The organism is Pseudalkalibacillus sp. Hm43, from assembly GCF_051842935.1.
Taxonomy (GTDB): Bacteria; Bacillota; Bacilli; order Bacillales; family Fictibacillaceae; genus Pseudalkalibacillus.
Window position 1 is genome coordinate 1 of sequence record NZ_JBPXRR010000005.1, and the last position, 57,415, is coordinate 57,415.

The following is a 57,415-nucleotide window of genomic DNA, read 5'->3' on the forward strand; positions in this document are numbered from 1 at the left end:
CAGGATCAAACTCTCCAATAAAGTGTTTGATTGCTCATTAAATGTAAATCGAAATTGATTCAGGGTTCTTATAAAAAGACCCGTTTCACGCTTGGCTTTTGTTCAGTTTTCAAAGAGCTTTCGACTCGCTAAAAGCGAACCGTTTTTGTGTTTGTCGCTTATTGGCGACTTTATTAATTTATCACACGGCTTTGTCGATGTCAACAAAGAATTTCATCGTGTGTTGTCGCGAAATCAGTTTTTCCAACGACGAAAAATAATATACCATCTTTCTTGAGTCGATTCAATACATTTTTCAAAAATAGATCTAAATTCCTGAGTAAAAATAAAAAGAGCCGATCCTTGTAGGATCAGCCCTTTGTTTTCATTTACTCGCTGCGGTGTCTCATTTGTGGGAAGAGCAGCACGTCTCGGATCGATGGAGAGTCCGTTAACAGCATAACTATACGATCAATTCCGATACCGAGTCCTCCGGTTGGCGGTAGACCGTATTCTAATGCTTCAATGAAATCGTTGTCCATCATATGTGCTTCGTCGTTTCCTTCCTCACGTTCTTTCAATTGACCTTCGAATCGTTCACGCTGGTCAATTGGATCGTTCAACTCGGTGAAGGCATTCGCATGCTCACGTCCGACGATGAAGAGCTCGAAACGATCTGTGAAACGAGGGTCTTCAGCATTTTTCTTCGCTAATGGAGAAATCGCAACCGGATGTCCGTACACGAATGTCGGTTGAATTAGTTTCTCTTCAACGAAGTGTTCAAAGAATTCATTGACCACGTGTCCGAATGACATCGTTTCTTGAACAGGGACATTGTGTTCTTTTGCAAGTGCACGAGCTTCTTCATCACTCATCTCTTGCCAGAAGTCCACACCTGTATGCTCTTTCACCGCATCCACCATATGGAGGCGAGTCCATTGCGGCTTAAGATCTACTTCATAATCGCCGTATTTCACTGTCGTCGATCCGAGAACATCTTCAGCCACATGAGCGATCAAGTTTTCTGTCAGAGTCATGACATCTTGATAATCTGCGTAGGCTTCATAAAGCTCCATCATCGTGAATTCAGGGTTGTGTCGAGTGGAGACACCTTCGTTACGGAATACACGGCCGATTTCATATACCTTTTCCATTCCACCGACAATCAATCGCTTCAAGTGCAACTCGATTGCAATTCGCATGTACAGCTCCATGTCGAGTGAGTTATGGTGCGTAATGAAAGGACGAGCAGAAGCTCCACCTGGGATAGAGTGCATCGTAGGTGTTTCTACTTCAAGGTAACCGTTGTTGTCCAAGTATCGGCGCATGGATTGTAAAATGCGACTACGTGTAATGAACGTGTCTTTCACTTCAGGGTTCATGATCAAGTCAACATAACGTTGACGGTAGCGTTGCTCGATGTCCTTCAAACCATGGAACTTGTCCGGAAGAGGACGGAGTGCCTTTGAAAGCAGTGTGAAGTCTGTCACTTTAACGGAGAGTTCTCCGACTTTCGTCTTGAAAGCGACCCCTTTCACTCCGACGATGTCTCCGATGTCGATCGTGTTGAACAATTCGTATTGCTCGTCCCCTACTGAATCCTTACGTACATACAATTGAATCTGACCAGTCAAATCTTGCATATGAGCAAATCCAGCTTTACCTTTGCCACGCTTTGTCATGATTCTTCCAGCAAGAGAGACTTCGTTGTTTTGTTCTGATAAGTCTTCCTTAGAGATTTCATCGAAGTTTTTCACCATGGATTCAGCCGTATGGGTACGGTCGAATCGATGTCCGAAAGGATCGATCCCTAAATCCTTCAATGTATTCAATTTTTCTCGTCGAACGAGTAATTGGTCATTTAATTCTACGTCCTGACTCATTTGTATCACTCCTAATCAATCAATTCACGTCCAAAATATTGTACTTAATTGTATCTCCATAAAGCGAGACAGATACTTGCTCGCCTTTTTTCCGTAGTAATAACTCTTTGCCTAACAGAGAATCGACAGAAAGATATCTCATCGTCGGGGAGGCTTCCACTGGATGGACCAGCATGTAGGTTTCAGCTTCCTCTAAGTAGGAATCGAACAACGTGACTTTCGATCCGATCGTAATGACTCCCTTTCGGCTTCCTTCTTGTAAAGGCTGTGCAGCATACAACAATCGTTCGAGGTCCTGTATCCGTTGATCATAGAACCTGTTTTCTCCCTCAGACTGCTGAGGGTCAACTTCCGGTGCAGTCTTTCTACTTTCATAAACTTCAATCAAATCCGTAGCTAACTTCTTGATGCCTTCACACGTGAGCTGGGTTACTTGTTCACTCATACTCATCCTCCTATTAATAGGTTGCTTGTGTTGACACCAAGAGGTATGTAAACAGTATTCTCTAAGAGTACACCGTTATCCTACTTTAACTTCTTTTTGTTATTTCACCGATTTGGAACGTGTTGTTCCACTCTTTTACGACTGCTGTACTTTTTTTGGAGAAAGTTCTTCTAATGATATTTTCAAAGTCTGACTGACTTTTTGGATCATATCTTCATCTGGCATGCGATTCCCTCGTTCAATCTCACCGAGAATCGATACAGATATGTTCATTTCCCCTGCGAGCCCTTCTTGGGTGAAACCTTTCAGTTTTCGAAAAGCCCGAATTCGCCTTCCCCATTGTTCCGCTTCCATACGTATACTCCTTTTTTGTCCAATCTTTCTTCGATGACCTTCTCAAAGTTTTCATCCGTATGTGGAAATTGCAAATCAGGTTGAAGCTCATAAAGGGGAATCATGACAAATCCTCTTTCGAGCATTCTAGGATGTGGTATTTTTAGGTCTTCTGATAGTATATTCTCTTGATTATACAACAAAATGTCAAGGTCTATCGTGCGTGGACCCCAGTGTACCTCACGTGTACGGTCGAGCTTCTTTTCGATCTTCAATAAAAGATCCAACAACTCATGAGGTGGGATTTCCGTCTCGATCTTCGCCACCATATTCAAAAAAACATCTTGATCGGTATAACCGACGGGTTCTGTTTCATATATGGAGGATACTTTCACGACATTCGTCTGATCGAGAGAATCAATTTCCTTCAAAGCACTTCGCAAAAAACCGGAACGGTCTCCAATGTTGGACCCTAATGCAATGAAAACATCCTTCATGTACGAGACCTCTTGATTTCAATGGCTACTGCATCATAGTGTCCTGGGATTGGTGGATCCGGTTTGATGACCTTCACTGTACACGCCTCGACGATCGGGAATTTTTTGAGTAAGGCTTGGGCGATGTCTTCTGCAATCGTCTCTACGAGCTTCTTCGGTTTCCCTTCGACGATTTCTTTTGTAAGTTCATAAGCTTGACCGTAATGGACAGTGCTCTCGATGTCATCGGATTTCGACGCTTCGGTCAAATCACATTCTAAGATCAAGTCGACATTGAAGCGTTGCCCCAATTTGTTTTCCTCAGGGTATACACCGTGATAACCATAAAATTTCATATTATCGATATAAATTTTATCCATGTTGCACAGCTCCCTTCTTCATTAGCATGGCATCCATCATCATGGCCATGCGTTTGTTTTCAAGCACATCGTGTACACGAACGAGCTGACATCCTTTTTGTATGCCTAGACAAGTTGTTGCGCCTGTCCCCTCCATCCGTTGATCCGCCTCGGTCTGGAGAACTTTCCCGATAAAGGATTTCCGCGAAGTTCCGAGTGTGACGGGATAGCCGAGTTTCGTCAGCACCTCCAGGTTCGCCATCACTTCAAGGTTATCTTCATACGTTTTTGCAAAACCAATTCCCGGATCGAGGATGATGTTCTCGTCTTTCACGCCAGCTTCTTTTACAAGATCAATGCTTTCCCTTAGACCTTTTGCAATGTCCGACATGAGATGGTCATAACGATTTTCGTCCTGGTTATGCATCAAGATGATCGGCACTTGATAATCTGCTGCAACTTCAGCCATTTTCGTATCCGCTTTAGCTCCCCAAACATCATTGATGATGTCGGCACCTGCTTCTATAGCCTGTTTGGCTACTTCTGCTTTATACGTATCAATTGATATAGGTACATCCACCGCGGCCCGAACCGCCTTGATGATCGGAACGACCCTTTCAATCTCTTCTTCAAGGGAGACCTTTTCCGCTCCTGGGCGAGTCGACTCTCCACCGATGTCGATAATATCTGCACCGGCGACTACCATTTCTTCAGCATGCTGTACGGCGCGATCAATGGAGTTGAAGTTACCGCCATCTGAGAAAGAATCGGGTGTGACATTGAGGATTCCCATGATCCAAGTGCGCTCGTTCAGATCTAATGATTGGTCTCGGAGGTTGATTACCCATGGATGTTGCATCCGTTCTAGTCCATCCAACAGTTCTTTGAGTTCTCTACCAACAAGGGTGACTTCATCCGATTCATGTCGAAGCAGGTCTTCTACAGCTAACTGCATTCCGTATGAATGACCAAGCAACAAGGCATGGGTCGTCTCCGCATCCATTTCTTCAGCGCCTTCGGATATGATGGAATCCAGACCTTTCTGAAGCATCGTTTGTTTCACCAACCAAGCGACTTTCAACGAAAGATCTTCTAATCGTACGACCGTTTTACTCGCAATTAACCGATTTCTTCTATCCCGATCGATCCTTGCTCCAACAGACATAAGCTCATTCATAGCATCCGTTTCAGTGCGCGGGTGGATAATGATAGGGTTGTATCTCATTTTGTAAAATCCTTTCTATGGTCTCCTCGACCAGCGTCTTTCTCGATCCTGTTGATAGTAGCGGAACAGTTCTGTCGTCACTTCTCCTGTATCACCAGGAAAAGAAGTATCATCTATCGTTCGAACGGCGGTGATTTCTTGAACAGAGTTCGTCAAGAAGCATTCGTCTGCATTGAGAAGATCTTTTTGTGTATACCGTCCTTCTTTCACCGGAATACCTAGTTTCTCACAAAGCGACATCACATATTGCCTTGTGATCCCATTCAATATACCAGTATCAAGCGAAGGGGTATGAACGATCTTTTCTTTTACCCAAAAAAGGTTAGAAGTGATGCCTTCCGCTACAAAACCATCGGCTGTCATAAAAATGCCTTCCGTACTTGGATCGTTGATTTCCTGCTTCGCGATCAAGTTATTCATGAAATGATGGGATTTCCATCGCTCATGCCCCTCAGGACTGCTTCTTTTGACAGATAGAATACGGGCTTTTTTCTGCTGTAGCTCCACTCCTGCTTGCGGTAAAGAGCTTCCATAGATCAGTACGGTCGGTTTTGTAAAATGAAGCGTCCTTAATGCAGCTTCTCCTTCACCCGCCGAGAGGTTGATACGGATACTCGCATTTTTCCATTGGTTCCGTTCAAGCAGCTGATGGATGATTTCCAACACATCGTTTTTCTCGAACGTATAGTCAATGTTGAGGTCCTGCAGAGCCTTGTTGATTCTGTCCAAGTGATCGTCCAACAGAAAGGGATGGCCGTGATAGATGCGGAGTGTTTCAAAAAAGCCTATACCGTACAAGTACCCATAATCAAATGGAGAAATCCTTGCCTCGCTATCTTCTACAATTTCGCCATTCAGGTAGATGTACATACCAATTCACGTCCATATTCTGCAATAAAATTGCGGAGAAGCTGTTTACCGTTCTCTGTCATGATGGATTCAGGGTGGAATTGCACACCTTCAATCGCCAGGGTTTTGTGGCGGATCGCCATGATTTCTCCCTCTTCCGTTTCAGCAGATATGTCGAAACAGTCTGGCAGAGTGCCACGATCGACAATGAGCGAGTGATAACGAGTCGCTAACATGTCAGGCATCATCCCTTGGAAAATCGTTCTACCATCATGCAGTATTGGTGATGTTTTACCGTGCATCAGTCTCTCTGCACGTACGACCTCTCCTCCAAACACTTGTGCAATGGATTGATGCCCTAAGCAGACTCCGAATATCGGGATTTTCCCAGCAAAATAGCGTATCGCTTCCAGGCTGATCCCCGCTTCATCAGGACTGCACGGTCCTGGCGATATCATCAAATAACTTGGGTCAAGCTGTTCAATTTCTTCAATGGTGATTTCGTCATTCCGTTTGACGATCAGTTCCTCACCCAGCTCTCCAAGGTATTGAACCAAATTGTATGTGAAAGAATCGTAATTATCGATCATCACAATCATTTTCTACACCCTCTTCGTTGTTGCTTGTTCACTTAGTTCTTTTGCATGCCAGAGCGCTTTCGCTTTCTTCAAGCTTTCCTTGAATTCAGCTTTCGGGTCCGAATCGATGACGATTCCGGCGCCAGCTTGGACATGTGCTTTCCCATCCTTACAGATCATTGTCCGAATCGCAATATTCAACTCAGCATCACCATCAAATCCAATCCATCCGATTGAACCAGTATAGATGCCCCGTCGAACCGGTTCGAGTTCTTCAATGATTTCCATCGTCCGGATTTTCGGTGCACCGGTAATTGTTCCACCTGGGAAGGTAGCCCGGATTAAATCCATCGTACTTCGCTCTGGCGCGAGTTCACCTTGTACATTGGAGACGATGTGCATGACGTGCGAATATTTTTCGATGACCATGAACTCATTCACTTCAACGGTTCCATACTGACACACACGACCTAGATCGTTTCGCTCCAGGTCAACGAGCATGACATGTTCTGCACGTTCTTTTTCATTTTCTATGAGCGTTTTAGCCAATGCTTCATCCTCTGCAGGGGTCTTGCCGCGTGACCTTGTCCCAGCGATCGGTCGTGTACTTACGTGATTTCCTTGTTTCTTTACAAGGAGCTCAGGTGAGCCATTGACAAGTTGGAATGCAGGGGTTTCCATATAACCCATATAAGGTGACGGATTGAACTGCCTTAATTGTTCATAGATGCTGAACGGTTCAGAGTTCAATCGCTGTGTTTGGCGAACAGATAGATTCACTTGGAACACATCACCACTGCGGATATAGTCCTGCACTTGGTGTACGGCCGATTTGAACGCTTCTTCATCGATGGAGTATTCCATCGTTTCAGGCTGCATGTTTCCTGTATGGCTAACGTCACTTTGATTTTCACGTTCCTCAAACCATTGTTGCTGCATATCATTTAACTTCTGAGCGGCTTGACTTTGAGCCTCTTCGCTGACGTGTGTAACAAAGGTCAGTTTTTCTGTTTTTTTATCCAACACGATAAAGTCCTCGAAAATCATGAAGTATACATCCGGCATGTCCATATCGTCGATTGCTTGAACGGGAAGCCGTTCGATTTGTCGGGCAATATCATAACTGATGTAGCCGATTGCGCCACCTTTAAAATCAGGTAGTTCTGTTTCTTCATGAGCTCCTTCATCGATGATGTAGGACTGAAGATATTGCTCTGTCAAAGCAAGCAAGTCTCCATGTCTGGTCTCAATATGACCTGTTGCTGAAACACGGATTTCAAGACGGTCGTCTTTTCCAATCAACATAGCGCTTGGCGATACACCGATGATATGGAAACGGCCACCTCTCCCGCTTTCGAGCAGGACGTGATGAGGATGTCCATCTTTAAAAGCTGTATATCGCTCAAACCAATTTTGTAGGTTAGCGTTAACGGTTTTTGAAAACCGGAGTCTTTTGAACTGTTGCATTGAAGTCCTCTCCTGACGTTCATTTTCCTCTTTCATTGTACATGAACAGTACAGGGATGACACGTAAAAACAGCCTCCATTTATTTACATTGATAATGTATGAAGATATTTATTTCTTTGGATCTTTTCTTACGGATGATTGCTAATGGCTAAAGAAGCAACTTGTGCAATTTGATTGAAGAGCAAGGTGCGAGACTCCAGCGGGATCAGCGGGACAGGTGAGACCATTCACTTTTTAAAAGGATCTACGACTAAGACCCACCACGTCCTGTGGTGAACGTCGAAGCCAGCACATCCTGTGCAAGTGAGTGGGCTCACCGCACGCCCCGCGGAAAGCGAGCACCTGGAGCGGAAATCAACTACTTTTAAAGAAAACTTGGCGAGACCAAGCCTTTAATAGGTCGAGTCTTAGTTGCCCTTATACTGAAGAAAGTATTTTATACTTTCTTCAAGTGCAAGAGCAACAAAGCTTGCGAAAACAGGAAAAAAAGCCGACCGTCTGGTCAGCTCTTTATGATCTGCTATGATTATTCTTGTTCAAATTGATAGAGTGGTGTACTTAAGTAGCGTTCACCGTTACTTGGTATGATTGCGAGGACTTTCTTCCCTTTACCAAGCTTTTTTGCGACCTTCAATGCCGCCGCTATGGCTGCACCTGAGGAGATTCCACCTAATAGACCTTCTTCTCTAGCTGCTCGGCGAGCATATTCAAACGATTCATCTGTCGTGATCGTAAGGACTTCATCGTAAATCGACGTATTCAATATCGACGGCACGAAGCCTGCACCGATCCCTTGAATCTTATGCGGTCCTGGTTTGCCGCCTGATAGTACAGGTGAATCCTGCGGCTCCACTGCATACAGCTGAATGGAAGGGTAGTGTTTTTTCAACACTTCACCTGCACCGGTGATCGTTCCGCCTGTTCCAATCCCGGAAATGAAGGCATCTAGCTGATCACCCATCTGCTCAACGATTTCCTTACCGGTCGTATCTCTATGGATGGTAGGATTCGCTTCGTTTCTGAACTGTTGCGGCATGAAGTAACCGTGTTCCTCTGCCAGTTCTTCCGCCTTCGCAATTGCTCCCTTCATTCCTTCTGGGCCGGGAGTAAGTACGAGTTCTGCACCGTAGGCACGAAGGAGGTTACGACGTTCCATACTCATCGTATCAGGCATGACGAGGATCGTTCTATAGCCTTTTGCTGCAGCTACCATCGCAAGCCCGATCCCAGTATTTCCACTCGTCGGCTCGATGATGGTGTCACCTTCTTTCAGCTTTCCTTCTTTTTCAGCTGCTTCTACCATCGCAAAAGCGATACGGTCTTTGACACTGCTACCTGGGTTCATGAATTCAAGCTTCAGATATACATCTGCATCTTCATTGCCCGTCAAACGGTTCAATTTTACAATTGGCGTCTGTCCGATCAAATCTACAATTGAATTTCCCACTCTCACACCATTCACTCCCCAATTCTTAGTATTTTCATAGGAATACTGTATCCAATCATAGCATTATCAGAATCTTTATTCAATTATTGAGAACCGTATTCCCACTCGACCTTTAATTCATCCCAAAGTTGTTTCGGATCGAAGTTTGCATCAAGTTGCTGGATCGCGAGTTGACGTCGAATCTGTCCTTTCACTTCTTCGAACTCATACTTGCTTCCCTTTTTCACATCATGGAGATATACGATTCCATATCCTGCTTCTGTTTGGATCGGACCTCTCCATTTACCGGTTTCCATATCTTCTATGATCTCGAGGTATGCTGGGTCGACATAATTACTTGTTGTGTCCACCCACCCCATGGCACCTCCGCTAGGAGCTGAAAATTCATCAATGGAACGTTCTCTTGCGAGCGTTGAGAAGGATGAACCGTTCTCGAGTTCTTGAATGACTTGTTCCGCTTCCTCTTTCGATTCCACTAGAATTTGAGAAATCTGATAGAGAGGCTTCAGGTCATAAAGATGCTCATTCTCTTTATAATATTTACGCAATTCATCCTCGTTGATGACGACATCTTTCGTAATTAATTCTTCAAGTAAGATTGCGTGTTTAATTTCCTCTTTCAGTTCTTTATCACCCATTTGTTCAACGTCTGGGTGTTCATGCCCATCTGCACTTGTACCCACCATTCGGTGATACAGCTCAATCTCTCTATTCAATTCTTCATCCGATACGGTGATGTCATGCTTCGTTGCAAGCTGTGATACAACTTCCTTATTGATCATTTGCGTAAGCACTTCTTTTCCGTATCGCTCTTTCAAACGTTCAACCCAATCCCCTTCAGATATGGATTGTTCCCCAACCTGCGCCACATTCCCTGAGAATGAAGAAAGGACAGAGCCTTTGTCTCCACCCGTTGTTTCTTCATCAGCTGACATGAAATATACGACTGTGCCGATATTCGTCACCAACAGAAATGCCGCAATGATGATGAGCCACTTTGACTTCATTCACTTTTCTCCTTACGCGCTTCATCTAAGAAGGATTCGAGATCCTCTTTCGTGTAATGATACTCCTCGTTGCAGAAATGACATTTTGCGTCCGCTTTTCCATCTTCCTGAATCATATCCGTAATTTCATCTTCCCCAAGGCTGATGATGGCATCGGCAAACCGCTCTCTTGAGCAGGTGCATTTGAATGCAACTGGAGATGTCGATAAGATCTTCACATTTTCTTCTCCTAATACATTGTAGAGAAGTTGTTCTGGCGTATGGCCTGCTTCGATCATTTTGGAAACAGGATCTAAATTCTCTAGACGCTTCTCAATGAACGTAATCATCTCATCTTGCGCTCCTGGCATGACCTGGATGACGAAACCGCCTGAAGCAAGGACGGTATTATCAGGGTTGACCAGCACACCGACTGCGACAGCCGATGGAATCTGTTCAGATGATACGAAGTAATACGTAAAGTCTTCTCCTAATTCCCCTGAAACGAGAGGAACTTGTCCAGTGAATTTGTCCCGCATACCGAGATCTTTGACGACGGATAGATGTCCATTCTTTCCGACAGCTCGAGCAACATCAAGCTTTCCTTTCGCATTCAAGTCGAAATGGACAAGCGGGTTGGAAACATAGCCACGGGTTTCCCCTTGGACGTTCGCATCGACGATGATCGGTCCGAGCGGTCCATCCCCTTCAATCTTGACGGTCAATTTATTGCTTTCACCTTTCAGCATGGACGCCATCATGGTAGAAGCCGTCATTGCTCGGCCTAGTGCTGCAGACGCAGTCGGCAATGTGCCTTGACGACGCTGTGCTTCTCGAATCATTTCGGTTGTATCGACAGCAAAAGCTCGGATGTTTCCATTGAAAGCTAATGCTTTGACTAAGTAATCTGACATGGTGAAACTCCCTTTCTTAATGTAAATCTGTGTTTTTATGATAGATGAGTTGAAGACCTTTCAACGTGAGGAATGGATCTACGACATCGATGATGGCAGATTCGTCCCCAATCAGGTGAGCTAACCCACCAGTGGCGATGACCGTCGGGTTTTGACCGGATTGGTCCTTCATTCGTTGGACAATTCCTTCCACCTGACCTACATATCCGTAAAAGATTCCTGCTTGCATCGCACTTACCGTATTTTTCCCGACGACATGATCCGGTCTCATGATCTCGATTCGAGGTAGCTTGGCTGCATTCGTATAGAGCGCTTCAGTCGAAATGCCGATACCAGGGGAGATCGCTCCTCCGAGGTAATTATTTTGTTCATCTATATAACAATATGTCGTTGCTGTTCCAAAATCGACAATGATCAACGGACTTTTATACTCATGTAAAGCTGCTACTGCATTAACGATACGATCTGCCCCCACTTCGCGCGGGTTTTCTGTTTTGATATTCAAACCTGTCTTGATTCCAGGTCCAATTACGAGTGGTTTCAAGTTGAAGTATTTCTCACACATCTTCTCAAGCGGGAACATGAGTGGCGGTACAACCGATGAAAGGATGATCCCATCGATATCTTTGAACGCCAATCCAACATGTGTCAACAGATTGGAAATGAACATCCCGTATTCATCTTCTGACTTCTTTTTACTTGTACCAACTCTCCAGTGGTATTTCAATTCATCCCCTTCATATACACCGAGGACGATATTCGTATTTCCAACATCCATTACTAAAATCATTCTATTCCCCACTATCTATACCATTTTCTTTAGTTATAACACAAACAACCCATGAAAACACGTGTAAGAAAAGGATGCCCGTGATGGACATCCTTTATCATATAAGCTTTATTCGTTTTTATTGTCGTCTGAATCGTTTGTTTCATTCGACTCTTCAGTAGTATCTTCTTCCTTCTTATTGATGTTCACTTTCACATCATCTTCAGAAGAAGTTTCTTTTTTCTTTTCAGGAGCTTTATATCCTTCAGGCATTTTACCTGTTTCATATAGAGATTTGATTTGCTCGCTATCCAGTGTTTCCACTTCTTTCAGCGTCTCAGCAATCAAGTTCAGCTGCTCCTGGTTCTGAACAAGAACTTCTTTACAGTGGTTGTATGCTTCCATGATGATCTTCTGAACTTCAAGGTCGATCTCATGAGCAATGGCATCACTGTAATTCTGTTCGTTCTGAATGTCTCTACCGAGAAAGACGTTTCCTCCTTGGCCTTGACCAAACTGCATCGGTCCAAGCTTTTCACTCATACCGAATTCCGTAACCATGCGGCGGGCGATACCAGTCGCACGTTGGAAGTCGTTACTTGCTCCAGTACTGGATTCACCGAATGTGATTTCCTCGGCAACCCGACCACCAAGCAATCCTGTGATCTTATCGATCAGTTCAGGCTTCGTCATGAAGTAACGGTCTTCCTTAGGCAATGTGACCGCATATCCACCGGCTTGACCGCGTGGTACGATCGTAACCTTATGAACAATTTCTGCATTATCCAGAGCAAGACCGATGATCGTATGTCCAGCTTCATGGTATGCAACAATGTTCTTTTCTTTATCAGAAATGACACGGCTCTTCTTGGCAGGACCTGCAATGACACGGTCCGTTGCTTCGTCGATGTCTTCCATGTCTACTTTTTTCTTATTTTGACGGGCAGCAACAAGCGCTGCTTCGTTCAATAAGTTCTCCAGATCTGCGCCTGAGAATCCTGGAGTTCTCATGGCAATGGTCTTCAGGTCGACCTCTTCAGCAAGAGGTTTGTTTCGAGCATGTACTTTAAGTACCGCTTCACGACCTTTGACATCTGGACGTCCGACAGGAATTTGACGGTCAAAACGACCAGGACGCAATAATGCTGGGTCCAAGATATCCGGTCGGTTCGTTGCTGCAACGATAATGATACCTTCGTTCGCACTGAATCCGTCCATTTCAACGAGTAATTGGTTCAATGTCTGTTCACGCTCATCGTGACCGCCGCCAAGTCCTGCGCCACGCTGACGACCAACGGCATCAATCTCATCAATGAAGATGATACATGGTGCGTTTTTCTTCGCGTTTTCGAACAAGTCACGAACACGTGATGCACCGACACCGACAAACATTTCAACGAAGTCGGAACCACTGATAGAGAAGAATGGTACTCCCGCTTCTCCGGCAACCGCTCTTGCAAGCAAGGTTTTACCTGTACCTGGAGGTCCTACAAGCAGGACACCTTTCGGAATACGCGCTCCGAGGGAAGCGAACTTACGAGGATCCTTCAAGAATTCGACGACCTCAACAAGTTCTTGCTTTTCTTCATCAGCACCCGCAACGTCTTTAAAGGTGACTTTTTTCTTTTCTTCACTATAAAGCTTGGCTTTACTCTTACCGAAATTCATGACACGGCTTCCGCCGCCTTGTGCCTGGTTAAGTAAGAAGAAGAATAAGATAAAGATGATGACAAACGGAATGATCGAGGTAAAGAATGTTACCCAGCCGCTCGTACCTTCTGCTTCTTTCACATCAACTTCAACAGGTTGCTCTGCTTGCTCAGCTAATGTAAGGACTTCCTCTGTCAATGCTGGTGGAATATTCGTGTTAAAGTATTGTTCATCCTCATAGTTCGTAAGCTGTCCTTGGATGACGAACACCTGGTTCTTCGGTTGCATTGAAAGGGATCTTACTTCACCATCTTGAAGTTTTGTTTTGAATTGATCATATCTTAATTGTTCAACGTCGTTGTTGTTGCCGTTGAAAAAGCTGACAATCCCTACAACGACAAGGAATATTAATAGATAGAATATTGTATTTCTAAAGATGCGATTCATCCCTTACCTCCTCTCGCATACAAACAAATCATTAATTATAGTATCACATGTGTTCATTTATTCACAACAATTTGACTTTACTGGTTTTGGTAAATCTCTGGCTTCAAAACACCAATGAATGGAAGATTACGATAGCGCTCTGCAAAGTCCAGTCCATACCCGACTACGAATGCATCCGGTACGATGAAACCGGCTGTGTCAGGCTTAAGATCAACCTTACGCCCGGATGGCTTATCCAGAAGTGTGACGATCTTGATAGATTTCGCTTTACGATGCTTGAAGATTTCAATCAGATAGTTCAAAGTCAGGCCGCTGTCGATGATATCTTCTACTATCAATACGTCACGACCCTCTAATGAAGTGTTCAAATCCTTCACGATTTTCACTTCACCAGATGACACTGTTGAATTTCCGTAACTCGATACATCCATGAAATCCAATTCAACATGAATGTCCATCCGTTTTACAAGATCCGCCATGAAAGGTAGTGCCCCTTTCAATACACCGATGACAAGCGGAAAACGATCTTTGTACTCTTCGGATAGTTGTTCAGCAAGCTCGTGGACCTTTTCTTGAATCTCTTCTTCAGAGATCAAGATCTCTTCCATATCGTTTCTCATAAGTATGTATTCCTCCTAGACCTCATGCCTTGTATTTTCAAAAGATAAAAACATCCAATCCATATCATCTCCTGAAACAGGCGGGAGTTCCGCATGCTTCAAGCCTGGAATCCAAATGATTTTCCCTGTCGAATCGGTGACGATGGGCCAGACGTTCCGTAAGTGCTTCGGAACTTTCTCATCAATGAAGATATCCTTCACTTTTCTAGAGCCATTGACCCCGACAGGACGGATTCGATCTCCATCTTCCCTCGTCCGGACGATGAGCGGCAACTGCACTTGCGTGGATGCAAACACGAGATAATCTTTCCCTTTTTTATCGGTTTTCATTCCGGTTAAACGGTGATAACTCAAGTTTCCCATTGGTAATGGATAAGTTTCGCCAGAATGTATTGGATAACGATAAGGGGAGCCTGTCTCATCGGTTTCGAAGGTGAAAGTACACTTCTCATAGGACCGTCGGACAATCAATCCATCTGGGAGATGGAGGGTTCCTGACGGGTAATCAGACATGATCAGCTGCAGACAATCCTTGATATGATTGGACATAATATTCTCTTGGCTTGTTGGATAAAGATAGTTTAATATTAGATGAATCCCTCTCCTTTGTAAAGGAATTGCCACCTTCAGAAAGGGCACGATCGACAATGTCAATTGATTGTCACACTTTTCCACAATAACATTCTCGAGCGCTTCCTCTGCCTGTTGTTCCAAATATGCCTCATCTTCCAATATAGATTCACTTAAGGATTGAAATTTCTCATGGACATTCCGATTTTCTTCTTTCAAAAAAGGTAACACGTGCTTCCTGAACCTGTTCCGTGTATATTTCGGATCTGTGTTGCTCGGATCCATACGATAAGGGATTGCATTGTTCTCACAATAAAGAAGGATCTCTTGTTTCGTTACATTGAGTAAAGGTCGGATGATTTTCCCTGTCGAGAATGGTCTCATAAAAGGGATTCCTGAAAGTCCTGTGAGGCTTGTCCCTCTCACCATATTCATCAACATCGTTTCCACTTGATCATCTCCATGGTGGGCTAAAGCAAGGTAATCGGCTTCATGTTGGACCATCATGTCGGATAAAAACTGATACCTTACCTTTCGAGCAGCCTGTTGAGGAGACTCTCCTGTTTCTTCTATATATAAAGGAAGGTTTTTTTCAGAATGTTCAATTTCAATGGCATGCTGGTTACAATATTGAATGACAAAGCGTGCGTCCTCAGCAGATTCTTCCCCCCTGAACATATGATCCATATGTGCAACGACGATCTTCAAGTCCAGTTTGTCACGTTTCCCCATTAAATAATGAAGCAGCGCCATAGAATCCGGTCCACCCGAGACACCTACGACCACTTTGCTTCCTTTGTTCAATAGTCTATTTCGTTGGATAAATTCGTCGATTGCTTGCTGCATGAAGATCCTCACCATCAATTCAGTCTATTGATGAAATTATAACATGTTCATCCGATTTACATCGTCTGGCCCATCAAATAGACGACATAGAAAACCAATAGAAACAAGAAGATCAGCACCGTTTCGGTCATATGTCGGCGTTTTTTCATTTTCTTCCGTTTATACCTGCCATTTTGGTTCATTGGCGGGGTGACGGAAGGACTGGTCTTTTGGATAGGACGAGACGCAGAGGTGGTTTTTGCAGATGATTTAGCAGAATAATGTTTCAATAAATCCTCTCTCATCTGTTCTGCGGATGAATACTGACCATGCAAGGCTTTGTACAGAATCGCTCGATATTTCTTCAGCCACCTGTTCTGATCTATCGCCTTCTGCAGTTGGTTCCATCCACCCTCTTTCTTATCGAATCGTTTCGGATACGCATAGTTGATGATGATCATCCCGACTGCGAACAAGTCATAGCTAGGCTCAGCCTTCCTTGAACCCATACCCCAATATCCCCGGTCGAAAAACTCCGTATATTCTTTGATGGCCCTGCCGATCATAGTCGTTCCTCCGACATCCAACCAACGTATTTTCGGAGGCGGTCCTGAGATGAGCAGGTTGTCCGGTTTCAAATCGCCGAAAACCCATCCCGAGGCATGAAGGTCGGTCAGATCCCGAAGCAACTGCAACATAAGGATTCCGAACCATTCTTCCTTCCGCTGCCGCATGAAAACAAATAACGACTCGCCTTGTACATATTCCATCACATAGAACGGGAGTGCTCCCTTCAAGGTCACCCAATCATCCATTTCGATAAAAGAAGGTCCAAGTGTTTTCCCCTGGACCTTCGATAGATGTTTGAGGACATTGACCTCAGAGGTAATCGAAAGTGTGTCATGACTGACCTTTACAGCTACTTTGGAACGATTTCCTCTTGCTAGGTAAACCGTGCCCGTAGCACCTGAGCCCAATTCGCGAAGAATTGTATATTGGTTTCGGTTCCACTTTCCAACAATGAGATCACCAGGGGTCAGTTTAACTTCCGGATTCTTCGATGTATTCATCATACTCACCTAGGAGTCTACGCTTCGAACCTCTTTCTGGGAACAGCTCAAGCGCTTCCTGTAAGGCAGGACCGGTCGGTGTAATGCCACCAGTCGATATTTTTTTGAATACTTTTCCGATCGTATCCAATTGTGGTGTCCAATCCATCAACCGTTCAATGGATTGCTTTTTACCAGGGAACGCATAGATGGCAAATTGATTCTTACCCGTTCTCGAATTGAGTGAGATGGAAAGATCCAACAATGATTCTTGGACAGTCGGGAGCTTGTCATCCATACTTGCTGAAATATCGACGAGAATCAATACTTCAAGATTGACCGTTTCACCGATTTCATCCACGACTTCCATCACTTCACCGCGTTTATCGGGTGGTAGATCTTCCATTTGTTTTTCATCGCCTAAGATGTGGGTCAATTCTTTGTTGATCATCCCGTGGATCGTTTGAGTCATTGCCTTTTGGGTGACCATTTTCACGGTTTGGGCCAGCTGGTTCGCGTAAACGATTTGACTGACACCCCCACCGCTCATCGCGATATCTTCTACTTCTTTCAGTCCATGTTCACCATACGCTTCGTTCTGGGATAAGATTCCGATTACGTTGATGGCAATCCCTTTTTCCCTCGCCAATGCGGCGATGGCTACCGGGTCTTCACCATGATTCGAGCATCCATCTGTAATCAACAGGATTTGTTTTAATGTGCCTTTACTCATGCAAAAATCCCCTCTCTCAAATTGTTATTACCATGATGGTCAAGGCCGAGGGGATTTATACTAGAATCAAGGACTCTAGTTCATACGTATTCATTTTTCGAAAAGCCTCTATCTTCAAGCTCGCTTCCTTTCGTTTTTGTTTTGATACGGGATGGTAGACCACTTCGGAATGTTCCGGTTGATCTTCGTTACGACCACCGTCATATCATCCTCAATTTGTCCCCGATCCGTTCGGATGACTTCTTCAAGTAAGAGGTCGGCTATGATTTGCGGGTCGTCCGAGTGAATCTCCCGAATTTTTCGCTTGATCCAAGCTTCCTTATTTTCAACATTCTTCGGTCCTTCGAAGATTCCGTCACTCATCATGATGAGGAAATCCCCTGCTTTCAGTTGATCACTCACAACTTCAACATCAAATTCTTCTATGATTCCCATTGGTAGATTACTTGCCTCGATCATCCTCACGTGGTCAGCTCTTTTTACAAAACTAGGACTCGATCCGATTTTCAAAAACCGTACCGTCGCATCCTGCAAATCAATCATAGCGAGGTCCAGTGTCGAAAAGATCTCGTCTGTCGTCCGTAACGAGAGGATGGAGTTGACTGATTTGATGGCAGTCGTCTCATCGATCCCGGATTGGAGAATCTGTTGAAGCAGCTTCAATGTTTCATTGCTTTCCAGATGAGCTCGTTCACCATTCCCCATTCCATCACTGATGGCCACGGCATGTTTACCAGCACCGAGTTCAATCGTCGAGTGACAGTCTCCCGAAACCCAGGCACCACCTTTTGCCGCACTGGCCACACCTGTTTCAATGACGTAGCTTTGGGAAGATCGGAAGACGACGTGACAAAATCCATTCGGATAAGCGGCACATTCCTCCTGTTTGACGGCGATCGTCTCATCCAATATATCGGACAGTAACGGAGCAATGACTTTTTCTGCTTCCCCCCGTCCATTGCAATACGGAATACTCATCTCTATATCAATGCTACCTTTTTCAAGGCTATAGATTTCAATGTTCCCTATTTCCAGACCGATATCATCCAACGCTTCCTTCACTTGCTCTTCTTGGATCTGATGGTTTTCCCTTTCCCGTTGGATTTCTTTCGCAAAATTGTCCATTACTTGAGATACGCCTTGCAGCTGTTCTGCAACTAGCCTTCTGCTTTCTTTCACTTGTTGCTTCAGCTTGATGTTGGCATGATATTGACCGAGTTCATACTGGATCGTATCGATCACTTTCTTGGAACGTACGCAATGCCGTTCCCAATCTTTCTGTAGTGCCCGATCTTTCAAGGATCCATTTGGTGATGTCTCAGTCATGATCTTCGCCATGTAATCATAGGTTTCATCGAAGTTATTCACCCAGCAATGCCGTTTCTTGAAGCAATTATTACAAGTCTTCTCCGTTACATTACTGAGGAACATGTCGAGCTCCCGCTTCCCCTCTTCTTCCATCATGGTCGTCGCACTTGTGTTGGAAAAGCTGTTCGATAAGGCCTGGAACAAGTGAGAGAATTGCTCGACCCGGTTGGCAGTTACGTCTCGAACCTTGCGTAAGTATTGCTGCTGTTCTTGTGTATATTCTTTCGTCCCCGGTATGTAGCGGGATAGTTTCGAGATCGCTTTGTTCGGTGTGAGCAAGAATAGACCGACAGCGGCGCACGATTCAAGCAGACTATTAATCAGTAATCCGGACTCGTTTCCATATAGACCAATCAATAAAGTCCCGATGAACAAGCCGACACTCACACCCAGTTTTTTCCCCTCTTTTAATAAACCTCCTAATAAACCTGAAAATGCGAGCAAACTCATTTGATAGAGACTCGCTATATTGGCAAGTCCCAAAATCAGGCCTGTAACGACACCGACCGTAGCGCCGATGGCTGTACCCCCGACGAAGGCGAAGATCAGGACTAAATAGCGGGACAGAATATGCTCAAGCGACAGATCATACACATGCCAGCCGATCGTTCCCGTCATGACCGAAGCTAGCAAGATGATGAAACAGACGATTTCTTCATTCTTTAGAGAATGCTGGATCTTTTTAAGGGAAAGCAATGGAATGCTTTGTAAAAAAATCAATGTCAGGATGCTACTCAACCCTGCTTCAATCGACACCATCAACATTGTACCGGTCGTAATCGGCTCGGATGCGAAGGTGTGCAAACTCATCCTCGTAATGAAGCTGGCAGCGAGAACAGTGACCGGTAATAGTTTCAGGTTCTGTTTTACTAGATTCGTAAGGATGGAATAAAGGACGAAGAAGACAGCCAGACCGACCGCTACATATAGTCCCGTCTGTTCAAATGTCGTCAGTGCTCCAGCCAGGAGGGCAATCGCCGCCACCCCAGCTCTTTCCTTTTTTAAAAATAGAACAGTTCCGAAGAACGGAATCGCAAATGGGGATAATTCAGAAAGAATGAGTGCACGGCCGAGTAAAAAGCCTGTACAAAACAATAATAGACTCCAGTGGAGGAGAATACGCTTCACCCGTAGACTCGTTTCTTTCATATGAGAGGATATATTATTCTTCAACCTTTCTACCAGTACGAACTTCCGCAACACCTGGTTGCTTTCCGATCCTACCTTTTGCATCATTCCCCGCACCACCTGTTAATAGATTTGTGTTGTCTATTTAATCACAGTCTACTTTCATTTTTTGTCAAATGGTCAGTCGAGCGGAAAAAAACTTCTCGACGGGTTACGAGGCTCGACGCCATTATGATTCAATTTTCAGAATTTTCTACAGTATAGGTTTTTCTCTTTTTTCTCATGGGCTTCTAAGGGATTACAGTTTTGGAGTGTAATTTGGTTAACTCGAAAATATTGGCGAAGGAAGGATGAGTAAGGAGAAAGGTTTTACCATTCTACAAGGATAGATGGGCATGTCGACGGATTTCAGTTGACCATCGGGGGTAGATTTGAGCTTCGTTACACGTTTATAGATCAGTTTCCGGTTATTTCCCATAAAAACTCGTGTATTTCCAATAAATATAGAAATTTATAGATCAGTTTTGCGATTTTCCCATAAAAATCAGAAATTATAGATCAAATCACGTTTTTTGGGTACAAAAAAACTGCCCTTTGTCAGGACAGTTGTCTTTTATGTGCAAATGGTGACCCCTACGGGATTCGAACCCGTGTTACCGCCGTGAAAGGGCGGTGTCTTAACCACTTGACCAAGGGGCCTAATCTATTAGTTATTTATTTTTAACATCAGATAAAAATGGTAGCGGCGGAGGGGATCGAACCCCCGACCTCACGGGTATGAACCGTACGCTCTAGCCAGCTGAGCTACACCGCCAAATAGATATGTTTTAAAGACACAACAAGAATAATACAAGATAATCGAGATCTCGTCAATAGGTTTTTTGCGATTAAATGATCTTTTCATTACGACTGAAGCATGAGTTCGTATTAAAGCACCCTTTCCAGTCATCTCAATAAGAAAAGACTGACAAATTTGTCAGTCTTTGAATGATTGCTTGCATATTCCGATTAATGAGCTTATTTTTACTACAATCGGTAAGCAGCAGATTCCATTACCCTCGACGTGCACCGCGTCCTCCACGTTTCGATTCGGTTTGCCTCTTCAAGGTAGATAAACGTTCATCACTATCTTTCAAGAAACGATTCAACTTATCTTCGAATGACACGAATTCATTATTCTGTCTTCTAGGTTTTCCTCCCTTACCACGAGGGCGGTCTGGTCTGCGATTCGGTTTTGGTGGCTGATCTTTCGCTTTCTTGATGGAAAGCCCGATCTTGCCGTCATTATCAACGTTAATGACTTTTACCTCAACTTCATCCCCGACAGAAAGGTGTTCGTTAATGTCCTTGACGTAGTTATCGGCAACCTCACTAATGTGGACTAAACCGGTGATACCATCTGGCAGCTCGACAAATGCTCCAAAATGGGTAATACCTGATACTTTTCCCTTCAATTTGCTGCCTACTTCAATTGTCATTGTAAAAATTGCTCCTCCTTAAAGTTTGAAAAAATTAAATTCACTTTATTATACATGCCCGTAAAATCAAGGTCAACGCGACTCCTCTTTGTTCTTAGGGAGTTTGAAAATCGTCTCACCTGGTTTGGACATATTATAATCTCTTCGAGCGACCTCACCAATATAATCAGGGTCTTGTAGTTTATTCACTTCTTCGCTTAATTGTGCTTTTTCTTTTTTCACATCTTCCAAGTTTTGTTCTACTTTCTGTTGCTCTTCTTTCTTCTCAGCAATGACAGTTGCTTGAGAGGTAAGTGTGGAAATCATGACGGCAAACATGATAACAACCAGAACACCGAAAACGACAAGACGTCGATAAAGTCCCTTCTTCCTACGCCGGGCACGATCTTGCTTTTTTCTTTCTTGATCCATGATGTTTTCGTTTAAGGCTGTTATTTTGTCATTTCGTTGAACCATCCTGAACCCCCTTTACCTTCTAAGTTTTCCAATCCAGTCTTTCACTTTATTCGTTGGCTTCTTCAAAAATCCTGCTTTCTCTTTTAGTTTTGTTAACATTTTTACTTGAATCGGTTTCAACCATCGATTGTAGATGAATAGACCGATTTTTCTAAGAGGAAAGAGAAGAATGCCAGAAATGAAGAGAAGGATGGATAATAGAAGTCTACCTATCATTTTACTCAAGGTAAGAAGGAGTTTCAATATGACTTTTACAGGTTGTATAAGAAGTGCTGAAATGATGTTGCGGATCATTCTCGCGATGCCGATTACCACCTTGATGATGAACTCCAATAACTTTCTGTAGGCTTTTTGCAATAAACTTTGGTATCCAGCGAAACCGCATAATAAGGCCAGGAATATGATGATCCTCACTTCTCCATGATTGACTTGTAACAATACATAGAATATGAGGAGAGCTTGTAAAATCCAGAAGACAATGTCATTGATGAACCTCAACCAATTCCACTTTCGATCTCGGGGTTGAAAGCGATGGTACGTATCGAGAGCAGCTCCAATCCAGATACCGCTCCCGACCATTGCTAAAATCGTGTAGAGTTGCACATTCAAACTCATTTGAACAGCTTGCTAAAAAATCCTTTAGCTTTATCCCCTTGTTGCTGATCGAGATAAACGAGATCGTACACTTTCCCTTCGATTGAGACGAGTCCTTGTTCCAAATTCAAGTTTTTCATTTTCAAATTATAGCCGCGGATTGCCAGAAAGCCCATTGAGGTTTCAAGCAAGAATTCTTCGTTATCAAAGCTTTCCACTTGTTTGACTCCGGTGATATCGAGCGCTTTACGACCTCTCATCTTCACATCATGATCCGGTGCCGTTGTGGGTTTATTGTAATTGGAACCATTGTAATCGTAATATTGATCCATGGTAGCTCCCCCCCAAACATAGTTTGTACCAATGTATGAAGGCAAGCGTGGGAATAGAACAAGCTCTCTGCTATACGATACCTAACTCATTAAGTTTTCGTACATAAACAGCCGCAGATGCTGCTAAGTCCAGATGATGGTCTAAAGGGTCTTTGTTTAGATATTTACAATCTACTAAGCCAGTCGCTCCATCAATAAAATCTTGCTCTGTGTCCAATAATTTCAAGCTGTTATTCTTACAATACTTTCTCAAAATCTGATTGTATTGTTGGGTTAGTTCTGTCCGTTGTTTTTGGGTTGCACTTATGCCTTTTCTAAGATTTGCAACATCGCCCCAACTCTGATGGTCTTTAATAGTTGGGGGTGGAGGTGTTGCAACAACGATATGTTGAAAGCCTAATGATTGTATGCTTTTTAAAAATGAAAAATAATTCGTCAGAGTTTCATTTAATTGACTGGAGACGGATAAATTGTATTTTTGAGCTCGATACCATATTACAAAGCCACAATCTACTTCTCCTAACATGAATAATAATGTCCTATTGCGGGGGAGTGGGTGGATTGAGAGATTAAAGGTTTGAAGGGCATTCGTTTTTGAGTTAGGATTCACCATCCCTAATGCTGTGGCCCCGCCTACATGACATATGGAAATGTTCGTCTTTTTTAGAAATTGATGATCTTTAATATATTGAAAGACCAAGACATGACTGTCACCAAAACAACTCAGATCCATATGAATCGCTTCCTTTACAAACAATTACCAATAAAATATGATTCAGCACGTTCGATTATGTGAGTGACAGGAACAAACTAAAAAAGATCGACCGACAGCTGTCCATCCTATCGTGCTGCTCCATTCTAGTAGAATGACGCGTAGACAGGTGACATTTCTGCCAGTCAATCTTTCTGTTATAGTACTAACCCCGATTTAATAAATTCTCTATGATGAAAGTACAGCTTATCCAATCATTATGCGTCGTCGTTTATACGTTGCTCGCTAACGATCGAATACATGGACGCTGCGTCTTCCTTTTTCGTTGTCTCTTTTAAGTCTTCCACTTTTACCGTAACGATCTTCTGTCCGAACCGGATTTGTAGTTCATCTCCCGGTTGGATGGTAGAGGACGCCTTCCCAGCGTTCCCGTTAATCAAGATTCTCCCTTGATCCGAAATTTCTTTCGCAACTGTACGTCGTTTGATCAAGCGAGAAACTTTCAGAAACTTATCAAGACGCATATTTTACTTTACTGCGTCTTTCAGCTTGTTTCCTGCACGGAAAGCAGGAACTGTAGATGCTGGGATATCGATCGTTTCACCAGTTTGTGGGTTACGTCCTGTACGGCTAGAGCGCTCACGAGTTTCGAATGTACCAAATCCGACGAATTGTACTTTGTCGCCATCCTTAAGAGCATCTGTAATTTCAGTCAATAGGCTGTTCACGACTGTTTCAACGTCTTTCTTCGTCATGCCCGCTTTTTCAGAAATATTGTTGACTAGATCATTTTTGTTCATTGTATGTACCTCCTAGTATTCTTCCTTGTTTGATAGACAAATTCGCGTCAAACCACGCTTCTCTGTCCATTCCAAAGAATAAAGTTCTCTATTCTTCGAGAGATTCCTTCTTTTTAGACATATTTTTTGCCTGTTCCCACAAAATGTCCATGTCTTCCAAAGTGACTTCCTCAAAAGAGACACCCTTCTTCTTAAGCGTTTCCTCGATATAACGGAACCGATCATAAAACTTCCGATTGGTCCTGTTGAGAGCGAGTTCAGGGTCTATCCCATAATAACGGCATAGGTTCACAAGTGCAAATAGGCAGTCTCCCAGTTCACTTTCCATCTCCTGCTGATCTTCTGTCTCAACCGCTTGGTGGAATTCATTCAATTCTTCTTTGATCTTTTCAATGATCGGTTCAACTTCGTCCCAGTCAAATCCGACCTTGGCAGCTTTTTTCTGTAGTTTCTCTGCACGGATCAATGCAGGATATTGATCTGTCCCATCCAAAATGGAAGTCCTATCCTGTCCGCCTTTTTCCTTCTTCTTGATTTCATCCCACGTTTCTTTGACTTCCTCAGCTGTTTCAAGTGAGTCATCACCAAATACATGCGGATGACGACGGATCATTTTTTCCGTCAGAGCCTGAATGACATCCTCAATGGTAAAATAACCATCATCCTCACCGATTTGTGCATGAAGCATGATTTGAAGGAGCACATCCCCCAGCTCATCGGTCAAATGATCATCATCCTGTTCATCAATGGCCTCAATGACTTCGTAGGCCTCTTCAAGTAAATATCGGCGTAAACTCTCATGAGTCTGTTTTTTATCCCACGGACATCCTTCCGGTCCTCTGAGCGTCTGGATTACATGACGTAATTGCGTGAATTCCCTGCTTAATTTACTCGTATCCCGAATCGGTTCTACATAAAGAGCAGTGAGGTTATGCAACTCGACATGACGATCCAGTTCGTAAAGCGGTACAGATACAATCGTTTCTTCACTTGAACCAGCAGCTGTGACGACATGTACCGGATGATCATCTGGATAGCGCTCCATCAGAATCAATTTTACATGGGAAGCGATGAATGCATCATATACTTGTCCAATGATGATATGCTGTTGCACATTCATTTGGTCTCGAGTAAGGCTTGTACCATCCAGTAGTTGAAATCCATCGATCGGATCGATTCGTAACGCCTGGAACATGGCATCCAGGAAGCTTTGTCCACCTCTGAATTCTACTTCCGTGTTGTGCTTTTCCTGCCCTTCGATCAAAAGCTGGACGGTCTGTTCGGCTACAAAAGGGTGACCTGGAACGACGTATACGATTGATTTATCTTCCGCTTCCACCCATAACCGCTCCACGATTTCATGGTACACACTTTCGAACGCATTTTCCTGTACATAGAGATCATCGAAGCTCTCGAATTTGATTCCTTCTGCTTCCAGCTCTTTCACGACCGGATGCTCTTTCGTCCGTAAAAAAAGATGCTCCGATTGTTTGATTCGTTTATAGACGCCATACGGGATCTGATCCAAATCGCCTGATCCTAATCCGATGACCGTAATTGTATTTCCCATGTTAACCGCTCCTTTCTCTGTAAAACCATTTGATCAAGTACTTTCCTTTCGGCAGCATTTCCAGCTCTTCATATTTCCAAACCCTCTGATTCATAAGGGCGATCAAATAAATGAGCGCTCCGAACACAGCGCTTGTCAACGCGACTAAACCTGCGACAAAGCGATCTTCAACAGGATGGAACATGAGCCACAATTCTTTCCATAAGAACGTCCCGACAGCCATCAGGAGAAGTGAAAAGACAACCTTCAGACTGTAAAAGCGTTGCATCTGGAAGACGTTCGTCAATCGTTGGACCATGAAAAGATTACAACAAGCTACAAATGCTGTGCTTATCACGGTTGTGATGGCCGCACCTGAAATACCCCATTTTGGAATCAGCCAAAGGTTCAAGATGGCTTTGATCACCAACGCAATCATGATGAACAAAACAGGATATCCGATCTTTCCGAGTCCTTGTAAAATCGCTGATGAAGTGATCGCAATGGAACCGAACAAAATTGCAGCAGCGAGTATACCGAGCGCAATCGAACCCTTCGTGTCCTCATACAAAAAGACGTTTGTCGGAGAGATGATGATAGCAAGCCCGACCGCTGCTGCTCCTCCTATGATAAAACTGAACTTCAATGTTTGACCTGTCAGGTTGATGATCTTTTCCTGATCTCTTTCTCGGTTCGATTTTGCAATATACGGGATGAGTGGTAATGCCATAGAAGTCGCTAAGACCGTCCCTAATTGCAGAAGGGGTTGTCCACGATCAAAGACTCCTTTACTCACCTTGGCATCAAGAAGAGCGACACCCACCTTTTCCAGGCCCGGCACAACTTGGAGGGCATCCACCAATTGGAACAAGGCAAACATGACCGCCGTAATACAGATCGCGAATCCCCCTCTTATAACGGATACCATCAAAGGAACTGTTCGTTTACGAGAAAGTACGCTCAATGGACCGATTGCAGTTGCTTTCTTTTTCACATATAGGAGCAAAACAACAATGGAGGCCATACTTCCGATCAAGCCACCAAATACAGCAGCACTTCCGACTGTGTAGTGATCCACTCCGTGGGAGACGAGCCAAATCGTCAGGATCAATATGAGGCTCACTCGGAAGAATTGTTCCACGACTTGCGAAATCGCTGTTGGGGTCATCTCTTTCTTTCCCTGGAAAAATCCCCTTATAACCGACAGAACCGGTACGAACAAAAAGGAATAAGAGGCGACCCGAAGCGGCTTCACCAGTAACGGATCGTTCATGGCACCCGCGATAGCAGGAGCCGATAAATATAACAATAAGAAAATCAGACCGAAGAAGCTGCTCAATCCAATCAAGATTGTAGTCAGCGTCTCTTTTGTATGCTGTAATTCATTTTCTGACAATACCTTAGAGATGATAAGCGGAAATCCATAAAGGCTTAACGCAAACGCAATAGCGTAGAATGGGTATACTTGTTGGTACACGTAAAGTCCTAGATCTCCGGCGATGTTCTGGTAGGGGATACGGTAAAATGCGCTCAGTATCTTCACAAGGAGTGCTGCACCAGATACAACGAGCGTCCCTTTCCAGAACGACTTATGCAATTCCGTTTGGTTGAACATCAAGCCACCGCCTATTTCGATAAAGAAAACTCGGCAAGCCAATAAGGCTTCCTTAAGAAGTACAATAATAGCCCCATTATATCATGAGAAAAGGTGAACCTGATAAGGGGTGAACTCTTATATAGCTTTAAAAAACAAAAATAAAAAGAAGCAGACTCGCCTGCTTCTTTTCTTATTGCTCCATTTGTTTGGCTAGAAATCCAGCTGCTGTTTCCGCTAATTTCTGTTCCACATCTCCGATCTGCTTGTCCGTCTTGCAGAGCAATACGACTGCCCCGATCGGATCCCCGTTCGCTACAATCGGTGCAATGACGTGTGCAACAGATTCACTATTGCCATCTGAAATTTCTACTGTCGTAGCTTGTGCAGACACGAGTGATTTTCGATCATTCATTGAGGATTCGATCATTTTGCCGATATTCTTATTCAAGTAATCCTTCTTGCCTCCACCAGCTACCGCTATAAATGCATCTCTGTCCGAAATCAATGCGATGTGTTGGGTGTGCTCGTACAATGATTCTGCGTACTCCTGAGCAAAATCTCCAAGCTCACTTATCGGCGAGTATTTCTTAAGGATGACTTCCCCTTCACGGTCAACGAAAATTTCAAGAGGATCTCCCTCACGAATGCGCAGGGTTCTTCGAATTTCCTTTGGAATGACGACCCGTCCAAGATCATCAATACGACGTACGATACCTGTGGCTTTCATTCTTTGTTGCCCTCACTTTCTATCGTTGCAAGATAATGGAGATACAATAGCATTCATGGTACAAATGAATAAATATACCATTGATTTTCCTTTAGTATCCGTACGTTCGCTTAATCTATTCACTTAAACGGAAAATTCTTCGAAAAGTGGAAGCCTCCTATCATCATTAGGCCTGGACGGTTTCTTTTTTGGCATCCGGTACTTTTTCAAGCACCTCTTCAATCGTCTTCAACAGCTTCTCATCCGCCATTTTCTTATGGTTCACGATGACTTTGATCTGTTCTTTCTCCATCCCAAGATTCACATGACGACCTATTTTATTCACGATATCAAAAAGCTTGCTTCCATCTAGCTGCAGTGTCGTTTCTTTCGACAATAGAAGCTGTACCTGGTTGTTCTTCATCTGTTCGACCTTTTCGACTTTCTCTCGTTGTGCGTAAAGTTTGATTCTGGATACCGCAAATAAGTTCTCCACTTGCTCTGGATAGTCACCGAAACGATCGATCATTTCATCATGAAGATCCAAGACATCCTCAAAGTTCTCAATTCCCTTGAAGCGTTTATACATGTCGATTTTCTGTTTTTCATCCGCAATATAGGAAGAAGGGATGTACGCATCGACGTTAAGATCCAGCTCAAGTTCAAATTCCTTCTTCTTCGGTTTCTCGCCTTTCCGTTCTTCAATCGCTTCCTTCAGCATTTGAGAGTAAAGATCGAATCCGACAGAATCAATGAATCCATGTTGTTGCGCACCTAACAGGTTACCCGCACCACGAATCGAAAGATCTCGCATCGCGATCTTGAAGCCCGAACCTAATTCCGTGAATTCTTTGATCGCTTGTAGACGTTTCTCCGCTACTTCCGTAAGCACCTTATCCCGTTGATACATGAAATAGGAATAAGCGACGCGATTGGAGCGTCCGACACGTCCACGCAGCTGATACAACTGCGATAAGCCCATCTTGTCGGCGTCGTTGACGATCAACGTGTTTACATTCGGAATGTCGACCCCTGTTTCAATGATCGTCGTACTGACTAGTACGTCATAGTTACCATCCAAGAAGTCGATCATCACCGATTCAAGTTCATTTTCTCGCATCTGACCATGAGCGTATGCAACGCGGGCATCCGGAACAAGCTGGGATATCTGATCAGCCATCCGTTCAATCGATTCGACCCTATTATATAAAAAGTACACTTGACCGCCTCTAGATAATTCACGCTCGATCGCCTCTCGTATGATGCCTCCGCTATACTCGACCACATACGTTTGGACCGGGAAGCGGTTTTCAGGCGGAGTTTCGATGACAGATAAATCACGAACGCCAAGCATCGACATATGCAACGTACGTGGAATCGGTGTCGCCGTCAACGTAAGTACGTCCACATTTGTTTTCATCTGTTTGATTTTCTCTTTATGGGTTACACCGAATCGTTGCTCCTCATCAATGATCAGCAATCCAAGATCTTTGAATTGGATATCTTTAGACAGAATACGATGTGTTCCGACGACGATATCGACGGTTCCTGCCTTCAGTCCTTTTAACGTTTCTGTTTGTTCCTTCCGTGTCCGGAAACGGCTTAACGAACGGATCGTAATCGGAAACTCAGCAAAACGCTCCAGGAACGTTTCGTAATGCTGTTGGGCAAGGATTGTCGTCGGTACGAGGAAGGCGACTTGCTTACCATCATTGATCGCTTTGAAAGCAGCACGGATCGCTACTTCTGTTTTTCCATAACCGACATCTCCACATAGCAATCGATCCATCGGACGTTCCATCTCCATATCCTTCTTGATCTCTTCAATCGCCCTCAGCTGATCTTCCGTCTCTTGATATGGGAAGGCACTTTCGAATTCCTGCTGAAGTCCTGCATCTTCAGAGAACGCATATCCTTTCGACGCTTCACGTTCTGCATAAAGCTTGATGAGATCATCAGCAATGTCCTGGACAGACGATTGGACTTTGCTTTTGACTTTCTTCCATTCGCTGCCGCCCAGTTTATAGACCTTCGGCTCTTTCCCTTCCGATCCGACAAACTTCTGCACCTGGTCAATCTGCTCTACAGGGACATACAGTTTGTCATCGCCTGCATATTTAAGGTTGAGATAATCCTTATGAACACCATTGATTTCGAGCGTTTCAATACCGAGGTATTTACCGATCCCATGGTTGATATGGACGACGTAATCGCCGACCTTCAACTCAGAATAGCTTTTGATCCGTTCAGCATTTGAAACCTTCTGTGGTCTTCTCGGTTTTCTCGTTGTTTTTTTCGTGAATACTTCCTCTTCTGTCAAAACGACCAACTTACGCATCGGTAGCTCAAATCCACCATTCAAATCACCGATGATGATATGGTTTTTACCCGGTGTGAGTGGCGTATTACCGTCTGTGAGTGCCGCTTCGATTTTGTAATCTTCCATGACACGTTCAAGACGCTTGGCCCGCTCTTTGTTGGCAGCCAAAAAGACGACGGCATCTTTACTCTTATGCCATCTCTGCACTTCAGAAAGGAGGACATTCAATTGTCCATGGAAGTTTTGCATCGCTTTACAGCTCATATTGATGATGTTCTGAGGATTGGTGTGTGGAACATGTCTTAAGAATAAAGAAAGATATAAGAACATAAGCTTCGGTCGATTGACCAGATCCTCATATTGATGGGAAAGGCGTAATCCTGACAAAATCTCTCCCTGATTCAATAAAGTCGTATGCCATTCTGCTTCTTCCTTCTCCAAATTTGAAGAAGTCTCCTGGACACGACTGATTTCATCCATAATGACCAGCGCATCTTCGGGAAGATAGTCTAGCAAACTAGCAGGGTGTTCATAGTAGCAGGAAATGTATTTGTACATTCCTTGGAATGTTTGTCGATGTTTTAACTGTTCGATTTCGTACCCGATGTTTTCGGTGAGCTTCTCCTTTACTCCCGCGTCTTTTATTTTTTGGAGTGATCTCGATAACCCGAGGTCAACCTTAGAAACGGCTCTTTCGTAGTGTTCCGGAAAAAGTATGATTTCTTCTGCCGGCCCAACCTGGATCTCTTGAAGTTGATTTTCAGATCTTTGTGTTTCAACGTCAAAATAACGGATGGAATCCACTTCTGTATCAAACAACTCGATTCGAAGAGGCTGTGCTTCGGTCAGTGGAAAGATATCGAGAATCCCCCCACGAATACTGAACTCCCCTGGACCAGTAATCATATCAGAACGTTCATAACCCATGGCAATCAACTGATTCTTCACGTCATCCAGTTCGATATCCGTACCTCGCTTGAATGTTACACGCCTCGCGTTCCATACATTCTTCGGAGGGATCATTCTTCTCAAGCCTGCAATCGGAGTGATGATCACTCCGCCGTCAGACCTGTCCGCCAATCGGTTCAGAACATCAATCCGTTGAGATTTCAATTCTGGACTGGCAATTGCGATTTCAGCAGAAGTCAGCTCGTTCACTGGATACAAATGCACCGTTTCTTCCCCGAGAATCGCCACTAAGTCTTCATATAGCTTTTGAGCTTGAAAAAGGTTATGTGTAACGACGAGCTGAGCACGACTATTCGATTGATATAGGCCAGCCATCAATAAGGTACGAGCAGAGTTCGATAAACCAGAAACCAATTGCTCCCGCAGACCTTCCGACATACCTGTAATGAGGGATTGGAAATCATCATTATCACAAAAATACTTCAATAAACCTTGCATCACTTTTATCTCCTTCCCAGTAGGAATGGGAGTCCAAATTCCCTAAACTGTATCTTCTTGTTGTCTATAGATTTTTCAATCCATTAAAATGATAAAGACTTTTATGAACAGCCAGGCTACTTCTTACACAGCAAAAAACGCCTTGGTGTGTGAACCAAAGCTGTTTACTGTATAAATGAATCCAGTGCATGAAAATCTGGGTTCCTTCTTAGCATTTCATAACAGTCCTCACAAATGGATTTTACATACATATGTCCTTGATCATCATAGGATAAGTATTCTTCCCTCTCTTGATCGGTCAGTTGATTCAATCCTAAATCCGTTGAACCGACAGAATGCAGATCCAGCTTACCGATCTGGACATTACAATGCTTACATGAATAATAGACTGCCATCTTCCGCCTCCTCAGTGACCTGTTATACTCTCATTATGGTCGCTAAGAGGCGTTTCTATTCACCCGTTGTACCGGTTCATCACTTGAGAAAATGGCTTTTGGATCCAACTTTCACATGCCTTGGCAGATCGATCGAGAGCTTCTGTAATCGCATCTCGTTGATCGGGACGGAATGTTTTCAAGACATAATCGGGTACAGCTTCACCTGGCTCAGGCCTTCCGATTCCGATTCGGACCCTTTTAAAGTCCTGAGTACCTAAATGCTGTATGATGGACTTCATCCCATTGTGACCGCCTGCGCTTCCTTTTTCACGAAGACGCAGCTTTCCCGGTACTGTGTCTAGATCATCATAAATGACAAGCAGATCTTCACGATCGACTTTATAATACTTCATCAGTGGAATGATGGAGTCTCCAGAACGATTCATATAGGTGAGAGGTTTTAATAAACATATTTTATGCCCGTTTACTTCCCCTATGCCATACAACCCGTTGAACTTTTGCTTATTCAATGGAATAGACAGTGACTCAGACAGTTGGTCAATCACTTTGAATCCGACGTTATGACGTGTTTCTTCGTACTTGCTTCCTGGATTACCTAAACCAGCGATTACCTTCATGTCTTCATGACCTTCCTTTTCAAACAATTGCTTAATCTTATTCAACATTTTGAATATAACTCCTCATATGAACTTTCTTATTCTATTCCAGATTAAGTCGTTCCATCCTCCCAGAGGATGGTTTCAACTTTATTACAATTTAGAAAAGCTTAAGCACCCGTTCAGCCACGAAGGTCACCGAAGGCCTGATGAGGAGGCTGTTGCCGCCGCAAGAAGGCTGAAGTGATCCAAGTGGCTGGGTGCTGAAGCTAGACATCAAGAAAACGTAAGTGCTTTTCTAAAGTCTATTTTATCTTAAAGGATCTTCGACTAAACCCCACCACGTCCTGTGGTGAACGTCGAAGCCAGCACATCCTGTGGAAGTGAGGCTTGCGGTTCGCCCGCGGAAAGGGAGTGAATTCCGAAGAAACCAACCTTTCTATTAGACGTAGAAAAAGGCGCAACCAAAGCGGCTACGCCTTTGTATGAATATGAATATTTCGTCGATGTTAATCTTCTTTTTTCTCTTCTGCTTCTTCTTCCCCGTCATCATCAGAATCGTCTTTATCACTGATGACTTCTGGTTCTTGATCTTCTTCATCGATCATTTCTTCTTCCGGTTCTTCAGTCGGAGGTGCGATTGAAACGACAACCTCTTCCGGATCTGTCATGATGTTGTACGAAGAATTTTCAATGACATCTGCAACTGTAAATGCGTCACTGATATTCAATTCCTCGATATTGACCTCGATCTCACTTGGAATATCAGCTGGCAACGCTCTAACCGTAATGTCATGTAAGAAGTGCTGTACGACGCCGCCTTCTTTCGCTCCAGCAGGCTCGCCGACAAGACGTACAGGTACATCTGCATCTGTTTCTTCATTCAAGTCGATTTCTCTGAAGTCGACATGAATCAGAAGATCTTTCAAATGATCGATCTGCAGGTCTTGTACCATAGCAGAATGTTTTTTGTTGTCGATTTTCAAATTGATGACTGCATTAATTCCGTTTTCACGGATCGATTTTACGAAATTGACTCTGTTAAGATAGATCGGCTTACTATCACCGTTTCCATAGAAGACTGCTGGTACATTGCCTTCTTCACGTAACTTCCTTGTAGTAGAACGACTGAAATCATCTCTTACTTTCACATCTAAATCGATAGCCATAACGAAATCACCTTCCTGTGTCAGTTACTATTTTAAAACTATACCCGAAAACAGATAGGTTCAAACATCAATCAGACAAAAAGATTAATCGAACAGCTTACTTACAGATTGTTGCTCATGAACTCGGATAATCGCTTCCCCTAGAAGAGGTGCTACTGAAAGCTGTGTCAATTTATCAATGAATTTCTCTTCAGGTAGTGCGATCGTATTCGTTACTACGAGCTCTTTGATTTTTGAATTTTGGATACGTTCAATCGCAGGACCAGATAACACTGGATGTGTACAGCAAGCATACACATCTGTCGCACCATTTTCAATCAATGCGTTTGCCGCAAGTGTAATCGTTCCTGCTGTATCGATGATATCATCGATCAAGATCGCCGTTTTCCCTTCAATGTTACCGACGATATTCATGACTTCGGAAACATTCGGTCGTGGACGACGCTTATCGATGATCGCAATAGGTGCTTTCAAGCGGTCCGCCATTTTTCTAGCACGTGTCACTCCGCCATGATCAGGAGAGACGATGACGACATCTTCTAAGTTCTTGCTTTCGAAGTAATTCGCCAATGTCGGTACACCAAGCAGTTGATCCACTGGAATATCGAAGAAACCTTGGATTTGCGGTGCGTGAAGATCCATGGAAATGACACGTGTTGCTCCTGCTGTTTCCAAAAGGTTTGCAACGAGCTTTGCCGTAATCGGCTCTCTTGAACGAGCTTTACGATCTTGTCTTGCATATCCATAGTAAGGAATCACAACATTGATTGTCTTAGCTGATGCACGCTTCAATGCATCGATCATGATCAATAGTTCCATCAAATTTTCGTTGACCGGAGAAGAAGTGGATTGGATGACATATACTTCGCCACCACGAATGCTTTCTTCGATGTTGATTTGGATTTCTCCGTCACTGAAACGTTGAACAGAACATTTCCCCATGTGAACACCAATGTGTTCAGTAATTTCTTCAGCCAGGCCTTCATTGGAATTTAAGGTGAATACTTTTAACTTCGAGTTCTCATACTTGGACACGCTTATTACCCCCTGTGATTGTTTTGCTTTTCCTGTATTTTAGAAACGTAACCTTCTTTATTCGTTTGGCGAGCTCGAGCGATGGACAAAGCTTCGCCAGGTACATCTTCAGTGATCGTCGATCCAGCTGCAACATAAGCATTTTCTCCAACTGTGACGGGGGCAACCAAATTGGAATTACATCCAATGAATGCTCCATCTCCAACTTTCGTCAGATGCTTGTTTTTACCGTCGTAGTTGACAGTGATCGATCCACAGCCGAGATTGACGTCTTTACCGATCTCAGCATCACCGATGTAACTCAGATGCGATGCCTTGCTACCGTGGTCCATCTTAGATTTCTTCACTTCTACAAAGTTCCCGATCTTGATCTCATTCCCCAACTGTGATTGTGGACGGATATGAGCGTAGGGTCCAATCGCAACTTTGTCTCCGACTTCACTATCGTGTACCACGGATTGTTTGATCGTCGTTTCGTTACCGATCTGACTATCTTTAATTTCTGCATTCGGTCCGATGGTACACTCTTCACCGATTACTGTATTCCCGGATAATACGGTTCCAGGGTAGATGACCGTATCTGCTCCGATCTTCACATCGGAAGTGATATACGTCTGTTGTGGATCAATGATCGTAACACCGTTCTTCATATGTTTGGTGTTGATCCTCTTCTTCATCAGACGCTCCGCTTCCGATAAGGCAACTCGATCATTAACGCCAATCGTTTCTTCAAATGCAGGGGTCTGGTAAGCTGCCACCGTTTCATTTTGCTCTTTCACGATTTCGATGACATCCGGCAAATAGTATTCACCTTGTACGTTGTCATTCGTCACTTGTTTCAGCGCTTCAAACAACGTCTTATTGTCAAAACAGTACGTACCTGTATTGATTTCTTGAACAGCTTGTTCATGAATAGTCGCGTCTTTATGTTCGACGATTTTCGAAACAGTTCCGTCCTCTTTTCGGATGACTCTTCCATATCCGAACGGGTCTTCTGCATGTGCCGTCAGTAAAGTGACTTTCGCGTTTTCTTTTTCATGATGTTTCAAGAGTGCATCCATCGTTTCAGCTGAAATCAATGGTGTATCACCACAGACGACGAGTGTCGTACCTTCAAGGTCTCCTAACAAATCCTCTGTTTGCATGACGGCATGACCTGTGCCGAGCTGCTCCTCTTGCAACACATAATTCACTTCAGCACCGAGCTGATCTTTCACCTTTTCAGCTCCATGACCAATGACCGTGACGATTTGATCGACCTGTACTTCTTTAATCTGATCGACAACATGTTGAACCATCGGTTTACCACCTACAGGGTGCAACACTTTATATAAACGAGATTTCATTCGGGTACCTTTTCCAGCTGCTAACACAACCGCATATCGTTTCGACATATATATCCTCCAATGCTCGTTGTTGACCTTTATCCAATATGAATATATCTTATAATCCTGTATGATTCAAGGAAAGGCGCCATTTGTCGCTATATTGAAACATTCTATGTAGGAGGAGAATGATTCATATCCAATGATTGGTATCCATACTGTTCACGCCACAATAAAAAGAACCTAATCGAAGGTGATCAGGTTCTTAGTTGCGTAGATTATTAGGATGCACCGGCTTCTTCAAGTGCGGACTCCAATTCCCCTACACGATGGTATTCGGTTAACACAGCTGTCTGGATCTTCTCACGAGTGTTTGATGTGATCGGATGTGCGATATCACGGAATTCACCATCTGGCGTCCGCTTGCTCGGCATTGCAACAAACATTCCATTGTTTCCGTCGATTACACGGATATCATGAACTACGAATTCATGATCGATGGTAATTGAAGCAATCGCCTTCATACGCCCATCTGTGTTCACTCGTCGAAGTCTTACGTCAGTTACTTCCATTTTGTAAAACACACCACCTTTTTTATAAATACCAGCGTACTAAGAGGTTTCTACACACTTGTAACTTTTTCCTGCTCGGAATATAAAAAATAATGAAAAAATTTAATCAACTTAAAAAGAAAGGCTGTTGTCGCAAGAAAGTAGTTGATTTCCGCTTCAGGTGCTCGCTTTCCGCGGGGCGTGCGGTGAGCCCACTCGTCGCGTTGCCACATTGATTGGTCTCACCTGTCCCGCTGATCCCGCTGGAGTCTCGCACCCTGCACTCCAATCAAATCCACAAGTTGTTTCTATCTAAAAGCAACAATTCTTAAGAAAAGAGCCCAAAGAAAATAAAAAAAGCCAACGATAGCATTAGTTGCTGTCGTTGGCTTTTGTTCTTCTTATTTCACTAGTGCAATGACTTCAATTTCAATCCGTACGTCTTTCGGAAGCTTGGACACTTCTACACAAGAACGTGCAGGCTGATGATTCTCGAAGTAACTTCCGTAAATTTCATTCACGGTCGGAAACTCATCCATATCCTTTAAGAAGACCGTTGTTTTGACGACTGTATCGAGGGATGCTCCCGCCTCTTCCAAAACAGCCTTCAAGTTAGAAAAGATCTGATGCGTTTGTGTTTGGACATCCTCACCAGCAAGTGTGCCTTCCGGAGTGAGGGCAATCTGACCAGAACTATAAAATATGTTGTTTACAACGATTCCCTGGGAGTATGGCCCGATCGCTTCAGGTGCGTTCGTCGTATGGATCTTCTTCATTCGCTTCCAACCTCCATCTGATCTAAGTAATTACCTGCTTCAACTTGTATCTTCTGCTCTCTCGTATCGACATTGGAGAGACGAGCTAAAGAAATATAGTCATCGACAAGTCTTTCCTGGACTTCCTCAGATTCAACAAGTACTCCGATTCCTACCATTGTCGCGTCGAATTCTTGAAGTAGATCCATCATACCTTTGATTGTGCCGCCTGCCTTCATGAAGTCATCGATGATCAAGACGTTGGAGCCTGATGGCAGGCTTCTTTTCGCTAACGCCATCGTTTGGATTCTTTTAGTCGAACCGGAAACGTAATTGATGCTCATCGTTGAACCTTCAGTGACGCGACTATTGCTACGGACAATCACAACTGGAACGTTCAGATAGGATGCAACAGCGTATGCGAGTGGAATCCCTTTTGTCGCTACGGTCATGACAACATCAATCGAACGATCTGCAAACATGGATGCAAACATCCGTCCAACCTTATTGATGATCGAAGGATTCCCTATGATATCCGTCATATAAAGATATCCACCTGGAAGTACACGTTCTGAAGAGCTTAATAGACCCTTCAGTTCTTCAATCACTTCACGTGCTTCATCTTCTGATACGCGCGGAATATACCGGACGCCTCCTGCTGCACCAGGTACAGTTACCAACCAGCCTACACCTTGTCCCTCAAAGTTTTCTTTAATAATCAACAAATCTTCGCTTATGGATGACTTTGCAGCTCCGTATCGATCACTGAAAAAAGAAAGAGAAATGAGTTCATGTGGATGCTGGAGGAGATAACGAGTCAAATCAACGAGCCTGCTGCTTCGTTTTAATTTCATGCTTAATTCCTCCAAAACCGAATATTTTAAGGTTAATATACCACTTTTGTACGGGTTTATTCAACCTGTTATTCGGTTTCTCCTAACATCCTGACCATATATACTTCGTTACAAAACCCTCTGAGACCATTGTAGATCCGTTGAGCACGTGTTTCATGAACAGTCAGCCCAAATACTGTCGGACCGCTTCCACTCATCAAAACGCCTTCTGCTCCTAGACGTTCCATCTGATTCTTGATGTGAGAAACATCCGGATAATCCTCTAGTGTGACGGATTCCAGTACGTTCCCTAACAAATAACAGATTTGGTTGAAGTCTTTCCGTTCAATTGCAGCCACCATCGATTGGATATCAGGATGTTCGACCTCTGCCAATTTCAAATTCCGATACACATCCGCAGTCGATACGCCAATAGCTGGTTTTGCTAAAACGACCCAACAAGGGGGTGGTGATGGAATCGACTTGATGATTTCTCCTCTTCCTGTTGCAAGAGCTGTGCCGCCATAAACACAAAAAGAAACATCGGATCCAATTTTGGCACCTAAAACAGCTAATTCATCAATCGATAGCCCAAGATCCCATAATTCGTTCAAGCCTTTTAGAGTGGCTGCTGCATCGCTGCTTCCTCCTGCAAGACCAGCGGACACGGGGATATGCTTATCAATTGTGATGTGTACACCTTCGTTTCGGTTACACTCTTTTTTAAGTAAGTCTGCCGCCTGATAAGCGAGGTTTCGAAAGTCAGAAGGGACGTACCCCCCTGAGGATTCGATTTTGATGATGTCTTCATCAAGTGTGGTCAATTCAATCCGATCAGCCAGATCAATGGTCGTCATGACCATCTCCACTTCATGAAATCCATCGTCACGTTTATGTAAGACGTCTAATGAAAGATTTATTTTTGCCGGAGCTTTAATAGAAAGTTTCATTCTTCTTCACCTACTTCATAAGTCCATAATACCGCAGAATAGTTTATCATACATTCTGCCAGAATTGCGGAAAACATTCAATTAAAAAAAGGATGGACATACTTGTTCAATCAACTCGGTCCTAACATTTCCTGCAACATTTGTGTTGAGGGGTCTGTTTGGCAGCTGGAGGATTGTCAGTACGGTCCACCCTGTATAGAGCAGTAGTTTATTCAGACATTTGTTGTTGTGCTTTTTCAATCGCACGTTTGACCATGTTTCCGGCATCTCTGGAACGTATCGCTCCCCAACCTTCTTTTTGCACGGTCTCATAGAAGCCTAACTCTTTTGCAATTTCTTCTTTAAAACGGTCGGACATAACGCCGCGTCGTCTTGCCATAATTGCGAAAAGCCCCTTTCAAATCCTTTTTCACTACTACGTATGATTAGTATAAGGAGTTGAAGGTGAATTATGATTTCCTTATGTAGGTAGTACAGGGTTGATTGTAGTCGAAATTTACGACACTCCTGCGGGAACAGCGAGCCAGGCAAGACCCCACAGCGAACTTGTGGGTCAAGCATCACAAAGATCTTCGACTAAGACCCACCACGTCCTGTGGTGAACGTCGAAGCCACCACCTCCTGTGGAAGTGAGGCTTGCGGTTCGCCCGCGGAAAGGGAGTGAATTTCGAAGAAATCAACAACAGATATTTAAGCCTATAAAAAGTAAAAAAGCAGTTAGACATTATGCCTTACTGCCCGCTTACCATCATTCCGTTCGTAGTATCTTCAGCAAATGTGATTTCGACTGTTTCAGTCAAAACGTCAGCATAGCTGTATGATACGCGTTCAAATGCATTTGTATCTTGATCCAACTTCACAATGAAGACTGCTGGATAAGTTTCTTCTAAGGTGCCACTTCTCTCAATGGTTTTTCGTCGTCCTCCGTTAGCTTTCAACGTTAGACGCTTACCAACTTGCCCTTCTAACACGCGTTTTATGTCAGGAATTGTTTTACCCATTCTACTACACCTCACTTAGACAAATTATAACATCATTTGATGCATTTTGTCAAAATAAATCTAAAATTATAGCAATGCTCTGTAACAGTTGTCAACGGTGTTGGCTCTATTTTTTTAATTTAAAATTATTTTGTCATTAAAATAGGTATATTATGTAGACTTGTACAAAAAAATTGGAGAAAAAATTCAAATCAGTTGAACCAGGCTGACTCTTCATATCCAATAAAATTCGACAGAGACAGCCTATGGTTTTTATGCATTTGCGTTTGCAGCAGTTGTTTGATTATTGTTCTCTGGGTCTTTAATCGGCATTCCCGTTCTTAAGAAACCTGTCGTTTCCACCCCACCTAGACCATCATCACCTGTAATCGTGTTCCGCAAAACTTCCCACACATTGATTCGGTCATAAAAGGAGGTGAAGCTTACCTTTGACACGATATAAACGGGATCCAACGCATGAATGTTGACTCTTGAAGGTGAGCTTGCAAAATTGGCACCAGCTCTGATCAATGATTCAAAATGCGACTGGCATGCACCGGCAAAAATCATCAACTGATCAAGGTTCGGATTTTTTTTGCGAGCATCTTTCACTGTACGCACGAAATACTTGGAATGCCTATAAGCTTGCAGGTCTGAAGTATCCCCTTTGGATCGGATATAAGCATCATGACCTGTAATGACTAATATGTCCGGAGCAACTTCATCCATAAGGGCAGGTACTTTTTCCGGCATTTCGGTTTCCTTCATATGGATTCCGAAAACAGGCACATTCAACTTTTTATATAATTCAAGACATTTGTTCAGGTAATATGGATCTCCATCGACATGCAGAACTTTCCCAGGGAGCCTGAAGTAAGAGTGGTTTTTGTCATATCCGCCTGTCGCAGAATACTCCATCTTATGTCTTAACAATTGATAATCCTGTCGAAATAAACGATAGGAAGATTTCTCTTTTTCTTTGATCTTCTTTCTTCGTTCTTGTTGCTCATCACCATTCATCACGACCAGATCATCCACAGGGGCATCTGCGATCAATCTCATATCTTCCCCGGCTAATTCAGCCATCTGATCGTCTGTTATATGGGTAATACGAAATAAGAGATCACATTGGTATGAACGTCTTCCGACGATGTCCCCTACTTGAATAGGCATAAACTCTATTCCCCCTCGACGAGAGTGATCCTGAGTGCTTATCATTTAAGATAATGGATATATGATTGCTTACTTTCGAATTTCAGTTACTCTTTAAACCTATGTTCAGGAGTTTGAAAAAATGATTAATTATCAAAATGCATAAAGAAACCCTTATCGATGGTGGATCGATAAGGGCATGAATGATGATTATCTTTTTAATGGAAGCAATGCATTCGAGAGTTTGGCGAATTCAGCAATCGTCAGTGTCTCTCCACGACGTTTCCCATCAATGTCGACCTCTTGAAAAACTTGCTCGATTTCAGCTTTTTGCTCTTTTGATAAGAGATTGTTCTGTAAATTGTTCAACAAGGTCTTTCTGCGCTGAGCGAAGCTCGCACGTACAACCTCGAAGAAAAACGTTTCATCCGCCACTTCAACGGGTGGCTCATCACGTAACATCAACGATATGACAGATGAATCCACATTCGGTTGAGGTACGAAGACCGTTTTCGGAACTTTCACTTCTGATTTGGCAACCGCATAATATTGAACGGCTATTGAAAGAGATCCATAATTTTTCGTCCCCGGTTCTGCTGCCATCCGATCGGCTACTTCTTTTTGGATCATCACGACAATACCCCTGATCGGCAATCGTTCCATCAGCAGCTTCAGTATGATGGGTGTAGTCACATAATAAGGTAAATTCGCGACGACCATCAAATCATCAAGTCCACTGAATTCCTCTTCGATGATAGCAGGAAGATCCGCTTCCAGCACATCTTGATGGATGATTTTCACATGGGGATAGTCAGACAAAGTATCTTTCAAAATTGGAATCAATCTTTGGTCGATTTCGAACGCTGTAACCTTTTTGGCGCGTTTCGCCAATTGTTCCGTCAACGAACCGATTCCAGGTCCGATCTCAATGACACCAGTTTCAGAAGTCACACCAGCAGTATCGACGATCTTGTCGAGAATGTTTCGATCTATCAAGAAGTTCTGGCCCAGACTTTTTTTGAAAGTGAATTTATGTTTATCAATTATTGATCTCGTATATTGAGGGGTTGAGATATCTTTTCTCATGACTCCTCCTCCTTTAACACATGTTGAAGCGCGTCTCTAAATTCCTCACGACTGATTTGGAACATCTTCAGCCTTTTATGTAGTTGCTTTCCATTACTATATCCTAGTTTCAAATAAGTTCCGAGCTTTTCACGGCGTTCACGGGCATGATTGCCACCAATCAAGCCACCATCAATGAGGTCTTGCCAGCTGATCGTTTCAAACTCTTCATTCACAAAGTCTTGTCGCGCTTCTCGCAGTGCATTTCGAATAGAATCATCGGATGCATGTTCAATTCCGACACCTTTGTTATTGAGTGCGATCGCTTCTTGTTTTGGGAGAAAAGCATGCTTACAGCCCGGCACACGTTCACGAATGATCTTTCGAATTCGTTCACCCGGAAAGTCTGGATCTGTGAATACAATCACACCTCTCCGCTCTTGAGCAAGCTTGATCCTCTCCAATGTTGTTTCGCTGATTTCCGAACCGTTTGTCTCGATTGTATCAGCATCTATTGCCCGTTTTATCGCAATCGTATCGCTTTTCCCTTCGACCACGATAATTTCTTTAATTTTCATGAAAAACCTCCGAAATATTTGAAACCTTTTTGTAATGAATGCGTCTATATAAGTAGAACGGCTTTTAACTCAGTATACCCTAACCCAAACTTTTAGATAAAGCGTTCATTTTTGGGGTGGAAGATAAAGATAAAAAGCACAGGGACGGTAATCCCTGCGCTAAAAGATGAAATGTGTATGATGTTCTGCCAAACATCCTCACGTTAATTTAGTACTTTGATACGAACAGTCTTCCTACCCCAACTTCTTGCTGTAGATTTACTGCTGAAGAATACATCGATTTTATTACCACGGATTGCGCCACCAGTATCCAGAGCAGTAGCATATCCATATCCTTCAACCCAGACTCTGCTTCCTAATGGAATGACACTTGGGTCAACAGCAATGACTTTCGCATTCGGATTTGCTTTCAAATTGTAACCTGTAGCCGTAATTCCAGAACAACCACTGCAATTTGCTGTATATGCAGTACTTGTAACATAAAATTCACGACCGGCTGGTTCGGACGAATTTGATGATTTGCTACGTGAAACCGTTTGAGTTCTTACCTTCGTACCGACTGCTACAATTTTATCTTTACTGTCAGATACTTTTTCCGTTTTGACCAGTTCTCTGGAGACTTCTTTTCCATTCTCCATGACAACCTCATAATGCTTTTTCACTTTTCCTTCTTGACCATTGGAAACGACTTTTTCCTTACCTTTTTCAAGGCTGCTATCTTTACGCTTAACGACTGCGTAATCCACTGTTTCTTCCACTACATCGGTGACCTTTTCTACCCGAATGACTTTGACCTGAGATCCCTTTTCGACGAGGGCGTCTTTACCAGGTTCTACGCGATCCATTTCTGAAAGCTGGATCTTATTTTGTTTTAAAAGGTCAGCGACCGTAATCGAAGTGGTCCAAACTTGTTTTTCTTTTCCACCGTCATTCAACTTGACTTGAAATGCTTTTTCAAGATTGACAGTTAATCCATCTATGATGTCAGCATCGAGAGCTGGACTTAATTGATCGTGCTCTTCAACCTTGATTTCCTCTTGTTCTAACATCTCTTTCACTGTATCAGCCGTGGTCCAGATCTTTTGTTCCTTCCCTCCGACATTTAGTGTCACTTGATGGGACTGGACCCAAGAGATCTTCATCTGATTTTCGACTTTTGTATCTAATCCAGGACTTACTTTGTCGTGTGAACCGACAACAATCCCATTTTCTTGTAAAATCCCCTCAACGGTTTCGGCATGAGTTTGCACCTGCTTTTCCTTCCCGTTAATTGAGAGTGTGACCGAGTTTTTCGTCATCTCATAAGCTCCGACGCTTACGGCTGCTCCCAATACGAGTAGGCCTGCAATGGATACCAGAAGCCACTTTCCCGATAACATTCTGGTCATGACAGTTTTTAGGTGGATCATGTTCCGACCCCTCCTTTTCGAATTCTGTTATTTACAACACCTGCTGTACCTCCGTCAAACAAGACCTCCCTTTCACTTTTGGTCCCCATTATGCAAGGGATTTTTTGAAAAATAAAGGAAAATTGCTCGACATGATTTGTGTTCTATTTTAGAGAACTTTGTAGAATCTCGCGTTATCTCTTCTTTCTCTTCTTCCTTCGACATTTATCATCAGCGATTGATGCCGAATAAACGAAATGCGTTGTCGGAAGTTTTTTGGGCGAGTTCTTCTACTGATATGCCTTTCAAATCGGCGATTTGTTCTGCGATATATTTTACATAAGAAGATTCGTTACGTTTTCCCCTTAATGGATGCGGGCTTAAAAACGGACAATCCGTTTCAATCAGCAATCGATCCATCGGAATTTCAGCAGCTACTTCTTTTGGGCGTTTTGCATTTTTGAATGTGACAGGTCCACCGAAAGATATGTAGAAATTCATATCCATGCACCGTTGGGCGATTTCCAAGCTACCACTGTAGCAGTGCATTATACCACCGACTTCTCCTGCATTTTCTTCTTCCAAAATCGATACTACGTCTTCAGTCGCTTCACGATTATGAATGACAATGGGAAGCTTGACCTTTTTAGCGAGGTTGATCTGTTTTCGGAAGACTTCCTTCTGAACCTCTTTCGGAGATTTGTCCCAATGATAATCGAGCCCCATCTCTCCAAGCGCTACGACTTTCGGATGTTCAGATAGTTCTTCTAGCCACTTCAGATCTTCTTCCGTCATGTCGATTGCATCAACTGGATGCCAGCCGACCGCTGCATAAATGAAATCATATGTTTCCGCAAGCTCCAGTGCACCATGAATCGTTTTTCGGTCAAAGCCGACGACAACGATATGGGAGACACCTTCGTCAAGCGCTCTCTGGATGACTTCATCACGATCGTCTTCAAATTGATCGGCATTCAAATGAGCGTGAGTATCAAATAACATAGTCAAAAACACCTACTAAATCATGATATTTATAATCCGTAACTCCTAGTTTCAAAATCACTTTCCTAGTTTATCACATTTAATATAGGAATTGCTAAGTCAATTGCTTGTCATTCCGATTACAAATCCATTACAAAGAAAAGTCATTATTATATAGAAGAAAAGCGATTTAATCTAAATGAACATGGATTTCCCATCATATACACTCCTGTGCTAGACATTACTTCCATGGTAGCACCAGTCTCGTGGATAGCGATTAAAGAGTCTAATTTCTATGAATTACCAAAAAAAAGATCGACCCTTTTATCGGGTCGATCCCTGATTCATATGGCGTTATTTTACAATGGAGCCGTTCGGTAACGATTGATCGATTGTTGCGAGCTTCAGCTTTCCGTCCTGACTTCCAGCTAGAATCATTCCTTCAGAACGTTCTCCACGTAATTTGACCGGTTTCAGGTTCGTCACACAAATGACCTTCATACCCACAAGTTCTTCCGGTTGGTAATATTGCGCAATACCAGAAACGACTTGACGCTTCTCATCACCAAGGTCCAGTTGAAGCTTCAAGAGTTTATCGGCCTTTTTCACTTTATCTGCCTCTACGATTTCAGCTACTTTCAATTCAACCTTTGAAAACTCATCAAAACTAATTTCATTGTTCGGTGCTTCCTCTTTTTGTTGATTCGATTGATCAGAAGAAGTTTCTTCTTCTTTCGGTTCAGAACCTCGCATAGAAGTTTTGATATAGGTGATTTCATCTTCATTCTCTAGGCGTGGGAAAATCGGTTGTCCTTTTTGAACCTTCGTTCCTCCAGGGATTTGACCGAACTCTTTCAAACTCTCCCAGCTTGTAAGATGTGCATCGTCTTGAATACCTAGCTGTTCCCAAATCTTATAAGGAGCCTTCGTCATGAATGGTTGAATCATGACAGAAACGTAGCGTAACGATTCAGCCAGATGGGACATGACGGAAGCCAACTGATCACGTTGATCTTCGTTTTTCGCTAGAATCCATGGTTGCGTTTCATCAATATATTTATTCGTGCGACTGACCAGTTGCCAGATGGATGATAATGCTACTGAAAATTCCATATGGTCCATCGCATTTTCTACTTTTTCAAGCGTCGCATTCACTAATTCTTCAAGTGAATCATCATAGGAGGTGATCATTCCTTCATGCGCAGGAATTTCTCCGTCAAAGTATTTGCTGATCATGGCTACTGTCCGGTTCAATAAATTACCTAGATCATTCGCCAGGTCATGGTTTACACGATCAACGAAGCTTTCCGGTGTAAAGACACCATCTGATCCAAATGGAACTTCACGTAATAGGTAATATCGAAGCGCATCCAGGCCATAACGATCGATCAATGTGACAGGATCGACGACATTCCCCTTTGATTTCGACATTTTTCCGTCTTTCATCAATAGCCACCCATGAGCAAATACTTGCTTAGGCAATGGCAAGTCGAGTGCCATAAGGATGATCGGCCAATAGATTGTATGGAAACGCGTAATCTCTTTTCCGACTAGATGGACATCTGCCGGCCAATATTTTTTGTATTTGCTATCATCTTCCGAACCATATCCGAGCGCGGTGATATAATTGGATAACGCATCAATCCATACATAAATGACGTGCTTCGGATTTCCTGGTACTTTAACTCCCCAATCGAAAGAAGTTCGAGATACAGCGAGATCTTCCAAGCCAGGTTTGATGAAGTTGTTGACCATTTCATTCTTTCGGGTTTCAGGAAGAATGAAGTGTGGATTCTCTTCATAGTATTGTAGAAGTCGATCAGCGTATTTGCTCATTTTAAAGAAGTAAGATTCCTCTTTCACCCGTTGAACAGGTCTACCACAATCGGGGCATTTCCCATCCTCTAATTGAAGATCCGTAAAGAACGATTCACAAGGGGTACAATACCAACCCTCATACTCATCTAAGTATATATCACCTTGCTCCATAAGCTGTTGGAAAATCTTTTCGACAACATTTTTATGGCGGTCTTGCGTCGTTCGGATGAAATCATCATAGGAGATGTCTAACTTATCCCAAAGCTCTTGGATACTTTCTACGATTTCATCGACATATCGGATAGGAGTTTTACCACTCTCTTCCGCTTTCTCTTGAATCTTCTTTCCGTGTTCGTCTGTACCAGTCAGGTACATGACATCATAACCACGGAGTCTTTTATACCTTGCCATAGCATCTCCAGCTACGGTTGTGTAAGCATGTCCGATATGAAGCTTCCCACTTGGGTAATATATCGGTGTTGAGATGTAAAATGTTTTGTTTTCCCCTGGCATTCTTGCTACCTCCTCTAATTTCCAAAAATTGTTTCATGAGAATTGATTAGGGGTAAGTTAGTCGATAATACAACTTCTTAAAGTATTTTTCCCGTTTCATTCTACCATTAATTAAAGACTTTTTCTTTCCCTAGACATAAAATGACACGCAAGTACGAAAAACAATATATGTAAATACCTACAGGATTACTGTACTTGGTCAAAAATATACCTGGTACCTTCGAAACTATATATGAACTCTTTCATCTTTCGACATTATTTTGTCGAAATTTGACGAATCGATGAGGGGTTATAATACTTTTAGATTATGAATAACCCTAAAATAGTTAGTAGAATTTACCTGTATATTCCTGATAGAAATGGAAGGGTTTATCAGTTCAGTAATTTGGAATTGCGTCAACTCAACAACGAAAGGGTGTTTACAAAAATTGCAAAAACTTTCTCAGGAGAAAATGATTGACGAGTTTGGGAATCGCTGGTATTATTAGGACATAATAGTTTTTGTCGAATAATGGCGATAAACATAGAATGAAGTCAAAATAAAAATAGGATTAAAGAGAGGAGATTTTACATTATGAAATCTACAGGTATCGTACGTAAAGTTGATGAACTAGGTCGTGTGGTCATTCCGATCGAGCTTCGTCGTACTCTTGGAATTGCAGAAAAAGATGCTCTTGAAATCTATGTAGATGACGATCGCATCGTACTTAAGAAATACAAGCCTAACATGACTTGCCAAGTAACAGGAGAGGTTTCCGATGATAACCTTTCAATCGGTGACGGAAAGATCATCCTTAGCCGTGAAGGTGCAGAACAAATCCTTAAAGAGCTAAACGACTACGTTTCTAAATCAAAATAAGTGATTTAAAAAAAGAGGCTGACAACTGTCAGTCTCTTTTTTGATGGCTATTTTCGCTTTGTTACTCTTAAGAGTCGTTGATTTCCGCTCCAGGATGCTCGCTTTCCGCGGGGCGTGCGGTGAGCCGTGAATTTCGAAGAAATCAACCAACTATGTTAATTACGATTCGACATGATAGATTTGGTAGACTTCGCGTTTCGGCAAGTCACGGTCGAGTGCGACTTGCTTGATCGCTGCTTTATTCGACATGTCATCTTCCTTCATGTAATGCTCAACGTGTTCAATGACCGACAAGGTAATCCACCATTTATCATCCGGATCATCAATCACACCGGTTCCTTCAATGATGATGCAGAATTCTCCCCTTACCTGCTCTTCATCGCTCCAGGTCAACAAGTCCCCAAGGTTCCCACGAATGATTTCTTCAAATTTTTTCGTGAGCTCTCGATTCATAGAGGCTTTCCTCTCCACACCAAAAGCATCCGACAACTCTTTCAACGTATCTTTCAAACGATGGGGAGACTCATAAAGAATGAGACTGTCTCTAAGTTTGGATAGGAATTCTATTTCTGTTTTACGTGATTTTTTGTCTCGTGGTAGAAATCCATAGAAATAGAAATGGTCTGTCGAAAGTCCTGAAGCCACGAGTGCGGGCAAGGCCGCATTGGCACCAGGTAAAGGTATGACTGTAATTTGCGCTTCTACACATTCCTTGATCAAATCATGACCAGGATCGGAAACACCTGGCATACCCGCATCACTTACAAGTGCAATCGTATGTCCATCCTTCAGTTGTTCAATCAGCTTTTCACCGCTCTTCATCTTGTTATGTTCATGATAGCTGACAAGAGGTGTCGAAATGTCGAAATGATTGCATAGTTTTTTCGTTTGTCTTGTATCCTCACATGCAATCAAGTCCGCATCCTTCAAATATTGAATCGCCCGGAATGTCATGTCTTCCAGGTTCCCGATCGGTGTTGGGATGATGAATAATCTTCCTTGATCCGTTTCAGTCTGATAACTCTTTTGACTCCACATGATTCATTGACTCCTTCATATCAATCAGACGTTCTTTCTCAATCCTTTTCAACTGTTTGATTCGGTATTCTGCTCTCAACGCATCGGATTTCGTAACATGCTCTTCCATGTATACAAGCTTCACCGGCGTCCGTCCACGAGTGTACTTCGCTCCTTTGCCTTGTTGATGAGCAATGATACGACGATCCAAATCATTTGTATAGCCTGTATACAAACTTCCATCTTTACATTCTAGAATATATACACAATGCCCGTCATCGCCCATATGCACGGAGAACCTCCTCTGTATATTCATTGGATTCGTTATATACGATGATTGGAGGGAGAAGCTTCAAATCGGGCTTTCCGCCTTTAGAACCTTCAACTAGAATCATGTTCGCCTCTTTACCCTGTTTCGGATAGACGAACTGCAGACGCTTAGGTTCTAATCTATATTTTCTCATAAGAGATAGCAAATCCATCAATCGTTCCGGACGATGGACAAAGGCTGCCTTTCCACCGTTTCGTACACTTTTGGCAGCGATTCTGACGACATCATCCAATGAACAATAGAGTTCATGCCTCGCGATTGCATAATGTTCATTTTGATGATGGTCCTTCGGATTTTTCGATTCAAAATAAGGTGGGTTGCATGTCACAACATCATAGTCTTCATTCAGTTCATTTTCTAATTGGAGAATATCCTTATGCTGAATGGAAATCTGATCTTCCAGCTCATTGAGCGCAACACTTCGTTCAGCCATGCTGACGAGTTTATTTTGTATTTCGACCCCTGTAATGGTTCCTTTCGTCCTTCTCGACAAAAGAAGAGGGATGGCTCCTGTACCTGTACACAAATCCAATAGTTTTCCTTTCTGAATCGGTACATAGACGAAATTCGCTAATAAGACTGCATCTAGGGAAAATGTGAATACAGAAGGGCTTTGAATGATTTTCAACTGATCAGGTATGATGTAATCGACACGCTCTCCTTCAAATATTTCTACTGACATCATGCTGTATCCTTTCACATTGAATATGTAAATTTATCATGTCCTAACGAAAAAACCTTATCAAACTGAGCATTTGATAAGGTCTAAGTCCTAGTGGAAAGCTACTTTTTGTTCAAAAAAGATAGGCAGAACAAACAATCTCCTTCGGTACGGATACTTCCATAATGCAGATTGCATATATGAAAGCCCTCTTGATACAATCGAGCCAATGTATCGAATCCTTCACCGATGTCTGGAGCATTTTTCTGTGCATCTTCCTGTTTTGAGGAACGATTGCCTTGAGCCGGTTGTTTCTCCCGCTCCAAACGGCTCCTCAAATTACGGTTTTCCACTTCTAGATGGTGATTTTCCTCCAGAAGAGCAGCCAACTGGTTTTTTAAATCTCCCAATTGCTTGTATAAACTTCCGATCTGCTCTTCCATTTCACTTACTCTTGAGAAGATTTCTTTCTTGTCCACGGCTTCACCCCGTTACTCTGTCGCTTGTGAAACGGAGCCTTCCTTAATAAGCTCATCAAGGGTGTATTCAATCACACGTTCACGTTCATAGAGGTCAACCTGCACGAGACGTTCAAGAATGTTCAGACCAACGACTTTTCCGTTTCCATGTGCTGTGTGAATCTCTTCTCCTATGTCTGGAAGCTCCTTTTTAGCGGTTTCATAATCATCGTTTTCATATTTCAGACAACACATCAGTCGACCGCATAAACCAGAAATTTTCGCTGGATTCAATGAAAGATTTTGGTCTTTCGCCATCTTAATGGAGACGGGCTCGAAATCTCCAAGGAATGTGGAACAGCATAGCAAACGACCACAAGGCCCGATTCCTCCAAGCATTTTAGCTTCGTCACGTACACCGATTTGACGAAGTTCAATCCGTGTACGGAAGATGGATGCCAGGTCTTTCACGAGTTCACGGAAATCGACACGGCCATCAGCTGTAAAGTAGAAGATGACTTTGTTACGATCAAACGTATACTCGACATCGACGAGTTTCATATCGAGGTCATGTTCATCAATCTTCTTTACACAGACGTCGAATGCTTCTTTCGCTGCTTCTTTATTTTCTTGGACGGAAATTTGGTCCTTTTTGTTCGCGATCCGTACGACCTTCTTCAAAGGAAGGACGACATCGTTCTCATCGACTTGTTTCTTTGCAAGGACCGTCTTGCCATATTCAATCCCTCTTGCTGTTTCGACAATGACGAATGTGTTGTTATCTATATCTAGATCACCAGGATCAAAATAATATATTTTTCCCGCTTTCTTGAAGCGGACACCAATTACTTCATACACTAGGGTTATCCCTCCTGCAATCTAAGCACCAATTGCTCCATTAACAATTGAAGATTCATATTTGCGTTCAGACGTCTTTTCGCTTCGAGTATCTGCATCATTTGATGGCGTACTCTGCTCTGGGAGCTATGTAGCGCTTGGACGGATAATATATTTGTAGCATCGTTGAATACGATGGATTGTTCTTCTTCTAATTGAGTGAGAAAGACGTCTTTATACCAAATCAACAACAAATCCAAACCGATCTCGACTTGTTGTTTATCTTTGAAATGTGGGTGCCAATATTCATTCAGAGCGAGAAGGACTCGGTGTGGTCTTTCATGAAGCTCTTCTCCTAATTTTAACACGTTCTTTCGGGCTTGTACAAACCACTCATCCTCTAGTAACGATTGCGCTTCTTTCTGATCATTGGTTAACGCTGCTGCGGTTTTTGCCAATTGTTCAGGATTACCTTCGCTTGTAAGCGCTTGAATCAGTTCCCGTTGAGATTGTGGGGCGAACGTTAAAATTTGGCACCTCGACCGGATCGTGTCCAGAAGCTGTTGCGGATTCTCCGTCAATAGGACGGCGACCGTCTTCTGTCCCGGCTCTTCTAAAAATTTCAACAGGCTGTTCGCAGCCTGGGTTGTCATCCTCTCCGCATGTTCTATGATGTACGCTTTGGATTTGGACTCCAGCCCGAGATAGGAGAATTCCTTCTGCAACTTTCTTACCTGTTCAATCTTGATTGACTGTCCATCCGGCTCCACCAAATGCACATCTGGATGATTGCCTGAATCGATCCGTTTGCAATCCGGACATTCGCCACATGGCTCACTTGATTCTCTTACACGACAGAAATAGGCTTTTGTCAGTTGGAGAGCTACTTGCTTCTTTCCAGTCCCCTTGTTTCCTTTGAATAAGTAAGCATGGGCCAAACGGTCTTTCTTTATGCTGTTGGTCAATAACTTCACAACATACGGTTGTTTGTCCTGTAGTGTGTTCCAACTCATAACAATCGACTCTTTTCTACGTATACAAATTGACGAGTAATCCTTTAATCTCACCAATCCTGCCTAATATATCAATACTCTTGACTTCCCGGTTCATAAGCTCTTCCGTCAAGGTAATCAACTCTTCATCAATCCGTTCCACGAGATGCATCGTTTCCAGATGCCCATGCCCGCTCCAACTTCTTGATTTCTTCAGATTCATGCCGAACTCTACCGTTTCTTTCATGAATCGTTTTACAAGGCGTTTGTACTCTCTAAGGTCGCTTAATGTTTGTGATTTCAGCAAACGTTGTCCTTGTTGATCGATTTTATTCAAAAGCGTAGACAGATGCTCATTTTGTAGCTTCTGCTGTTGTGCTTGGACCACTGAATCGAACTTCCCTTGTCTGACAGGTGGTTTTACCCCTTCCTGCAGCCTTTGTTCGACAGTCGTCCGAAGGTCTTGACCGATTTTCATCATCGATGCCTCCTAAAATTGCATAAACTGTTCAATCGGAAGGACGAATACAGTCGCGCCACCAACTTCGACTTCCACAGGATATGGAACATAAGAGTCCGCATTCCCGCCCATTGGTGAAACAGGTGCTACGAGCTGATCTCTGCTTTGGCAATTCTCTTTGATAATGTCTAGTACACGTTGGACGTGCTGATCTTCTGTACCAATCATGAACGTCGTATTCCCGGACTTCAGGAATCCACCCGTACTCGCTAATTTCGTTGCACGGAAATTGCTCTTCACAAGGGCATCCGACAAACGATTGCTATCTTTATCTTGAACCACCGCAACCACAAGCTTCATAAGCGAGAGCTCCTTTCATACCTTATTATCTCTATTATAACAGGTGCACATTTTTCATTCTATTTTATCTTTGCAAGTTTTTGGTTGATTATGCTGATGACGTCTTCATAGACATCCTCTATGGATTGTTCCGCATTCACTTTGACGATTCTTTCAGAAAACCGATCATTTACGATTTGATAGCCTTCTTGCACTTTTTCATGAAAATCGAGCTTTTCAAGATCGAGTCTGTTCTTTTCCCGTTTGGCATTATCGTCGATTCGACCCAAACCTACTTCCGGTGAAAGATCGAAATAGATCGTCAAATCCGGCATATGGTCCTCTGTAGCGAAACGGTTGATTGTATACACTTCATCTATGCCCAGTTCACGAGCATATCCTTGATAGGCGAGGCTGCTGTCGATGAACCGGTCACATAGTACGACTTTCCCTTCCTGTAATGCCGGTAGGACTCTCTCCACCAGATGCTGACGCCTTGCTGCAGCGTAAAGAAGTGCTTCTGTTCGCCCGTCCATTTTCGTATTTTCCGGATTCAGGATCACCGAACGAATCTGTTCTGCAATCTCGATCCCACCTGGTTCTCTTGTACAGATGAACGGGATTCCCCGACTTTTGAATGCTTCTTCGACCCGTTTGATGATCGTCGTTTTTCCAGCTCCCTCAGGTCCTTCAAATGTGATGAATAACGGTTGACTCATGTAAAGCTACCTCCGAACTCTTGATGTTTATATTATCGATATATCATAATTCCTTGATCAGGTTGATTGCCTTGAAACCTTGCCTTCTGCTCAATCAGGAAAGAACAATAGGCAAGATGGTCCTTTGTAATACGTTCCCCTTTTAAAAGGATCGGGATTCCCGGTGGATACGGGATGATAGTTTCCGCACTGACCTTTCCAACGGTTTCGGCAAGTGGCACTTTCGTCTGCTCTTGCTGATTGCTTCTACTCAGATCGATTTCAGCGATGGCAGGTAACTTGTAGTTAACATGCATCGGCTTTCGATCGTTCACGACTTCATAGGATGACAGGGTCGCCTTGATCAGGTTAATGAGGTGATCCTTCTGTTTTAACCGGCTTAATGGCAACACGAACAACACATTGAACGGGTCCGCCAGTTCTGTATATATTCCGACTTGCTCAAGTACCTTTTGTAATTCATAGCCTGACAATTTCGTTCTCGACTGCACCACCAATTTGAGCGGATCATGGTAATCACAACCGTGAGACCCCTGTACGACTTCAATTTGCGGAACGGTCTTGAGTCGTTCTTTCAACTCTTGGATACTGACAATGATCTGCTTAATATCATCAGGTTCCAGGCTTTCTAGATACGCACGTGCATAATCGAGCGACGCCATCAATACATAGGACGGACTACTTGACTGTAAAACCTCGAGCTTGTCTTCTAGCTCAAGGGGATCGACAAGGCTGGATTTGATATGTAAAAATGACGCCATCGTCATTGCAGGTAATGTTTTGTGGGCAGATTGAACGACCACATCAGCCCCCATCGATAATGAAGAAGATGGGAAAGGGGAGCCAATTCCGAAATGAGCCCCATGTGCTTCATCTACCAGGACAGGACATCCCTGTTCGTGTGAGAATGCAATGATTCCTGTTAAATCCTGTGTCATCCCGTAATAGTTCGGATTCGTCAGGATGACAGCATCAATGGCATCATAAAGCTTGAAAGCTTCCTCGACGCTTTCTATCGTAATCCCTGTAGCGACTCCGGTCGTTACATCCACTTCGGGAGTAAGGAAAACAGGTATTGCTTCGGCTAGACGTATTCCATTCATGATTGATTTGTGGCAATTCCTTTGAACGAGCACGGTTGAACCTTTTCGACACGTCGCCAAAATCATCGCAAGATTTCCGACTGTCGTACCGTTTACAAGAAAATAACTACGGTCTGCCTGGTAAAATCGAGCGGTCTGATCCTGCGCTTCCTTTATGACCCCAGAAGGATCATGTAAATCATCAAGCCCTGACAATTCGGTTGCATCCAGTTGCAAAAGATCTTTTTTGAATCTGTCATCTGACCAAAGTTCACCGTATTTATGTCCTGGCACATGAAAAGAAAACACCTGCCGATCATAATGTTCTATCAGCCTATCCATTAACGGTGTATGTAGCTTTTTCAATACCATCAGTCCGATTCTGTGAAATATCCTCCCCTCATTCTATCAAAAAACAATCTAAATGACTTGTAGATACGAGGATTGGATGAATTGGGCAAACAAAAAAACAGGTGTATGTTCACCTGCTTTAACAAGAAACTCGATTGATCTTCCTTAATTTCTCTATAAAATATTGATATTCTTCATCGTCCGTATCCGTTACAACCATTCTCTGTTCACATTCGGTGCATAAAAAGTGTTGGAAAATATAGATCCCTTTATTGGATTGCTCTTCACAAACCATACATGTATCCGTGGATCGCTTTGTCGTTTCCATTTCTCCCACCTCCATCACCATTGTTGCCAGAAACAATTATAAATATACCGAACCGATTCAATTTTTAGAAAAATCATCTGCTAACGTAAATGTATGATGGGTCATTTGGAATTGTGTATGTCTCCCTGAAAGTAAAGATGGAATATTGAAAGTTGATTTCTTCGAAATTCACTGCCTTTCATAGAAGTCACTTCATTGCTTTTTTATAAGTCTTTCCAGATACCATTTGCCCGCGATTTTAATAAAAATCTGGTTTTTAACCAAAAAGAAGTGATTTAAAAGCGATTTATTACTCTTTGGAACTGTTTTTTGTGCAGAGGAGTAAAAATCACCTCTTTAGTAAAATGTTACTCCCTTTTTCATGCAATAAACGATGGATCTCATAGTCTCACTTCGATGTTTAGACCTCTGAGCTTCTTTTGAAAAACACAAAAAAGAACAGCTTCGCAGCTGTCCTTTCGTTGTTGCCCGGCGACGTTCTACTCTCACAGGGGGAAGCCCCCAATTACCATTGACGCGCGAGCTTAACTTCCGTGTTCAGCCTTCGGCTTGCGATGAACGGCGGATCTCTTCGTCAACTGCACTCTCCTCCGTCCTCGCGTATATCATACGCTCCGGTCGTGGCTCCCTTGTTTCCTCGACCTCCTTGTTCCTCTCAACCCTCAACTTCGTAGCCTTTGGACCTTACGGTCCTTCTTTTGAAACACAAAAAAGAACAGCCTTATAAGGCTGCTCTGTTGTTGCCCGGCGACGTTCTACTCTCACAGGGGGAAGCCCCCAATTACCATTGACGCTGAAGAGCTTAACTTCCGTGTTCGGCATGGGAACGGGTGTGACCTCTT

59 protein-coding genes, 2 tRNA genes and 1 rRNA gene are annotated in these 57,415 nt (G+C 43.2%); 1 reads left to right on the forward strand and 61 read right to left on the reverse strand.

Annotated elements, in window-relative coordinates:
* Window positions 1-368: 368 nt before the first annotated feature.
* The 49 genes from lysS to metG form a co-directional block, all read right to left on the reverse strand.
* Window positions 369-1,862, reverse strand: coding sequence for a lysine--tRNA ligase (gene lysS / locus ACSVDE_RS18505; protein WP_439302405.1), 1,494 nt, complete (start codon window positions 1,860-1,862; stop codon window positions 369-371).
* Window positions 1,863-1,881: 19 nt separating this feature from the next.
* Window positions 1,882-2,307 carry a GreA/GreB family elongation factor gene (locus ACSVDE_RS18510; protein WP_439302406.1) on the reverse strand — a complete coding sequence of 142 codons (426 nt, stop codon included), beginning with the start codon at window positions 2,305-2,307 and terminating at the stop codon, window positions 1,882-1,884.
* 135 nt (window positions 2,308-2,442) lie between these two features.
* Window positions 2,443-2,661, reverse strand: a complete 219-nt coding sequence (locus ACSVDE_RS18515) for a helix-turn-helix domain-containing protein (protein WP_439302407.1) — start codon at window positions 2,659-2,661, stop codon at window positions 2,443-2,445.
* Window positions 2,613-3,137 (reverse strand): 2-amino-4-hydroxy-6-hydroxymethyldihydropteridine diphosphokinase, encoded by a 525-nt coding sequence (gene folK, locus ACSVDE_RS18520; RefSeq protein WP_439302408.1) that lies wholly within the window; start codon window positions 3,135-3,137, stop codon window positions 2,613-2,615. The genes ACSVDE_RS18515 and folK overlap by 49 nt, the downstream gene beginning before the upstream one ends.
* Window positions 3,134-3,496 carry a dihydroneopterin aldolase gene (gene folB, locus ACSVDE_RS18525; protein WP_439302409.1) on the reverse strand — a complete coding sequence of 121 codons (363 nt, stop codon included), beginning with the start codon at window positions 3,494-3,496 and terminating at the stop codon, window positions 3,134-3,136. Before folB ends, folK begins: the two co-directional genes overlap by 4 nt.
* Window positions 3,489-4,334 (reverse strand): dihydropteroate synthase, encoded by an 846-nt coding sequence (folP, locus tag ACSVDE_RS18530; RefSeq protein WP_439302452.1) that lies wholly within the window; start codon window positions 4,332-4,334, stop codon window positions 3,489-3,491. Before folP ends, folB begins: the two co-directional genes overlap by 8 nt.
* A 381-nt stretch (window positions 4,335-4,715) precedes the next feature.
* A complete protein-coding gene (gene pabC / locus ACSVDE_RS18535; RefSeq protein ID WP_439302410.1) occupies window positions 4,716-5,570 on the reverse strand; it encodes an aminodeoxychorismate lyase in 855 nt (284 codons plus the stop codon).
* Window positions 5,555-6,148, reverse strand: a complete 594-nt coding sequence (gene pabA / locus ACSVDE_RS18540; RefSeq protein WP_439302411.1) for an aminodeoxychorismate/anthranilate synthase component II — start codon at window positions 6,146-6,148, stop codon at window positions 5,555-5,557. The genes pabC and pabA overlap by 16 nt, the downstream gene beginning before the upstream one ends.
* A gap of 3 nt (window positions 6,149-6,151) precedes the next feature.
* Window positions 6,152-7,594: an aminodeoxychorismate synthase, component I gene (gene pabB / locus ACSVDE_RS18545; RefSeq protein ID WP_439302412.1), complete on the reverse strand. Its 1,443-nt coding sequence runs from the start codon at window positions 7,592-7,594 to the stop codon at window positions 6,152-6,154.
* Window positions 7,595-8,121: 527 nt separating this feature from the next.
* The gene (cysK, locus tag ACSVDE_RS18550) at window positions 8,122-9,048 is read right to left on the reverse strand and encodes a cysteine synthase A (protein WP_226552598.1); all 927 of its coding nucleotides are present in this window, start codon (window positions 9,046-9,048) and stop codon (window positions 8,122-8,124) included.
* A gap of 77 nt (window positions 9,049-9,125) precedes the next feature.
* Window positions 9,126-10,049, reverse strand: a complete 924-nt coding sequence (locus tag ACSVDE_RS18555) for a peptidyl-prolyl cis-trans isomerase (RefSeq protein ID WP_439302413.1) — start codon at window positions 10,047-10,049, stop codon at window positions 9,126-9,128.
* Entirely contained in the window at window positions 10,046-10,942 is an 897-nt protein-coding gene (gene hslO / locus ACSVDE_RS18560) for an Hsp33 family molecular chaperone HslO (protein WP_439302414.1), read from the reverse strand. Before hslO ends, ACSVDE_RS18555 begins: the two co-directional genes overlap by 4 nt.
* Before the next feature lie 16 nt (window positions 10,943-10,958).
* Window positions 10,959-11,732, reverse strand: coding sequence for a type III pantothenate kinase (locus ACSVDE_RS18565; RefSeq protein ID WP_439302415.1), 774 nt, complete (start codon window positions 11,730-11,732; stop codon window positions 10,959-10,961).
* Between the two features lie 108 nt (window positions 11,733-11,840).
* Window positions 11,841-13,808, reverse strand: a complete 1,968-nt coding sequence (gene ftsH, locus ACSVDE_RS18570) for an ATP-dependent zinc metalloprotease FtsH (RefSeq protein ID WP_439302416.1) — start codon at window positions 13,806-13,808, stop codon at window positions 11,841-11,843.
* Window positions 13,809-13,885: 77 nt separating this feature from the next.
* Window positions 13,886-14,428: a hypoxanthine phosphoribosyltransferase gene (hpt, locus tag ACSVDE_RS18575; protein WP_226552608.1), complete on the reverse strand. Its 543-nt coding sequence runs from the start codon at window positions 14,426-14,428 to the stop codon at window positions 13,886-13,888.
* Window positions 14,429-14,443: 15 nt separating this feature from the next.
* The gene (gene tilS / locus ACSVDE_RS18580) at window positions 14,444-15,844 is read right to left on the reverse strand and encodes a tRNA lysidine(34) synthetase TilS (RefSeq protein WP_439302417.1); all 1,401 of its coding nucleotides are present in this window, start codon (window positions 15,842-15,844) and stop codon (window positions 14,444-14,446) included.
* A 56-nt stretch (window positions 15,845-15,900) separates the two neighbouring features.
* Window positions 15,901-16,893: a serine/threonine protein kinase gene (locus ACSVDE_RS18585; RefSeq protein ID WP_439302418.1), complete on the reverse strand. Its 993-nt coding sequence runs from the start codon at window positions 16,891-16,893 to the stop codon at window positions 15,901-15,903.
* The gene (locus ACSVDE_RS18590; protein ID WP_439302419.1) at window positions 16,865-17,605 is read right to left on the reverse strand and encodes a hypothetical protein; all 741 of its coding nucleotides are present in this window, start codon (window positions 17,603-17,605) and stop codon (window positions 16,865-16,867) included. Before ACSVDE_RS18590 ends, ACSVDE_RS18585 begins: the two co-directional genes overlap by 29 nt.
* Window positions 17,606-17,719: 114 nt before the next feature.
* Complete coding sequence (gene spoIIE, locus ACSVDE_RS18595; protein ID WP_439302453.1) at window positions 17,720-20,206, reverse strand: stage II sporulation protein E; 2,487 nt, start codon at window positions 20,204-20,206, stop codon at window positions 17,720-17,722.
* A 519-nt stretch (window positions 20,207-20,725) separates the two neighbouring features.
* Window positions 20,726-20,800 (reverse strand) — tRNA-Glu (locus ACSVDE_RS18600).
* Between the two features lie 38 nt (window positions 20,801-20,838).
* Window positions 20,839-20,915, reverse strand: a tRNA-Met gene (locus ACSVDE_RS18605).
* Window positions 20,916-21,153: 238 nt separating this feature from the next.
* Complete coding sequence (locus ACSVDE_RS18610) at window positions 21,154-21,579, reverse strand: S1 domain-containing RNA-binding protein (RefSeq protein WP_439302420.1); 426 nt, start codon at window positions 21,577-21,579, stop codon at window positions 21,154-21,156.
* 72 nt (window positions 21,580-21,651) lie between these two features.
* On the reverse strand, window positions 21,652-22,035 hold the full coding sequence (locus ACSVDE_RS18615; protein ID WP_226552621.1) for a septum formation initiator family protein: 384 nt from the start codon (window positions 22,033-22,035) through the stop codon (window positions 21,652-21,654).
* Between the two features lie 12 nt (window positions 22,036-22,047).
* Window positions 22,048-22,650, reverse strand: coding sequence for a spore cortex biosynthesis protein YabQ (yabQ, locus tag ACSVDE_RS18620; protein WP_439302421.1), 603 nt, complete (start codon window positions 22,648-22,650; stop codon window positions 22,048-22,050).
* Window positions 22,647-22,961 carry a sporulation protein YabP gene (gene yabP, locus ACSVDE_RS18625; protein WP_226552625.1) on the reverse strand — a complete coding sequence of 105 codons (315 nt, stop codon included), beginning with the start codon at window positions 22,959-22,961 and terminating at the stop codon, window positions 22,647-22,649. The genes yabQ and yabP overlap by 4 nt, the downstream gene beginning before the upstream one ends.
* A gap of 70 nt (window positions 22,962-23,031) precedes the next feature.
* Window positions 23,032-23,694, reverse strand: coding sequence for a hypothetical protein (locus ACSVDE_RS18630; RefSeq protein ID WP_439302422.1), 663 nt, complete (start codon window positions 23,692-23,694; stop codon window positions 23,032-23,034).
* Between the two features lie 236 nt (window positions 23,695-23,930).
* On the reverse strand, window positions 23,931-24,197 hold the full coding sequence (locus tag ACSVDE_RS18635) for an RNA-binding S4 domain-containing protein (protein ID WP_439302423.1): 267 nt from the start codon (window positions 24,195-24,197) through the stop codon (window positions 23,931-23,933).
* Window positions 24,198-24,200: 3 nt separating this feature from the next.
* Entirely contained in the window at window positions 24,201-24,473 is a 273-nt protein-coding gene (locus tag ACSVDE_RS18640; protein ID WP_226552629.1) for an HU family DNA-binding protein, read from the reverse strand.
* An 88-nt stretch (window positions 24,474-24,561) separates the two neighbouring features.
* Complete coding sequence (gene mazG / locus ACSVDE_RS18645; protein WP_439302424.1) at window positions 24,562-26,043, reverse strand: nucleoside triphosphate pyrophosphohydrolase; 1,482 nt, start codon at window positions 26,041-26,043, stop codon at window positions 24,562-24,564.
* A 1-nt stretch (window position 26,044) separates the two neighbouring features.
* Entirely contained in the window at window positions 26,045-27,637 is a 1,593-nt protein-coding gene (locus tag ACSVDE_RS18650) for a putative polysaccharide biosynthesis protein (protein ID WP_439302425.1), read from the reverse strand.
* Between the two features lie 172 nt (window positions 27,638-27,809).
* On the reverse strand, window positions 27,810-28,346 hold the full coding sequence (gene spoVT, locus ACSVDE_RS18655) for a stage V sporulation protein T (RefSeq protein WP_439302426.1): 537 nt from the start codon (window positions 28,344-28,346) through the stop codon (window positions 27,810-27,812).
* Between the two features lie 166 nt (window positions 28,347-28,512).
* Window positions 28,513-32,052 (reverse strand): transcription-repair coupling factor, encoded by a 3,540-nt coding sequence (gene mfd / locus ACSVDE_RS18660; protein WP_439302427.1) that lies wholly within the window; start codon window positions 32,050-32,052, stop codon window positions 28,513-28,515.
* Window positions 32,053-32,216: 164 nt separating this feature from the next.
* Window positions 32,217-32,447 (reverse strand): anti-sigma-F factor Fin family protein, encoded by a 231-nt coding sequence (locus ACSVDE_RS18665; protein ID WP_226552639.1) that lies wholly within the window; start codon window positions 32,445-32,447, stop codon window positions 32,217-32,219.
* A 59-nt stretch (window positions 32,448-32,506) separates the two neighbouring features.
* Complete coding sequence (pth, locus tag ACSVDE_RS18670) at window positions 32,507-33,067, reverse strand: aminoacyl-tRNA hydrolase (protein WP_439302454.1); 561 nt, start codon at window positions 33,065-33,067, stop codon at window positions 32,507-32,509.
* A gap of 488 nt (window positions 33,068-33,555) precedes the next feature.
* On the reverse strand, window positions 33,556-34,215 hold the full coding sequence (locus ACSVDE_RS18675; RefSeq protein ID WP_439302428.1) for a 50S ribosomal protein L25/general stress protein Ctc: 660 nt from the start codon (window positions 34,213-34,215) through the stop codon (window positions 33,556-33,558).
* An 84-nt stretch (window positions 34,216-34,299) separates the two neighbouring features.
* Window positions 34,300-35,250, reverse strand: a complete 951-nt coding sequence (locus tag ACSVDE_RS18680; RefSeq protein ID WP_439302429.1) for a ribose-phosphate diphosphokinase — start codon at window positions 35,248-35,250, stop codon at window positions 34,300-34,302.
* 5 nt (window positions 35,251-35,255) lie between these two features.
* Window positions 35,256-36,644 carry a bifunctional UDP-N-acetylglucosamine diphosphorylase/glucosamine-1-phosphate N-acetyltransferase GlmU gene (glmU, locus tag ACSVDE_RS18685; RefSeq protein ID WP_439302430.1) on the reverse strand — a complete coding sequence of 463 codons (1,389 nt, stop codon included), beginning with the start codon at window positions 36,642-36,644 and terminating at the stop codon, window positions 35,256-35,258.
* Between the two features lie 212 nt (window positions 36,645-36,856).
* The gene (gene spoVG / locus ACSVDE_RS18690) at window positions 36,857-37,147 is read right to left on the reverse strand and encodes a septation regulator SpoVG (RefSeq protein WP_221569249.1); all 291 of its coding nucleotides are present in this window, start codon (window positions 37,145-37,147) and stop codon (window positions 36,857-36,859) included.
* A 380-nt stretch (window positions 37,148-37,527) separates the two neighbouring features.
* Window positions 37,528-37,902 carry a RidA family protein gene (locus tag ACSVDE_RS18695; RefSeq protein ID WP_439302431.1) on the reverse strand — a complete coding sequence of 125 codons (375 nt, stop codon included), beginning with the start codon at window positions 37,900-37,902 and terminating at the stop codon, window positions 37,528-37,530.
* On the reverse strand, window positions 37,899-38,735 hold the full coding sequence (gene purR / locus ACSVDE_RS18700; RefSeq protein ID WP_439302432.1) for a pur operon repressor: 837 nt from the start codon (window positions 38,733-38,735) through the stop codon (window positions 37,899-37,901). Before purR ends, ACSVDE_RS18695 begins: the two co-directional genes overlap by 4 nt.
* A gap of 68 nt (window positions 38,736-38,803) precedes the next feature.
* Window positions 38,804-39,664 (reverse strand): 4-(cytidine 5'-diphospho)-2-C-methyl-D-erythritol kinase, encoded by an 861-nt coding sequence (gene ispE / locus ACSVDE_RS18705; protein ID WP_439302433.1) that lies wholly within the window; start codon window positions 39,662-39,664, stop codon window positions 38,804-38,806.
* 208 nt (window positions 39,665-39,872) lie between these two features.
* The gene (locus tag ACSVDE_RS18710) at window positions 39,873-40,043 is read right to left on the reverse strand and encodes a small, acid-soluble spore protein, alpha/beta type (protein ID WP_439302434.1); all 171 of its coding nucleotides are present in this window, start codon (window positions 40,041-40,043) and stop codon (window positions 39,873-39,875) included.
* Window positions 40,044-40,395: 352 nt separating this feature from the next.
* Window positions 40,396-40,665: a biofilm formation stimulator Veg gene (gene veg / locus ACSVDE_RS18715; RefSeq protein ID WP_226552655.1), complete on the reverse strand. Its 270-nt coding sequence runs from the start codon at window positions 40,663-40,665 to the stop codon at window positions 40,396-40,398.
* A gap of 252 nt (window positions 40,666-40,917) precedes the next feature.
* A complete protein-coding gene (gene yabG, locus ACSVDE_RS18720; RefSeq protein ID WP_439302435.1) occupies window positions 40,918-41,817 on the reverse strand; it encodes a sporulation peptidase YabG in 900 nt (299 codons plus the stop codon).
* 189 nt (window positions 41,818-42,006) lie between these two features.
* On the reverse strand, window positions 42,007-42,882 hold the full coding sequence (gene rsmA, locus ACSVDE_RS18725; RefSeq protein WP_439302436.1) for a 16S rRNA (adenine(1518)-N(6)/adenine(1519)-N(6))-dimethyltransferase RsmA: 876 nt from the start codon (window positions 42,880-42,882) through the stop codon (window positions 42,007-42,009).
* Window positions 42,879-43,439: a ribonuclease M5 gene (gene rnmV, locus ACSVDE_RS18730; RefSeq protein WP_439302437.1), complete on the reverse strand. Its 561-nt coding sequence runs from the start codon at window positions 43,437-43,439 to the stop codon at window positions 42,879-42,881. Before rnmV ends, rsmA begins: the two co-directional genes overlap by 4 nt.
* 203 nt (window positions 43,440-43,642) lie before the next feature.
* Window positions 43,643-44,848: a ubiquitin-like domain-containing protein gene (locus tag ACSVDE_RS18735; protein ID WP_439302438.1), complete on the reverse strand. Its 1,206-nt coding sequence runs from the start codon at window positions 44,846-44,848 to the stop codon at window positions 43,643-43,645.
* A 210-nt stretch (window positions 44,849-45,058) separates the two neighbouring features.
* A complete protein-coding gene (locus ACSVDE_RS18740) occupies window positions 45,059-45,829 on the reverse strand; it encodes a TatD family hydrolase (protein WP_439302439.1) in 771 nt (256 codons plus the stop codon).
* A gap of 333 nt (window positions 45,830-46,162) precedes the next feature.
* On the reverse strand, window positions 46,163-48,139 hold the full coding sequence (gene metG / locus ACSVDE_RS18745) for a methionine--tRNA ligase (protein WP_439302440.1): 1,977 nt from the start codon (window positions 48,137-48,139) through the stop codon (window positions 46,163-46,165).
* Window positions 48,140-48,713: 574 nt separating this feature from the next.
* On the opposite strand from metG, the gene ACSVDE_RS18750 reads away from it, so the two are divergent.
* Window positions 48,714-48,998 (forward strand): AbrB/MazE/SpoVT family DNA-binding domain-containing protein, encoded by a 285-nt coding sequence (locus tag ACSVDE_RS18750; protein ID WP_439302441.1) that lies wholly within the window; start codon window positions 48,714-48,716, stop codon window positions 48,996-48,998.
* Window positions 48,999-49,157: 159 nt separating this feature from the next.
* Here ACSVDE_RS18750 and rsmI read toward each other — a convergent pair whose 3' ends face one another.
* From rsmI to rrf, 12 genes are all read right to left on the reverse strand, one after another.
* Window positions 49,158-50,036, reverse strand: coding sequence for a 16S rRNA (cytidine(1402)-2'-O)-methyltransferase (gene rsmI / locus ACSVDE_RS18755; protein ID WP_439302442.1), 879 nt, complete (start codon window positions 50,034-50,036; stop codon window positions 49,158-49,160).
* The gene (locus tag ACSVDE_RS18760; protein ID WP_439302455.1) at window positions 50,008-50,301 is read right to left on the reverse strand and encodes a GIY-YIG nuclease family protein; all 294 of its coding nucleotides are present in this window, start codon (window positions 50,299-50,301) and stop codon (window positions 50,008-50,010) included. The genes rsmI and ACSVDE_RS18760 overlap by 29 nt, the downstream gene beginning before the upstream one ends.
* Window positions 50,291-51,028: a tRNA1(Val) (adenine(37)-N6)-methyltransferase gene (locus ACSVDE_RS18765; RefSeq protein WP_439302443.1), complete on the reverse strand. Its 738-nt coding sequence runs from the start codon at window positions 51,026-51,028 to the stop codon at window positions 50,291-50,293. Before ACSVDE_RS18765 ends, ACSVDE_RS18760 begins: the two co-directional genes overlap by 11 nt.
* Before the next feature lie 101 nt (window positions 51,029-51,129).
* Window positions 51,130-51,486, reverse strand: a complete 357-nt coding sequence (gene yabA, locus ACSVDE_RS18770) for a DNA replication initiation control protein YabA (RefSeq protein ID WP_439302444.1) — start codon at window positions 51,484-51,486, stop codon at window positions 51,130-51,132.
* A gap of 12 nt (window positions 51,487-51,498) precedes the next feature.
* The gene (locus tag ACSVDE_RS18775; protein ID WP_439302445.1) at window positions 51,499-52,323 is read right to left on the reverse strand and encodes a PSP1 domain-containing protein; all 825 of its coding nucleotides are present in this window, start codon (window positions 52,321-52,323) and stop codon (window positions 51,499-51,501) included.
* A 5-nt stretch (window positions 52,324-52,328) separates the two neighbouring features.
* Window positions 52,329-53,315, reverse strand: coding sequence for a DNA polymerase III subunit delta' (holB, locus tag ACSVDE_RS18780; RefSeq protein WP_439302446.1), 987 nt, complete (start codon window positions 53,313-53,315; stop codon window positions 52,329-52,331).
* Window positions 53,316-53,331: 16 nt separating this feature from the next.
* Window positions 53,332-53,775 (reverse strand): YaaR family protein, encoded by a 444-nt coding sequence (locus ACSVDE_RS18785; protein ID WP_439302447.1) that lies wholly within the window; start codon window positions 53,773-53,775, stop codon window positions 53,332-53,334.
* A 9-nt stretch (window positions 53,776-53,784) separates the two neighbouring features.
* Window positions 53,785-54,114 carry a cyclic-di-AMP receptor gene (locus ACSVDE_RS18790; protein ID WP_439302448.1) on the reverse strand — a complete coding sequence of 110 codons (330 nt, stop codon included), beginning with the start codon at window positions 54,112-54,114 and terminating at the stop codon, window positions 53,785-53,787.
* 59 nt (window positions 54,115-54,173) lie between these two features.
* Complete coding sequence (gene tmk / locus ACSVDE_RS18795) at window positions 54,174-54,812, reverse strand: dTMP kinase (RefSeq protein WP_439302449.1); 639 nt, start codon at window positions 54,810-54,812, stop codon at window positions 54,174-54,176.
* Window positions 54,813-54,844: 32 nt separating this feature from the next.
* Complete coding sequence (locus ACSVDE_RS18800; RefSeq protein ID WP_439302450.1) at window positions 54,845-56,260, reverse strand: aminotransferase class I/II-fold pyridoxal phosphate-dependent enzyme; 1,416 nt, start codon at window positions 56,258-56,260, stop codon at window positions 54,845-54,847.
* Between the two features lie 124 nt (window positions 56,261-56,384).
* Complete coding sequence (locus ACSVDE_RS18805; protein ID WP_439302451.1) at window positions 56,385-56,573, reverse strand: sigma factor G inhibitor Gin; 189 nt, start codon at window positions 56,571-56,573, stop codon at window positions 56,385-56,387.
* Window positions 56,574-57,315: 742 nt separating this feature from the next.
* Window positions 57,316-57,415 (reverse strand): 5S ribosomal RNA (gene rrf / locus ACSVDE_RS18810); the annotation flags it as partial.

Excerpts from the sequence above, each read along its gene's own strand:
- lysS (WP_439302405.1), bottom strand. The coding sequence starts at position 1,862 with ATGAGTCAGGACGTAGAATTAAATGACCAATTACTCGTTCGACGAGAA.
- ACSVDE_RS18510 (WP_439302406.1), bottom strand. The coding sequence starts at position 2,307 with ATGAGTGAACAAGTAACCCAGCTCACGTGTGAAGGCATCAAGAAGTTA.
- ACSVDE_RS18515 (WP_439302407.1), bottom strand. The coding sequence starts at position 2,661 with ATGGAAGCGGAACAATGGGGAAGGCGAATTCGGGCTTTTCGAAAACTG.
- folK (WP_439302408.1), bottom strand. The coding sequence starts at position 3,137 with ATGAAGGATGTTTTCATTGCATTAGGGTCCAACATTGGAGACCGTTCC.
- folB (WP_439302409.1), bottom strand. The coding sequence starts at position 3,496 with ATGGATAAAATTTATATCGATAATATGAAATTTTATGGTTATCACGGT.
- folP (WP_439302452.1), bottom strand. The coding sequence starts at position 4,334 with ATGCAACATCCATGGGTAATCAACCTCCGAGACCAATCATTAGATCTG.
- pabC (WP_439302410.1), bottom strand. The coding sequence starts at position 5,570 with ATGTACATCTACCTGAATGGCGAAATTGTAGAAGATAGCGAGGCAAGG.
- pabA (WP_439302411.1), bottom strand. The coding sequence starts at position 6,148 with ATGATTGTGATGATCGATAATTACGATTCTTTCACATACAATTTGGTT.
- pabB (WP_439302412.1), bottom strand. The coding sequence starts at position 7,594 with ATGCAACAGTTCAAAAGACTCCGGTTTTCAAAAACCGTTAACGCTAAC.
- ACSVDE_RS18555 (WP_439302413.1), bottom strand. The coding sequence starts at position 10,049 with ATGAAGTCAAAGTGGCTCATCATCATTGCGGCATTTCTGTTGGTGACG.
- hslO (WP_439302414.1), bottom strand. The coding sequence starts at position 10,942 with ATGTCAGATTACTTAGTCAAAGCATTAGCTTTCAATGGAAACATCCGA.
- ACSVDE_RS18565 (WP_439302415.1), bottom strand. The coding sequence starts at position 11,732 with ATGATTTTAGTAATGGATGTTGGAAATACGAATATCGTCCTCGGTGTA.
- ftsH (WP_439302416.1), bottom strand. The coding sequence starts at position 13,808 with ATGAATCGCATCTTTAGAAATACAATATTCTATCTATTAATATTCCTT.
- hpt (WP_226552608.1), bottom strand. The coding sequence starts at position 14,428 with ATGAGAAACGATATGGAAGAGATCTTGATCTCTGAAGAAGAGATTCAA.
- tilS (WP_439302417.1), bottom strand. The coding sequence starts at position 15,844 with ATGCAGCAAGCAATCGACGAATTTATCCAACGAAATAGACTATTGAAC.
- ACSVDE_RS18585 (WP_439302418.1), bottom strand. The coding sequence starts at position 16,893 with ATGAATACATCGAAGAATCCGGAAGTTAAACTGACCCCTGGTGATCTC.
- ACSVDE_RS18590 (WP_439302419.1), bottom strand. The coding sequence starts at position 17,605 with ATGAGTAAAGGCACATTAAAACAAATCCTGTTGATTACAGATGGATGC.
- spoIIE (WP_439302453.1), bottom strand. The coding sequence starts at position 20,206 with ATGCAAAAGGTAGGATCGGAAAGCAACCAGGTGTTGCGGAAGTTCGTA.
- ACSVDE_RS18610 (WP_439302420.1), bottom strand. The coding sequence starts at position 21,579 with ATGACAATTGAAGTAGGCAGCAAATTGAAGGGAAAAGTATCAGGTATT.
- ACSVDE_RS18615 (WP_226552621.1), bottom strand. The coding sequence starts at position 22,035 with ATGGTTCAACGAAATGACAAAATAACAGCCTTAAACGAAAACATCATG.
- yabQ (WP_439302421.1), bottom strand. The coding sequence starts at position 22,650 with ATGAGTTTGAATGTGCAACTCTACACGATTTTAGCAATGGTCGGGAGC.
- yabP (WP_226552625.1), bottom strand. The coding sequence starts at position 22,961 with ATGGATCAATATTACGATTACAATGGTTCCAATTACAATAAACCCACA.
- ACSVDE_RS18630 (WP_439302422.1), bottom strand. The coding sequence starts at position 23,694 with ATGGATCTGAGTTGTTTTGGTGACAGTCATGTCTTGGTCTTTCAATAT.
- ACSVDE_RS18635 (WP_439302423.1), bottom strand. The coding sequence starts at position 24,197 with ATGCGTCTTGATAAGTTTCTGAAAGTTTCTCGCTTGATCAAACGACGT.
- ACSVDE_RS18640 (WP_226552629.1), bottom strand. The coding sequence starts at position 24,473 with ATGAACAAAAATGATCTAGTCAACAATATTTCTGAAAAAGCGGGCATG.
- mazG (WP_439302424.1), bottom strand. The coding sequence starts at position 26,043 with ATGGGAAATACAATTACGGTCATCGGATTAGGATCAGGCGATTTGGAT.
- ACSVDE_RS18650 (WP_439302425.1), bottom strand. The coding sequence starts at position 27,637 with ATGTTCAACCAAACGGAATTGCATAAGTCGTTCTGGAAAGGGACGCTC.
- spoVT (WP_439302426.1), bottom strand. The coding sequence starts at position 28,346 with ATGAAAGCCACAGGTATCGTACGTCGTATTGATGATCTTGGACGGGTC.
- mfd (WP_439302427.1), bottom strand. The coding sequence starts at position 32,052 with ATGCAAGGTTTATTGAAGTATTTTTGTGATAATGATGATTTCCAATCC.
- ACSVDE_RS18665 (WP_226552639.1), bottom strand. The coding sequence starts at position 32,447 with ATGGCAGTCTATTATTCATGTAAGCATTGTAATGTCCAGATCGGTAAG.
- pth (WP_439302454.1), bottom strand. The coding sequence starts at position 33,067 with ATGAAGGTAATCGCTGGTTTAGGTAATCCAGGAAGCAAGTACGAAGAA.
- ACSVDE_RS18675 (WP_439302428.1), bottom strand. The coding sequence starts at position 34,215 with ATGGCTATCGATTTAGATGTGAAAGTAAGAGATGATTTCAGTCGTTCT.
- glmU (WP_439302430.1), bottom strand. The coding sequence starts at position 36,644 with ATGTCGAAACGATATGCGGTTGTGTTAGCAGCTGGAAAAGGTACCCGA.
- spoVG (WP_221569249.1), bottom strand. The coding sequence starts at position 37,147 with ATGGAAGTAACTGACGTAAGACTTCGACGAGTGAACACAGATGGGCGT.
- ACSVDE_RS18695 (WP_439302431.1), bottom strand. The coding sequence starts at position 37,902 with ATGAAGAAGATCCATACGACGAACGCACCTGAAGCGATCGGGCCATAC.
- purR (WP_439302432.1), bottom strand. The coding sequence starts at position 38,735 with ATGAAATTAAAACGAAGCAGCAGGCTCGTTGATTTGACTCGTTATCTC.
- ispE (WP_439302433.1), bottom strand. The coding sequence starts at position 39,664 with ATGAAACTTTCTATTAAAGCTCCGGCAAAAATAAATCTTTCATTAGAC.
- ACSVDE_RS18710 (WP_439302434.1), bottom strand. The coding sequence starts at position 40,043 with ATGGCAAGACGACGCGGCGTTATGTCCGACCGTTTTAAAGAAGAAATT.
- veg (WP_226552655.1), bottom strand. The coding sequence starts at position 40,665 with ATGGGTAAAACAATTCCTGACATAAAACGCGTGTTAGAAGGGCAAGTT.
- yabG (WP_439302435.1), bottom strand. The coding sequence starts at position 41,817 with ATGCCTATTCAAGTAGGGGACATCGTCGGAAGACGTTCATACCAATGT.
- rsmA (WP_439302436.1), bottom strand. The coding sequence starts at position 42,882 with ATGAGAAAAGATATCTCAACCCCTCAATATACGAGATCAATAATTGAT.
- rnmV (WP_439302437.1), bottom strand. The coding sequence starts at position 43,439 with ATGAAAATTAAAGAAATTATCGTGGTCGAAGGGAAAAGCGATACGATT.
- ACSVDE_RS18735 (WP_439302438.1), bottom strand. The coding sequence starts at position 44,848 with ATGATCCACCTAAAAACTGTCATGACCAGAATGTTATCGGGAAAGTGG.
- ACSVDE_RS18740 (WP_439302439.1), bottom strand. The coding sequence starts at position 45,829 with ATGTTATTTGATACTCACGCTCATTTGAATGCCGATCAATTTGAAGAC.
- metG (WP_439302440.1), bottom strand. The coding sequence starts at position 48,139 with ATGCCAGGGGAAAACAAAACATTTTACATCTCAACACCGATATATTAC.
- ACSVDE_RS18750 (WP_439302441.1), top strand. The coding sequence starts at position 48,714 with ATGAAATCTACAGGTATCGTACGTAAAGTTGATGAACTAGGTCGTGTG.
- rsmI (WP_439302442.1), bottom strand. The coding sequence starts at position 50,036 with ATGTGGAGTCAAAAGAGTTATCAGACTGAAACGGATCAAGGAAGATTA.
- ACSVDE_RS18760 (WP_439302455.1), bottom strand. The coding sequence starts at position 50,301 with ATGGGCGATGACGGGCATTGTGTATATATTCTAGAATGTAAAGATGGA.
- ACSVDE_RS18765 (WP_439302443.1), bottom strand. The coding sequence starts at position 51,028 with ATGTCAGTAGAAATATTTGAAGGAGAGCGTGTCGATTACATCATACCT.
- holB (WP_439302446.1), bottom strand. The coding sequence starts at position 53,315 with ATGAGTTGGAACACACTACAGGACAAACAACCGTATGTTGTGAAGTTA.
- ACSVDE_RS18785 (WP_439302447.1), bottom strand. The coding sequence starts at position 53,775 with ATGATGAAAATCGGTCAAGACCTTCGGACGACTGTCGAACAAAGGCTG.
- ACSVDE_RS18790 (WP_439302448.1), bottom strand. The coding sequence starts at position 54,114 with ATGAAGCTTGTGGTTGCGGTGGTTCAAGATAAAGATAGCAATCGTTTG.
- tmk (WP_439302449.1), bottom strand. The coding sequence starts at position 54,812 with ATGAGTCAACCGTTATTCATCACATTTGAAGGACCTGAGGGAGCTGGA.
- ACSVDE_RS18805 (WP_439302451.1), bottom strand. The coding sequence starts at position 56,573 with ATGGAAACGACAAAGCGATCCACGGATACATGTATGGTTTGTGAAGAG.